Origin of the sequence: Micromonospora sp. NPDC049359, assembly GCF_044466585.1 — a bacterium.
Classification (GTDB): Bacteria; Actinomycetota; Actinomycetes; order Mycobacteriales; family Micromonosporaceae; genus Micromonospora.
In genome coordinates this window covers 55,432-111,915 of the sequence record NZ_JBITMW010000004.1, presented here as the reverse complement: position 1 = coordinate 111,915, position 56,484 = coordinate 55,432, and the positions used below count along the sequence as shown (strand labels likewise).

Annotated in this window: 51 protein-coding genes (2 of these 51 cut by a window edge); 30 read left to right on the top strand and 21 right to left on the bottom strand. The window is 72.0% G+C overall.

What is annotated here, in order from left to right; genetic code table 11:
* The 3 genes from ACIBTX_RS11675 to ACIBTX_RS11665 all read right to left on the bottom strand — a co-directional run.
* Positions 1-67, bottom strand: partial view of a lamin tail domain-containing protein gene (locus tag ACIBTX_RS11675; protein ID WP_396832422.1) — the start only. The gene continues 3,209 nt to the left of window position 1, outside the view; 67 of the gene's 3,276 nt are visible here — the first part of the coding sequence; the start codon lies at positions 65-67; the stop codon falls past the left edge of the window.
* Positions 68-158: 91 nt separating this feature from the next.
* A complete protein-coding gene (locus tag ACIBTX_RS11670; protein ID WP_357129264.1) occupies positions 159-1,175 on the bottom strand; it encodes a GNAT family N-acetyltransferase in 1,017 nt (338 codons plus the stop codon).
* A 72-nt stretch (positions 1,176-1,247) separates the two neighbouring features.
* Positions 1,248-2,870, bottom strand: coding sequence for a lytic murein transglycosylase (locus ACIBTX_RS11665; protein WP_396832421.1), 1,623 nt, complete (start codon positions 2,868-2,870; stop codon positions 1,248-1,250).
* A 37-nt stretch (positions 2,871-2,907) separates the two neighbouring features.
* Between ACIBTX_RS11665 and ACIBTX_RS11660 the strand changes: the two genes are divergently transcribed.
* Positions 2,908-3,117 (top strand): zinc ribbon domain-containing protein, encoded by a 210-nt coding sequence (locus ACIBTX_RS11660; protein WP_357172319.1) that lies wholly within the window; start codon positions 2,908-2,910, stop codon positions 3,115-3,117.
* A 153-nt stretch (positions 3,118-3,270) separates the two neighbouring features.
* Positions 3,271-6,093, top strand: a complete 2,823-nt coding sequence (locus ACIBTX_RS11655; protein WP_396832420.1) for an ATP-binding protein — start codon at positions 3,271-3,273, stop codon at positions 6,091-6,093.
* Between the two features lie 168 nt (positions 6,094-6,261).
* Here ACIBTX_RS11655 and ACIBTX_RS11650 read toward each other — a convergent pair whose 3' ends face one another.
* Positions 6,262-6,801 carry a phospholipase gene (locus ACIBTX_RS11650; RefSeq protein ID WP_357172313.1) on the bottom strand — a complete coding sequence of 180 codons (540 nt, stop codon included), beginning with the start codon at positions 6,799-6,801 and terminating at the stop codon, positions 6,262-6,264.
* Positions 6,802-6,978: 177 nt separating this feature from the next.
* A complete protein-coding gene (locus ACIBTX_RS11645) occupies positions 6,979-8,625 on the bottom strand; it encodes a family 10 glycosylhydrolase (protein WP_357134459.1) in 1,647 nt (548 codons plus the stop codon).
* Between the two features lie 198 nt (positions 8,626-8,823).
* Between ACIBTX_RS11645 and ACIBTX_RS11640 the strand changes: the two genes are divergently transcribed.
* A complete protein-coding gene (locus ACIBTX_RS11640; protein WP_357134457.1) occupies positions 8,824-10,320 on the top strand; it encodes an amino acid permease in 1,497 nt (498 codons plus the stop codon).
* Positions 10,321-10,438: 118 nt separating this feature from the next.
* Positions 10,439-11,446, top strand: coding sequence for a LacI family DNA-binding transcriptional regulator (locus ACIBTX_RS11635; RefSeq protein ID WP_357172310.1), 1,008 nt, complete (start codon positions 10,439-10,441; stop codon positions 11,444-11,446).
* On the opposite strand, the gene ACIBTX_RS11630 is transcribed toward ACIBTX_RS11635, so the two are convergent.
* The 3 genes from ACIBTX_RS11630 to ACIBTX_RS11620 all read right to left on the bottom strand — a co-directional run bounded on the left by ACIBTX_RS11630 (position 11,443) and on the right by ACIBTX_RS11620 (position 14,505).
* Positions 11,443-12,168: a methyltransferase domain-containing protein gene (locus ACIBTX_RS11630; protein ID WP_357172308.1), complete on the bottom strand. Its 726-nt coding sequence runs from the start codon at positions 12,166-12,168 to the stop codon at positions 11,443-11,445. The genes ACIBTX_RS11635 and ACIBTX_RS11630 overlap by 4 nt on opposite strands.
* 352 nt (positions 12,169-12,520) lie before the next feature.
* Positions 12,521-12,868, bottom strand: coding sequence for a hypothetical protein (locus ACIBTX_RS11625; RefSeq protein WP_357134453.1), 348 nt, complete (start codon positions 12,866-12,868; stop codon positions 12,521-12,523).
* A complete protein-coding gene (locus tag ACIBTX_RS11620; protein ID WP_357172305.1) occupies positions 12,868-14,505 on the bottom strand; it encodes an ABC-F family ATP-binding cassette domain-containing protein in 1,638 nt (545 codons plus the stop codon). The genes ACIBTX_RS11625 and ACIBTX_RS11620 overlap by 1 nt, the downstream gene beginning before the upstream one ends.
* Before the next feature lie 62 nt (positions 14,506-14,567).
* On the opposite strand from ACIBTX_RS11620, the gene ACIBTX_RS11615 reads away from it, so the two are divergent.
* The 3 genes from ACIBTX_RS11615 to ACIBTX_RS11605 all read left to right on the top strand — a co-directional run bounded on the left by ACIBTX_RS11615 (position 14,568) and on the right by ACIBTX_RS11605 (position 16,338).
* Positions 14,568-15,338 (top strand): ROK family protein, encoded by a 771-nt coding sequence (locus ACIBTX_RS11615; protein WP_357134451.1) that lies wholly within the window; start codon positions 14,568-14,570, stop codon positions 15,336-15,338.
* Positions 15,339-15,427: 89 nt separating this feature from the next.
* Positions 15,428-15,796, top strand: coding sequence for a M48 family metallopeptidase (locus ACIBTX_RS11610; RefSeq protein ID WP_234582401.1), 369 nt, complete (start codon positions 15,428-15,430; stop codon positions 15,794-15,796).
* A gap of 287 nt (positions 15,797-16,083) precedes the next feature.
* Positions 16,084-16,338, top strand: coding sequence for a Smr/MutS family protein (locus ACIBTX_RS11605; RefSeq protein ID WP_088987488.1), 255 nt, complete (start codon positions 16,084-16,086; stop codon positions 16,336-16,338).
* A gap of 78 nt (positions 16,339-16,416) precedes the next feature.
* On the opposite strand, the gene ACIBTX_RS11600 is transcribed toward ACIBTX_RS11605, so the two are convergent.
* Complete coding sequence (locus ACIBTX_RS11600; RefSeq protein ID WP_357172302.1) at positions 16,417-16,986, bottom strand: AAA family ATPase; 570 nt, start codon at positions 16,984-16,986, stop codon at positions 16,417-16,419.
* A gap of 60 nt (positions 16,987-17,046) precedes the next feature.
* Here ACIBTX_RS11600 and ACIBTX_RS11595 point away from each other — a divergent pair, with 60 nt between their 5' ends.
* On the top strand, positions 17,047-17,523 hold the full coding sequence (locus ACIBTX_RS11595; RefSeq protein WP_357172300.1) for a DUF4279 domain-containing protein: 477 nt from the start codon (positions 17,047-17,049) through the stop codon (positions 17,521-17,523).
* Between the two features lie 52 nt (positions 17,524-17,575).
* On the opposite strand, the gene ACIBTX_RS11590 is transcribed toward ACIBTX_RS11595, so the two are convergent.
* On the bottom strand, positions 17,576-18,745 hold the full coding sequence (locus ACIBTX_RS11590; RefSeq protein ID WP_357172297.1) for a helix-turn-helix domain-containing protein: 1,170 nt from the start codon (positions 18,743-18,745) through the stop codon (positions 17,576-17,578).
* A gap of 353 nt (positions 18,746-19,098) precedes the next feature.
* On the opposite strand from ACIBTX_RS11590, the gene ACIBTX_RS11585 reads away from it, so the two are divergent.
* On the top strand, positions 19,099-19,326 hold the full coding sequence (locus ACIBTX_RS11585; protein WP_357172294.1) for a hypothetical protein: 228 nt from the start codon (positions 19,099-19,101) through the stop codon (positions 19,324-19,326).
* A gap of 147 nt (positions 19,327-19,473) precedes the next feature.
* Here the strand turns inward: ACIBTX_RS11585 and ACIBTX_RS11580 are convergent, their stop codons facing one another.
* Positions 19,474-20,289, bottom strand: a complete 816-nt coding sequence (locus ACIBTX_RS11580) for a hypothetical protein (RefSeq protein WP_357172291.1) — start codon at positions 20,287-20,289, stop codon at positions 19,474-19,476.
* Between the two features lie 175 nt (positions 20,290-20,464).
* Positions 20,465-20,641 carry a hypothetical protein gene (locus tag ACIBTX_RS11575; protein WP_355053517.1) on the bottom strand — a complete coding sequence of 59 codons (177 nt, stop codon included), beginning with the start codon at positions 20,639-20,641 and terminating at the stop codon, positions 20,465-20,467.
* Between the two features lie 302 nt (positions 20,642-20,943).
* On the opposite strand from ACIBTX_RS11575, the gene ACIBTX_RS11570 reads away from it, so the two are divergent.
* Positions 20,944-21,744, top strand: a complete 801-nt coding sequence (locus ACIBTX_RS11570) for a hypothetical protein (RefSeq protein ID WP_357134406.1) — start codon at positions 20,944-20,946, stop codon at positions 21,742-21,744.
* Between the two features lie 16 nt (positions 21,745-21,760).
* Positions 21,761-22,702 (top strand): threonine/serine dehydratase, encoded by a 942-nt coding sequence (locus ACIBTX_RS11565; RefSeq protein ID WP_357172288.1) that lies wholly within the window; start codon positions 21,761-21,763, stop codon positions 22,700-22,702.
* Between the two features lie 4 nt (positions 22,703-22,706).
* On the opposite strand, the gene ACIBTX_RS11560 is transcribed toward ACIBTX_RS11565, so the two are convergent.
* Entirely contained in the window at positions 22,707-24,854 is a 2,148-nt protein-coding gene (locus ACIBTX_RS11560; RefSeq protein ID WP_357172287.1) for a tetratricopeptide repeat protein, read from the bottom strand.
* Positions 24,855-25,138: 284 nt separating this feature from the next.
* Here ACIBTX_RS11560 and ACIBTX_RS11555 point away from each other — a divergent pair, with 284 nt between their 5' ends.
* Positions 25,139-25,630: a hypothetical protein gene (locus ACIBTX_RS11555; RefSeq protein WP_357134400.1), complete on the top strand. Its 492-nt coding sequence runs from the start codon at positions 25,139-25,141 to the stop codon at positions 25,628-25,630.
* A gap of 69 nt (positions 25,631-25,699) precedes the next feature.
* On the opposite strand, the gene ACIBTX_RS11550 is transcribed toward ACIBTX_RS11555, so the two are convergent.
* Complete coding sequence (locus ACIBTX_RS11550) at positions 25,700-28,120, bottom strand: M28 family peptidase (RefSeq protein ID WP_357134398.1); 2,421 nt, start codon at positions 28,118-28,120, stop codon at positions 25,700-25,702.
* A 296-nt stretch (positions 28,121-28,416) separates the two neighbouring features.
* Between ACIBTX_RS11550 and ACIBTX_RS11545 the strand changes: the two genes are divergently transcribed.
* From ACIBTX_RS11545 to ACIBTX_RS11515, 7 genes are all read left to right on the top strand, one after another.
* Entirely contained in the window at positions 28,417-29,616 is a 1,200-nt protein-coding gene (locus ACIBTX_RS11545) for a fused response regulator/phosphatase (protein ID WP_357134396.1), read from the top strand.
* A gap of 5 nt (positions 29,617-29,621) precedes the next feature.
* Entirely contained in the window at positions 29,622-31,346 is a 1,725-nt protein-coding gene (locus ACIBTX_RS11540) for an ATP-binding protein (protein ID WP_357134466.1), read from the top strand.
* The gene (locus ACIBTX_RS11535; protein ID WP_088950306.1) at positions 31,343-31,795 is read left to right on the top strand and encodes a response regulator; all 453 of its coding nucleotides are present in this window, start codon (positions 31,343-31,345) and stop codon (positions 31,793-31,795) included. The genes ACIBTX_RS11540 and ACIBTX_RS11535 overlap by 4 nt, the downstream gene beginning before the upstream one ends.
* Entirely contained in the window at positions 31,788-32,597 is an 810-nt protein-coding gene (locus ACIBTX_RS11530) for an inositol monophosphatase family protein (RefSeq protein WP_357134394.1), read from the top strand. The genes ACIBTX_RS11535 and ACIBTX_RS11530 overlap by 8 nt, the downstream gene beginning before the upstream one ends.
* A gap of 245 nt (positions 32,598-32,842) precedes the next feature.
* Entirely contained in the window at positions 32,843-33,814 is a 972-nt protein-coding gene (locus ACIBTX_RS11525) for a coiled-coil domain-containing protein (RefSeq protein ID WP_396800288.1), read from the top strand.
* A gap of 36 nt (positions 33,815-33,850) precedes the next feature.
* Positions 33,851-35,404 (top strand): fused MFS/spermidine synthase, encoded by a 1,554-nt coding sequence (locus ACIBTX_RS11520; RefSeq protein ID WP_357134392.1) that lies wholly within the window; start codon positions 33,851-33,853, stop codon positions 35,402-35,404.
* A gap of 71 nt (positions 35,405-35,475) precedes the next feature.
* Positions 35,476-37,116 (top strand): serine/threonine-protein kinase, encoded by a 1,641-nt coding sequence (locus ACIBTX_RS11515; protein WP_357134390.1) that lies wholly within the window; start codon positions 35,476-35,478, stop codon positions 37,114-37,116.
* Positions 37,117-37,155: 39 nt separating this feature from the next.
* Here the strand turns inward: ACIBTX_RS11515 and ACIBTX_RS11510 are convergent, their stop codons facing one another.
* Positions 37,156-37,824, bottom strand: a complete 669-nt coding sequence (locus tag ACIBTX_RS11510; protein ID WP_396832419.1) for a potassium channel family protein — start codon at positions 37,822-37,824, stop codon at positions 37,156-37,158.
* Between the two features lie 16 nt (positions 37,825-37,840).
* Positions 37,841-39,175 (bottom strand): potassium transporter TrkG, encoded by a 1,335-nt coding sequence (locus ACIBTX_RS11505; RefSeq protein ID WP_357134389.1) that lies wholly within the window; start codon positions 39,173-39,175, stop codon positions 37,841-37,843.
* A 141-nt stretch (positions 39,176-39,316) separates the two neighbouring features.
* Between ACIBTX_RS11505 and ACIBTX_RS11500 the strand changes: the two genes are divergently transcribed.
* Positions 39,317-40,429 carry a glycerophosphodiester phosphodiesterase gene (locus tag ACIBTX_RS11500; RefSeq protein WP_357134387.1) on the top strand — a complete coding sequence of 371 codons (1,113 nt, stop codon included), beginning with the start codon at positions 39,317-39,319 and terminating at the stop codon, positions 40,427-40,429.
* Positions 40,430-41,044: 615 nt separating this feature from the next.
* On the opposite strand, the gene ACIBTX_RS11495 is transcribed toward ACIBTX_RS11500, so the two are convergent.
* Positions 41,045-41,356 carry a GntR family transcriptional regulator gene (locus ACIBTX_RS11495; RefSeq protein WP_396832418.1) on the bottom strand — a complete coding sequence of 104 codons (312 nt, stop codon included), beginning with the start codon at positions 41,354-41,356 and terminating at the stop codon, positions 41,045-41,047.
* A gap of 287 nt (positions 41,357-41,643) precedes the next feature.
* Between ACIBTX_RS11495 and ACIBTX_RS11490 the strand changes: the two genes are divergently transcribed.
* From ACIBTX_RS11490 to ACIBTX_RS11465, 6 genes are all read left to right on the top strand, one after another.
* The gene (locus ACIBTX_RS11490) at positions 41,644-42,843 is read left to right on the top strand and encodes a substrate-binding domain-containing protein (RefSeq protein WP_357134384.1); all 1,200 of its coding nucleotides are present in this window, start codon (positions 41,644-41,646) and stop codon (positions 42,841-42,843) included.
* A 3-nt stretch (positions 42,844-42,846) separates the two neighbouring features.
* Entirely contained in the window at positions 42,847-43,590 is a 744-nt protein-coding gene (locus ACIBTX_RS11485) for an ABC transporter ATP-binding protein (RefSeq protein WP_357134383.1), read from the top strand.
* Entirely contained in the window at positions 43,590-44,312 is a 723-nt protein-coding gene (locus tag ACIBTX_RS11480) for an ABC transporter ATP-binding protein (RefSeq protein WP_357134381.1), read from the top strand. Before ACIBTX_RS11485 ends, ACIBTX_RS11480 begins: the two co-directional genes overlap by 1 nt.
* Positions 44,309-45,199, top strand: a complete 891-nt coding sequence (locus ACIBTX_RS11475) for a branched-chain amino acid ABC transporter permease (RefSeq protein ID WP_357134380.1) — start codon at positions 44,309-44,311, stop codon at positions 45,197-45,199. The genes ACIBTX_RS11480 and ACIBTX_RS11475 overlap by 4 nt, the downstream gene beginning before the upstream one ends.
* Entirely contained in the window at positions 45,196-46,299 is a 1,104-nt protein-coding gene (locus ACIBTX_RS11470) for a branched-chain amino acid ABC transporter permease (RefSeq protein WP_396832417.1), read from the top strand. Before ACIBTX_RS11475 ends, ACIBTX_RS11470 begins: the two co-directional genes overlap by 4 nt.
* A gap of 126 nt (positions 46,300-46,425) precedes the next feature.
* The gene (locus ACIBTX_RS11465; protein ID WP_396832416.1) at positions 46,426-47,172 is read left to right on the top strand and encodes an SDR family NAD(P)-dependent oxidoreductase; all 747 of its coding nucleotides are present in this window, start codon (positions 46,426-46,428) and stop codon (positions 47,170-47,172) included.
* Between the two features lie 179 nt (positions 47,173-47,351).
* On the opposite strand, the gene ACIBTX_RS11460 is transcribed toward ACIBTX_RS11465, so the two are convergent.
* The gene (locus ACIBTX_RS11460) at positions 47,352-48,170 is read right to left on the bottom strand and encodes a hypothetical protein (RefSeq protein ID WP_396832415.1); all 819 of its coding nucleotides are present in this window, start codon (positions 48,168-48,170) and stop codon (positions 47,352-47,354) included.
* 142 nt (positions 48,171-48,312) lie between these two features.
* Between ACIBTX_RS11460 and ACIBTX_RS11455 the strand changes: the two genes are divergently transcribed.
* From ACIBTX_RS11455 to ACIBTX_RS11445, 3 genes are all read left to right on the top strand, one after another.
* Complete coding sequence (locus ACIBTX_RS11455) at positions 48,313-50,109, top strand: BTAD domain-containing putative transcriptional regulator (RefSeq protein ID WP_396832414.1); 1,797 nt, start codon at positions 48,313-48,315, stop codon at positions 50,107-50,109.
* A 55-nt stretch (positions 50,110-50,164) separates the two neighbouring features.
* Positions 50,165-52,303: a DEAD/DEAH box helicase gene (locus ACIBTX_RS11450; protein WP_396832413.1), complete on the top strand. Its 2,139-nt coding sequence runs from the start codon at positions 50,165-50,167 to the stop codon at positions 52,301-52,303.
* A 123-nt stretch (positions 52,304-52,426) separates the two neighbouring features.
* The gene (locus ACIBTX_RS11445) at positions 52,427-53,536 is read left to right on the top strand and encodes a hypothetical protein (RefSeq protein ID WP_357134156.1); all 1,110 of its coding nucleotides are present in this window, start codon (positions 52,427-52,429) and stop codon (positions 53,534-53,536) included.
* 120 nt (positions 53,537-53,656) lie between these two features.
* Here the strand turns inward: ACIBTX_RS11445 and ACIBTX_RS11440 are convergent, their stop codons facing one another.
* Complete coding sequence (locus ACIBTX_RS11440) at positions 53,657-54,073, bottom strand: helix-turn-helix domain-containing protein (RefSeq protein ID WP_355053372.1); 417 nt, start codon at positions 54,071-54,073, stop codon at positions 53,657-53,659.
* A gap of 238 nt (positions 54,074-54,311) precedes the next feature.
* Here ACIBTX_RS11440 and ACIBTX_RS11435 point away from each other — a divergent pair, with 238 nt between their 5' ends.
* The gene (locus ACIBTX_RS11435) at positions 54,312-54,752 is read left to right on the top strand and encodes a hypothetical protein (RefSeq protein WP_357174286.1); all 441 of its coding nucleotides are present in this window, start codon (positions 54,312-54,314) and stop codon (positions 54,750-54,752) included.
* Positions 54,753-54,797: 45 nt separating this feature from the next.
* Here the strand turns inward: ACIBTX_RS11435 and ACIBTX_RS11430 are convergent, their stop codons facing one another.
* Positions 54,798-55,952 carry an SAM-dependent methyltransferase gene (locus tag ACIBTX_RS11430; protein WP_357174289.1) on the bottom strand — a complete coding sequence of 385 codons (1,155 nt, stop codon included), beginning with the start codon at positions 55,950-55,952 and terminating at the stop codon, positions 54,798-54,800.
* 91 nt (positions 55,953-56,043) lie between these two features.
* Positions 56,044-56,484, bottom strand: the final stretch of a protein-coding gene (locus ACIBTX_RS11425) for a DEAD/DEAH box helicase (RefSeq protein ID WP_357134149.1). 1,245 nt of this gene lie beyond the right edge of the window; 441 of the gene's 1,686 nt are visible here — the last part of the coding sequence; the start codon falls outside the window, past its right edge — the gene reads right to left on this strand; it ends in the stop codon at positions 56,044-56,046.

The window sequence follows — 56,484 nt, the reverse complement described above, 5'->3', positions numbered from 1 at the left end:
CGAGGGCCGTGACGGTCACTGCGGCGGTGGCGATCGCGAGCGCGGCTGTTGTGCGGCGCGGGCGCATAGGGCCTCCACGATGGGTGGACGGGGTCACCGCACGTTAAGGTGCCCCACTGTCCACCGTCCATCCCCTAGTGGACACTTTCGTGAATTCCTCAGCGTGGCTGATCGAGGCGGTGCACCAGCTCGGCGACGTCGACGCTGTACTCGCACCAGTCCCGGTCGGGCCGGTAGCCCAGCTCGGCGTTGACCTTGAGCATCGCCTCGTTGGCCTGCGCGTTCCAGGTCTGTACCTCGGCCAGCTCCGGCTCGGCGGAGCGTAGCTCCAGCAGCATCCGCGCCTTGATCGCCCGGTCGATGCCGTAACCCCGGTGGTCCTGCCCGACGATGGTGTCGTACTGGTCGGCGCGGGTCGGGTGCTGCGCGGGCACCACGACCTCGGTCAGGCCGGCCACCTCATCGCTCTGCTCGTGCCGGGCCAGCACGATGTACGGCTTCATGCCGCGCCGGTGCAGGGTGTCGAGGCTGTCCCGCAGGCGCTCCGGGTCGTAGGAGCTGGGACGTAGCTCGCCGTCCTCGACGTCGCGCACCTCGGCCTTGGCCCGCGCGTACGACTCGATCAGGTCGTCCGGTGGACCGCCCGGATAGAACTCCAGGTGGTAGCCCGCGCCAATCCCGGTGGCCATCTCGGTCAACTCGGCCCAGTCCACCGACGTCAGGTCGAGCACGCTGCGCGTCTCCACGTACTCACGGGTGAAACCGAGCGACTCGTAGAAGGCCACGGCCGGCGTGTCGCCGACCACCTCGACGCCGATCGACTGGAAGCCCTCCTGGTAGACCCGCCGGGCCGCGCGCAGAACCAGGTCACGACCGAGGCCGCCGCGTCGTACAGAGGGGTGGACCAGCACCTCGAGCACACCGATGTCACCGAGCAGCAGCACGTGGACCTGGCCGAGGACGGCACCGACCTCGCCGGGAGCGCTCGGTTCGGCCTGGGCGAGCCAGGAGATCCGCCGCTCACCCGGCATCACCTCGCCGAGATACTCCCGTAGGGAGGTCTCCCGCCACGGCGGGTCCTGCGGCAGATCGGCCGCGAGCACCGCGTTCAACGTGGTCAACAGCGACGCGATCTCGGCGGACGAGGCGGTCCTGGGGTCCCACTCGCGCACCATCACCCGTCTAGCTTGCCGCTAACGGCTGCCCGGGGGAAGTGTCCGGTCCTCCAATGTGCGTGGACGATCACATCACAGGCGGCTGGCCCGTCCGTACCGGTCAGCGGTGTCGTAGACGGCCTGGGCGTACCGCCGTACGTCGTTGTACGACAGGATCGCGTTCCACCAGTCTCCCGGGATGCTGAGGTTGCGGCCACCCTTGCAGAGGTAGTTGCCGGCCGCCAGCGCCGCGTCGTCCAGGTCGTGCGGGTCCTTGACCCCGTCCCCGTCGGCGTCGGCCCCGATCTCCTGCCAGGTCGTCGGGATGAACTGCATCGGCCCGATCGCCCGGTCGTAGATCTTGTCCTTGTCGAGCGCGCCGCGGTCGGTGTCGATGATCCGCATCCGGCCGCCCGTGCCGTCCAGCCGCAATCCGATGATCTCCGGAAGCGCCTTGCCGTCGGCGCCCAACTGCGCGCGGTTGGCCGAGCCGTGCCCGGACTCGACCTGACCGATCGCGGCCAACGTCGTCCAGCTCAACGCGCAGCTACGGTTGGTCTGGGCAAGCATCTGCTCCGCGTACCCGTACGCCCGCATGGCGGTCGGCGGGATGCCGACCTTGGGCCCGACCTGCTGCGCCCAAGCGGCCAGGGCGTCCGACGGGCGACCGCCGATCGTCGGGGCGACGGCCGGCCCGGTCGGCACCACGCCGGTGGGGAACGCCCCGGTCGGCACCGCCCCGGTGGGCAGCGGGCCGGTCGGCCGTGGGTCGAGTGGCAGTGCCGGCGGCACGGCCACGGTCGGTGCGGCCGAGGCGTCGACGGCCACCGGCTTGGACCCGCCGATGGTCGCCGGGACGAGCAGCGCTCCCGCTGCGGCGGTCGCCGCGACCAGGGCCAGCAGGAACACCCCCGGAACGGTGAGTCGACCGCTGGGCCGGCGCGACCACTCCCGGGTCGCCCGAGCGGCGGTCACCGCGGCCTGGCGCGGCGGTGGCAGCCGGACGGCGTGCGCGAACGGCACGCGCCGCCGCCGACCAGGCGTGACCGCCGGTACGACGGCGACGCCCTCCACCTTGGTCGCCGTCAGGTCGGTCGCGCCCGCCGCGACCGTCCCGTCGCCGGTCGTGGCGGTATCGGCGTTGGCGTCGCCCGCCTTCGCCTTCGCCGGGTCGGCGGCCGTGGCACCGGTCTTCACCAGGTCGGCGTCGGTGGTGCCGGTCTTCGCCGGGTCGGGGGCCGTGGTGCCGGTCTTCACCGGGTCGGCGTCGGTGGTGCCGGCCTTTGCCGGGTCGGCTGGCGTGGTGTTGGCCTTCGCCGGGTCGTCGCCGTCGGTGTTGTCGCGCGCCGGGATGTCGGTGCCTCCGTCGGCCCGATCCGCGGCGGCAGTGTCCGTACCGGCGGTGTCCGCATCGGCGGCATCGGCGGCGGGGGCCGCCATCGCGGCAGTGTCATCGTCGGCGGCGTGCTCGCCCCGGTCGTCGGCGGGGGCGTCGACTGTCGAGGCAGGAGCAGCGTCGGCCGAGGCCGGGGGTGTGCTCTTCGCGTCGGTCGTGCCGCTGCCCAGCCAGGGGCGGCGCGGGCGAGGCACGGCCGGAGGCGCCGGATCCGGCGCGGCGCCCGACTCCGCCAGAGGCCCGTCCAGCGGCGCGGCCGGTCGAAGCGGTTGCACACGCGTCTTGTCCTCGCCGTCCACCACCCGTCGAGTATCACTCATGTCCCGACGGGCGTCAGGTCCACGTACCCTTGGTGGCATGCCCCGGTACGAGTTCCGATGCCGCGCCTGCGGCGACAACTTCGAGGTCAACCGTCCGATGGCGGCGGCCGGAGCGCCGGCCACCTGCCCGCAGGGCCATGCCGACACGGTCAAGTTGCTCTCGGCGGTGTCGGTCACCGGTCGCGGCACCGGCGCCGCGCCGGCGGCCGGTGGTGGCGGCTGCTGCGGTGGCGCCTGCGGCTGCTGACCCGGCGGTTTCGGCGGCAGACTCGTGAACCGCCCTTGCCGGGACCGGGTTCGAGTGGCACCTTGAGGCGGCACCTGCCCGGCCGTTCTCACGATGCGTGACCGCTCGGACTCAGGCAGCATGAACCCGACGTCACGGGCGGAGGTTCCACGCATGTCGCCACGGATCCAGCTCCCGAGCGGTTGGGTGACCTTCGTGTTCACCGACATCGAGGGCTCGACCCGGCTGGCCCAGTTGCTCGGCGCGGACTACCGCCCGGTGCTCGCCGAGCATCGACGGTTGCTGCGGCGCACTCTGGCCGCCACCGGTGGTGCCGAACTGTTGACCGAAGGCGACTCGTTCTTCCTGGCCTTCGACGACGCGGCGGCGGCGTTGACGTCCTGCCTGACCGCCCAGCGGGCCCTGGCGAACCACGACTGGCCGACCGAGGAGGCCGCGCCCCGGGTACGGATGGGTCTGCACACCGGCTACGCCGAGCCCCGCGACGGGGAGTACGCCAGCCCCGAGGTGCACCGGGCGGCCCGGGTGGCCGCGGCGGCCCACGGCGGTCAGGTGCTCTGCTCGGCGTCCACGGCCCGCCGGGCCGACCCGCTGCCACCCGGCGCCACCCTGCTGGACCTGGGCCTGCACCGGCTACGTGGCTTCGACGACCGGGAGCGGCTGTTCCAACTGGTCGCTCCCGGGCTGGAACGGCAGTTCCCCCGCCCGCGTACCGCCGAGGCGGTGGCGCACAACCTACCGACCCAGGTGACGTCGTTCGTCGGGCGGCAGGTCGAGCGCGCCGAGCTGAGCGGGCTGGTGGAGCGGCACCGGTTGGTCACGGTGCTGGGCGCGGGCGGCGCGGGGAAGACCCGACTCGCCGTGGAGCTGGCCGGTGGCGTGGTCGAGGCGTACCCCGACGGGGTCTGGTTCGTCGACATCGCCGCGGTGACCGACCCGGGGTTGGTGGCGTTCGCGATCGCCGCGGTGCTCGGGCTGCGGCCCGAGCCGGGCCGCCCGATGCTGGACACGCTCGTCGAGTACGCGGCGGCCCGCCGGATGCTTGTCGTGCTCGACACCTGCGACACGCAACCGGCCGCCTGCGGCGAGGTCATCTCACGGCTGCTCTCCGGCGGGGGCGGCGTGCGGGTGCTGGCGACCAGCCGCGAGTCGTTCAGCCTGCCCGGCGAGGTGGTGTGGCGGATCCCGCCGCTCTCGGTCGACCCACGTGCCGACGGCACGGAGAGCGACGCGGTCGCGCTGCTGTTGGACCGTACCGCTGCGGCCCGTGGCGGCCGGCAGCCGGAGCAGGCCGAGTCGGCCGATCTTCGCCGGGTGGTGCAGCGGTTGGACGGGCTGCCGCTCGCCATCGAGCTGGCGGCCGCCCGGCTGCGGGTGCTCTCCGTCGGTCAGCTCGCCGAGCGGCTGGACGACGTCCTCGGCACCCTGGACGCCGGCCGGGAGGACCCGGAGCCGCCGCCGGTGGAGCGGGGCTGGTCCGGCAACCAACAGGACACCGTGGACCTGGTGGCCGCGGCGATCGGTACGCCGCCGCCCACCGCGGCGAGCCGGGCCGTGCAGCGGTCAGCCACCGAACGGCACCTGACCATGCAGGCCACCGTGACCTGGTCGTACCGGACGTTGGGGCCGCGGGCCGCGCGGCTGCTGCGCTGGATGGCCGTCTTCGCCGGGCCGGTGGACCTGCCGACGGTGGAGTGGCTGCTCGGCGACGACCCGCTGGATCCGCTGTCGGTGCTGGTGGACAAGTCGATGGTGTTGGCCGAGCCGCGGGCCGCCGGCAGCTCCTACCGGATGCTCGACCCGATCCGGGCGTACGCGGCGCGGCGGCTGGCCGAGGCGGGCGAGGAGCAGGCCGCCCGCGACCGGCACGTGGCCTGGTCGGCGCACGCTCTGGATCGGGCCCACCTCGGCCCGGACGAGCGACCCGTGACGCTGTCCCTCTACACCCTCGACCCGCTGGCCGACGAGCTGCGGGCCGCGCTGCGCTGGTGTGCCACCGGTGGCAGCGCCCGCGCCGGTCTGCGCCTCACGGGCGGGCTGGACCAGTGGTGGCGCGAGCGCGGGCTGGCGCGGGAGGGTCGACTCTGGCTGTTCCGGCTGTACGGACGGATCGCCGAGACGGGCGAGCGGATCCCGGACGCGGAGCTGGCGGCGGCGTACCACATGCACTCGCTGCACGCCGGCGCCGACGGGGAGTTCGCGGAGGAGCTGCGCTACTCGCAGCGGGCGGAGGCCGCCGCCCGGCAGGCCGGTGACGCCGGTCTGCTCGCCCGGGTGCTCGCCGGCCGGGCCGCGCCGCTCGTGGACATGGGCCAGTTCTTCGAGGCCGAGCGGGTCTGCCGGGAGGTCATCGACTGGGCGCACGGGCAGGACGTGGTGGGCGAGGCGCTGTTCGCGGTGTTCAGCCTGGCCGAGCTGCTCTGGCGGCGGGGGGCGCTGGCGGAGGCGGCGGACCTGCTGGGCGCGGCGCGTCCGGTCGAGGCCGCCCGCCCGGTCGAGCGCGGCCGGCGTTCGGTGGACATGCTGCTCGGGATGGTCGCGCTGGCCCGGGGCGACGTGATCGCCGCGCACGAGCACCTGCTGGTGGCACTGCGCTCACGGATGGGGCACGGCTACCACGGCCGGGCCTGCGACACCCTGCACGCGATCGCGGTTCGGTGCGCGCTCGGCGGGGACCCGACGACCGCCGCGCGGCTGTTCGGCGCGGCGCAGGCCACCCGGGCGAGCATGCGGGCGACACCGGGCATCTACGGCGGCTACTGGGCCGACCAGCAGTCGGAGCTGCGGGCGATGATGGGCGACGTCGCGTTCGACGACGCGTACTCGGAGGGCGTCGAGTTGAGCCTCGACGAGGCGGTAGCGCTCGCCCTCGACGTGGAACACCCGGACCTGGCGGCGGACTCGACCCGCTTCAGCACCGAACTCTCCCACCCCGCCCCACCCCAACACCCCGCCACAAAAACCGAACACGCCTAACCCCCCCACCCCAACCCCACCCCCCTCCACCCCCTCTTGAACCTTGTTGATCAAGAGGTTTGCGTCAGAAATCGTGCCTCCGCTGACGCAAACCTCTTGATCACCGGGGCGAGGGGAGGGGGTGGGGAGGGGGGTGGGGGTGGGGGGTGGGGTGGGGTGGGGTGGGGGTTAGGGGCGGGTGTGGGCGTTGGATTCGGCTTGGGCCTTTAGCTGGGCGGCTCGGTCGAGGTCGGCCTGTTGGACTGCGGCTACCGAGCCGAAGATGTGGACCGCCTGGTAGTAGGTCCAGGCCAGGCTGTAGCAGGCCGGGCGGACGATTGTGTTGTACGTGGCGCAGACCCGCTTCAGGTCGGCGTAGAAGGCGCTGTCGAGGCGGGCCTTGTTGGCGGAGAACTGACCGACCGCCTTGTAGTTGCGGTAGCCGAAGTCGTGCCGGTAGCAGCCCAGGTTGAAGGTGAAGCCGAGCGGGTTGTCCGGGCTGGACGAGCAGTAGTCGGTGGACCAGACGAAGTTGTACTCGGCCCAGGGGGCCCGGTTGAGGCGGGCGCTGTTCCAGGAGTTGTAGCTGGACGCGCTGGTCTGGGTCCAGCTCGACAGCACGGACAGCTTCTCGGCGGGGGTGACGGCGGCGGCGGGGGAGGCGATGGCGAGGGTGGCGAGCAGCGCGAGCGCGCCCGAGGCGAACAGGGTGGCGAGACGTCGGGGCACGGTTTACCTCCGCGGGGTGTGCGGTGGGACGGAAGTTACCGGCTGGTCACCGGATGTCGACAAGTTTCGATCAACTGATCAGCCTGCCGGTATGCGCCTCGCCAACTATCTGTGACATGCGTTGAAACAGACGAATGCCCCGGACGCGGGTGCGTCCGGGGCACTCATCGGACCTGGTCAGCGCAGCAGGAACGCCGGTGGGCTGACGTGGCTCTCGTTGGCCGTCCGGTCCAGCGCGGTCACCAGGTAGGTGTAGCGCCGGCCCGGCTCGGCCGACGTGTCCACCCAGGACTGGACGCCGCCCGGGGTGGCCCGGACGGTGTCGACCAGTCCGGTGGCGTCGGCGGTGGCGCACTGTCCGGGCAGCGTGGTCCCGTCGAACCGGTAGATCGCGTACGAGGTGGCCGTGCCCAGGGGGCCCCTGCCGTCGGCCGGCTGACGCCAGGTCAGCCGTACCCCGTCGGTGTCCCGCGCGACCCGGGTGACCACCGGCGGGAGCAGCGGCTTCGCCGGCAGGTGCGGCATGGCCGGTACGAGGGCCGGGCGCGAGTAGTGCTCGGCCGCGTAGATGTCGGTGGCGTCGAGCCGGTTGGCCCGTACCTGGACGGCGGAGAAGTGCACGTTGCCCTGCACCTCGGGGTACGACCGGTTGAGCGTCAGGTGGTCGGACAGCTCACGCGGGTTCTGCCAGTACGGCCCGTACGCGGGGTCGCCGCTCTTGTAGTCGGCCTGGCCGATGTAGAGCTGCACCCGGGTCCCACGTACTGTCTCGGCCCACCACGGCACGAGTCGCGCGTAGTCGGCCGCCGGGTACTGGCCGATGTACCAGTAGAGCTGCGGCACGACGTAGTCGATCCACTCCTGCTTGATCCACTTTCGGGTGTCGGCGGAGATGATGTCGTACGACTGGCTGCCGGTGGTGTCCGAGCCGAGCGGGTCGACGCTGGCGTTGCGCCAGATGCCGAACGGGCTGACCCCGAACTTCACCCACGGCTTTGCCGCCTTGATCTTGCCGTTCATCTCCTGGATCAGCAGGTTGATGTTGTCCCGCCGCCAGTCGGCCCGATCGGTGAAGCCCCGGTTGTGCGCCGCGAAGGTGGCATCGTCGGGCACCTGGTAGGTGCCGCTGGGGTAGGGGTAGAAGTAGTCGTCGAAGTGAACGCCGTCGATGTCGTACCGCTGGACCGCGTCCATCATCGCGGTCTGGACGAACTCGCGGACCTCGGGGATCCCGGGGTTGTAGTAGAGCCGGCTGCCGGCGACGCCGGCCGGCGGATAGGCGAAGGTCCAGTCGGGGTGCTGCCGGGCCGGGTGGCCGGGCGCGAGCTGGCCGGGGTCGGCGCCGGCGCCGCCGGGGGCCGGCATGGAGACCCGGTACGGGTTGAACCAGGCGTGGAATTCGAGGTTGCGCTTGTGCGACTCCTCGACGAGGAAGGCCAGCGGGTCCCAGCCGGGGTCCTGGCCGCGCACCCCGGTCAGGTACTCCGACCACGGCTCGTACGGCGAGGGCCAGAGCGCGTCGGCGGTGGGCCGGACCTGTACGACCACGGCGTTGTGGTGCAGTCGTTCGGCGAGGTCCAGCAGGCCGCGGTACTCGGCCTGCTGGGCGGCGATCCGGTCCGGGCTGGTCTGGGAGGCCTTGCTGGGCCAGTCGATGTTGACCACCGACGAGATCCACATGGCCCGGAACTGGCGCTTGGGGGTGGCCGGGTTGGTGACACAGGCGGCGGTGGTGGGGGTGGTGGCGCTGGCGGGGGTCGCGGCCGCGAGTGAGCCGAGCAGAATCGCGGTCAGGCCGGCGGCGGTGACGCGGAGTGCTTTCATGCGGTATGTCCCTTCGTTGGGGCTCCCGGCGCAGTCGGTATGCGGCAAGATTCGCCGCTGCCTATCTGCGTACAGAAGGAAATTTTCACAATCGCGTCGCCGCCGCAAGTGTTCGTGGTTGACCATTCGCCCCGCTGGGTAGCAACGCCGGTCACCGGCCGCCACGGTGGTGGTCGCGCGGTGTGAAGGGGTGAGCGCATGTCCGTGCTGCGAACCAAACCGATCAAGGACGTCATAGCCCAGGGCGAGGCCGACGGCAGCGACGGCGGAGTCGGACTCAAGCGGCGACTCGGCGCCCTCGACCTCACCGGCTTCGGCATCGGCATCGTGATCGGCACCGGCATCTTCACGCTCACCGGCATCGAGGCCCGCGACAGCGCCGGCCCCGGCGTGGTGATCTCCTTCGGGATCGCCGGCGTGGTGGCCCTGCTCGCCGCCCTCTGCTACGCCGAGCTGGCGTCCAGCGTGCCGACCGCCGGCAGCGCCTACACCTACGCGTACGCCACGATGGGCGAGATCGTCGCCTGGATCATCGGCTGGGACCTGCTCCTGGAGTTCGCGCTCGGCGCGGCGGTGGTGGCCCGCGGCTGGTCCGGCTACCTGGCCGAACTGCTCGACCTGCCGACCCGGTGGTTCGGCGAGGAGGGCAGCGTCGTCAACGTGGGCGCCATCGCCATCGTGCTGATCCTCGGCATCGTCGCGATCGTCGGCATCCGGGAATCCGCCCGGATCACCAACCTGCTGGTGCTGGTCAAGGTGGCGATCTGCGTCTTCGTGGTGGTCGCCGGCCTGTTCTTCGTCAAGGCCGCCAACCTCACCCCGTTCATCCCGCCGGCCGAGCCCGCCGGCAGTGGCGACGACGGCATCAAGCAGCCGGTGACGCAGGCGCTGTTCGGGTTGGAGCCGTCGGTCTTCGGCTTCGTCGGGGTGCTCAGCGCCGCCGCGGTGGTCTTCTTCGCGTACACCGGCTTCGAGGCCGTCGCGAACCTGGGCGAGGAGACCCGCAAGCCCAAGCGGGACCTCACCCTGGGTCTGCTCGGTACGCTGCTGATCTCCACCGTGCTCTACATCGGCGTCTCGCTGGTGGTCGTCGGCATGGTGCCGTACACCGAGATCGACCGGGGCGCCCCGATCGCGTCGGCGTTCGAGTCGGTGGGCGCCGGCTGGGCGGCGACGCTCGTCTCCATCGCGGCGGTCGCCGGTCTGACCAGCGTCATCCTGGTCGACCTGGTGGCGATGGGTCGGATCGGCTTCGCCATCGCCCGGGACGGGCTCATCCCGCCCTCGATCGCGGCCGTGCACCCGCGCTGGGGCACCCCGTACCGGATCTCGGCGATCATGACGGTGGCGGTCGCGCTGCTGGCCGGTTTCCTGCCGCTCTCCGCCCTGGCCGACCTGGTCAGCATCGGCGCGCTCTGCGCGTTCGTACTGGTCTCGCTCGCCGTACCGATCCTGCGCCGCAAGCGTCCGGACCTGGACCGGCCGTTCCGGGTGCCGTTCTCGCCGGTGCTGCCGATCGTCTCGGCGGTCGCCTGCCTCTACCTGATGCTCAACCTGTCCGTGGAGACCTGGCTGCGGTTCCTGGCCTGGATGCTGCTCGGCGCGGTGATCTACTTCGGCTACGGCTACCGCCGCAACCGCCTCGCCCGCCACGAACCGGCCGTCGCGCCGGAGCAGCGCGAGCCGAGCGCCTGAACCCTCCGGCACACCACAAGGGCCCCCGCCACGCGGGGGTCCTTCGTGCGTGCCGGACCCCTTCTACAACGTTGTAGAGCGGGTATCGTGCGCGGGGCTACATCGGGGAGGTTGCGGGGTGCGACACAGGCTCAAGGACGTGGCCGAGCGGGCCGGCGTCTCGGTGAAGACCGTCTCCAACGTGGTGAACGGCTACCTGCACGTACGTCCGGACACCCGGGCCCGGGTTGAGGAGGCCATCGCCGAGCTGAACTACCGGCCCAACCTCTCCGCCCGTCACCTGCGCAAGGGGCGGACCGGGGTGATCGCCCTGGCGGTGCCGGAACTGGACATCCCGTACTTCGCCGAACTCGCCCGGCACGTCGTCACCGCCGCCGCCGAGTACGGCTGGACCGTGCTCGTCGACCAGCAGGCCGGCGGCCGGCGTGAGCAGGAGCGGGTCGTCGCCGCCGGCATCACCGACCACCTGATCGACGGGCTCATCTTCAGCCCGCTGGCGCTCACGGCGGAGGATCTGGCCAGCCTCGACGGCACCCCGATGGTGCTGCTCGGCGAGCGCGTCGACCACGGCCCCGCCGATCGCGTGGTGATCGACAACGTCACCGCCGCCCGGGAGATCACCGACCACCTGATCCGGCTCGGCCGCCGCCGGATCGCGGCGATCGGCGCGCAGCGCACCGACGAGGGCGCCAGCGCCCGCCTCCGCCTGGCCGGCTACACCGAGGCGCTGCGCGCTGCCGGCCTGGCCTACGACGAAACCCTCGTGGCGTCCGCGGCGGCCTGGCACCGCGCCGACGGCGCGGCCGCGATGCGCGGCCTGCTCACCACGGGAGTACGCCCCGACGCCGTGTTCTGCTTCAACGACACGCTCGCCCTGGGCGCCCTGCGCGCCCTGCACGAGGCCGGCCTGCGCGTGCCCGAGGACGTGGCGGTGGTCGGCTTCGACGACATCGAGGACGGGCGTTTCTCGGTCCCCACCTTGAGCACCGTCGCTCCCGACAAGGAGCAGATCGCCCGGCTGGCCGTCGAACTCCTCGCCAATCGCCTCGACGGCGACCGCGCTGCCCCCGCCCGCGCGCTCAAGGCCCCGTACCGGCTGGAACTGCGCGAATCCACCAGGTCCTAGTCGAAGAAGCGGGCCAGGTGGAAGTTCGGAGCGGGCTCGGCGTCGGCGGGCAGGGGCGTCAGGTCGGCGAAGATCGACGCGCCGTCGCACCCGGCGTGCAGCGGATACCAACGCGGCGTGCCCGGCGGTCGGAGCTGGCAGATCCCCTTGAAGGTCTGCACGTCCATCAGCCGGACGTGGGTGGGGTCGGCCACCGCGTTGACGTGCCCCCACCACGGGCTCATCACGTGCAGGACGCCACCCGGGCGCAGCACCCGGTGGCACTCGTCCACCAGGGGCAGGAAGTCGATCAGGTGCTCCAGGATGTGCACCGCGAACAGGACGTCCACCGAGTTGTCGGCCAGCGGCAGCGAGCCGGAGAGGTCCGCCACCGCGTCCACCCCCGGCGCGGGATAGATGTCCAGCCCGAGGTTGCCCGACCACTGCTTGGTCGGGCCGCAGCCGAGATCCACCACCACCGGCGCGCGTCCGCCGACCCCGACCCTGCACCAGACGCCGTAGACGCCGGCCAACCGTCCCACCAGGTCCCGCACCAGCCGTAGGTCGGCCGGCTCGGCCACCTCTCCGCTGAGGTGGGCGACCCCGCGGTCGAACCGCACCTCGACGGCCAGGCCCCGGAGCCGGTCGTCGTTCCGGACCTGGTCCGCCCACGCCTGCGCGAGGAATTCGTCGATCAACCGCAGCCGGTCGGCCGAGGGCGGAGTCTGTGCCAAAGCGACCATTCGGGCCACCTCCCGCCGCGCGTTACCCGCCTACGCGCCCGGTATTCCCGTTTCGCCGTCGCGCGACCGCCGACGGGCGTGTCGGGGCGTCCCGAGCACCTACCTGTCGAGCCTGATGACTGTGGGGCATCAAGATGCCCCACAGTCATCACACCCGTCGGAGTGCCCGCGCTCCGGGCGCAAGGCCCGCGCTCCGGGCGCAAGGCCCGCGCTCCGGGCGCAAGGCCCGCGCTCCGGGCGCAAGGCCCGCGCTCCGGGCGCAAGGCCCGCGCTCCGGGTCCAGGGCCCGCGCTCCGGGTCCAGGGCCTGCGCTCCGGGCCCAAGGCCCGCCCCGGCCCGGCACCGTCGAAGGTCAGCCCGACAGCGTCCGGCGACCCCCGCGCATCCGCTGGCGGGGTGGGGGAGTGGCGGGCTTCGGCCGCTTGAGGTGGTAGCGGTGCAGTTCGTGGTTGCCGGGCAGCGACGGGTCCTCACTCATCGCGACCAGCTCCCAGCCCTGGTCGCCGGCCCGGTTGAGGTGGGCCAGCGACGTGTCGCCGTACGGCGTGACGTCGACCATCGAGCCGTCCGGGCCGTACCAGACGAAGACGACCTCCCAGCCGAGGTCGTTGGTCGCGGCCTGGCGGCGGCGGACCAGCAGGGCGTACTCCCACTTGAGCATGGCGTCATTCTCACCCCGCGCCGGCCCGTGGACCGGCATCAATCCTCGGCGATCCGCCCACCGTCGACCCGCAGCCGCCGGTTGGTCTCGACGGCCGCCAGCATCCGCCGGTCGTGGGTGACCAGCAGCAGCGTTCCGGGGTAGCTGGCCAGCGCCGATTCGAGCTGTTCGATGGCGGGCAGGTCCAGATGGTTGGTGGGCTCGTCCAACACGAGCAGGTTGACCCCACGGCCCTGGAGCAGGGCCAGTGCCGCCCGGGTCCGCTCGCCGGGGGAGAGAGTCGCCGCCGGTCGGGGGACGTGCGCCGCGCGCAGCCCGAACTTCGCCAGCAGGGTCCGCGCGTCCGCGGGCGACATGTGGGGTACGGCCGCCTGGAACGCGTCGATCAGCGGCGCGTCGCCGAGGAACAACCCCCGGGCCTGGTCCACCTCACCGACCACCACGCCCGGCCCGAGCGAGGCGGTGCCCTCGTCCACCGGCAGCCGCCCCAGCAGCGCGGCCAGCAGGGTGGACTTGCCGGAGCCGTTCGCCCCGGTAACCGCGACCCGGTCCGCCCAGTCGATCTGGAGGTTGACCGGCCCGAGGGTGAAAGCTCCCCGGCGTACCACCGCGTTGCGCAGCGTGGCCACGACCGCGCCGGCGCGGGGCGCGGCGGCGATCTCCATCCGCAGCTCCCACTCCTTGCGGGGCTCCTCGACCACGTCGAGCCGTTCGATCAGCCGCTCGGTCTGCTTGACCTTGCCGGCCTGCTTCTCGGTGGCCTCGCTCCGGAACTTGCGGCCGATCTTGTCGTTGTCGGTGGCCTTGCGGCGGGCGTTCTTCACGCCCTTCTCCATCCAGCCGCGCTGGGTACGCGCCCGCGCCTCCAGACCGGCCTTCGTGTCGGCGTACTCCTCGAAGTCGGCGCGGGCGTGCCGCCGCGCCACCTCGCGCTCCTCCAGATAGGCCCCGTAGCCGCCGCCGTAGTGGTTGACCTGCTGCTGCGGCAGGTCCAGCTCCAGCACCCGGGTCACCGTGCGGGTCAGGAACTCCCGATCGTGGCTGACCAGCACCGTGCCGGCCCGCAGCCCGGTGACGAACTCCTCCAGCCGCTCCAACCCGGCCAGGTCCAGGTCGTTGGTCGGCTCGTCGAGCAGGAACACGTCGTACCGGCTGAGCAGCAGCGACGCCAACCCCGCCCGGGCCGCCTGACCGCCGGAGAGCCCGGTCATCAGGTGGTCCAGGTCGACCGTGAGCCCCAGATCGGCGCTCACCTGGTCGGCGCGTTCGTCGAGGTCCGCGCCGCCGAGGGCCAGCCAGCGCTCCAGCGCGTCGCCGTACGCGTCGTCGGCGCCCGCCGACCCGGCCGTCAACGCCTCGGTCGCGGCGTCCAGCGCCGCCTGCGCGCCGGTCACCCCGGTCCGGCGGGCCAGGAACTCCCGTACCGTCTCGCCCGGCCGCCGCTCCGGCTCCTGCGGCAGGTGCCCGACGCTCGCGGTGGGCGGGCTGAGTCGCACGGTGCCGGCCTCGACCGGCAACAACCCGGCGAGGGTACGCAGCAGCGTCGACTTCCCGGCCCCGTTCGGCCCGACCAGGCCGACCACGTCGCCCGGGGCGACCACCAGGTCCAACCCGGCGAAGAGGGGGCGGTCGCCGTGCCCGGCGGCCAGGTCCTTGACGATCATCGTGGCGCTCATCAGGACGGCAGCCTATCGGGCCGCCCGCATGAGACCGGCCGCGAGCGGGCAGACTCCATGACGTGGTGACCACACTGGCGATCGACTGCGGTGGTGGCGGCATCAAGGCGTCGGTGCTCGACGAGGCCGGCACGATGCGCGCCCGACCGCTGCGGGTGCCGACCCCGTACCCGCTGCCGCCCGATCTGTTCGTGCGGACCCTGCTGGACCTCGGTGGGCGACTGCCCACGGCCGACCGGCTGACCGTCGGCGTCCCCGGGATGATCCGGCACGGCGTCGTGGTGGCCACCCCCCACTACGTCACCCGCAGCGGACCCCGGTCCCGGGTCGACCCGGAGCTGCTGGCCGAGTGGTCCGGCTGGGACGCGCGCGGTGCGCTCGCCGACGCGTTCGGGGTGCCGGCGCTGGTGCTCAACGACGCCGAGGTGCACGGGGCCGGTGTGGTGGCCGGTACCGGCTGTGAACTGGTGTTGACGTTGGGAACGGGGTTGGGCAGCGCCCTCTTCGACGGCGGCGTCCTCGCGCCGCACCTGGAGCTGTCGCACGCGCCCGTGCGGTGGGGCACCACCTACGACACGTACGTGGGCGAGCCGGAGCGGCGGCGACTCGGGGACGCCTTCTGGTCCCGCCGGATCCGGCAGGTCGTGGACGGGCTGCGACCGGTGTTCCGGTGGGACCGGCTCTACCTGGGCGGGGGCAACTCGCGGCTGATCCGACCGGAGCAACTCGCCCGGATGGGCGACGACGTGGTGGTGGTGCCGAACACGGCGGGGATCGTCGGCGGCGTACGGGCCTGGGAGCTGTCCGCCGGCCGCCGGGACGCCCGAACCTGACCCTATTTCGACCCGGGGAACAGTCGCCAAACGCCGAGTGTTGTGCCAGCGTCGGAACAGGTGACGGCGCGACCCGAGGAGGTGGGCAGATGGATCTCCTGGCGGACTACCGACGGGCGACCATGTTCTTCGAGACCGGTGACCCGAGCGGAGCGGCCCGACTGCTGGAGCCGATCGTGGACGCCGAGCCCGGCAACGCGGCCGTCCGGCAGTTGCTGGCCCGGGCGTACTTCCAGTCGGCCCAGCTCAACCGGGCCGAGGAGCAGTTGCGGGAACTTGTCGACCGGGACCCGAGCGACCACTACGCGCACCACGTGCTGGGTCGGACGCTGGAGCGGCTGAACCGACACACCGACGCGCTGCGGCACCTGCGGATCGCCGCCGCGATGTACGCGGCCAACGACGACTACCGGATCGCGCTCCAGCGGGTGGAGACCCGCGTGGGCGGCACCCGCTGAGCGGAGACCTGGTGACGAGGAAGGGGCGGTCCCACGGGCCGCCCCTTCGTTCGTCTGGTGGGTGGGCCGACGGGCGTGCCCAGGGCCCGTTTCATGAGGGCGGTCGAGTCGAGGCGGAGTCCGGGCGGCGGTCCGGCAAGGCGCGGTTTCGTCCGGATACCGGTGTTGTATCCGGACGAAACCGCAACGCGGCCGGTCGTCGTCCGGGCCCGCCGCAGGCCGGCCAGTCCTCATGAAACGGGCCCTAGGATGGCGGACATGGGACCTGACCGGCCGGGGGCTGCGGCATGAAGCTCAAGCTGGACCTGCACGACATCTTCAACAAGGGCCAGGACATCGACCGCGCGCTGCGCGGGATCATGGACGAGGCGGTCGCGAAGAAGGCCACCCTCGTCGAGATCATCCCGGGTAAGGGGTCGGGGCAGCTCAAAAAGCGGGTGCTGCGGTTCCTCGACCAGAAGGACGTCAAGCAGCTCTACCACCGGGTCGAGAAGGACTCGAAGAACTTCGGCCGCCTCTTCGTCCACTTCCGTTGGAAGTAGCAGCGTGATGGCCTCTGACCGACGCTTCCGTACGCCCCGGACCGTCGAACCGTGACACCTTAACCACGGTCACGACTCTCAGGGCTGAGCTTCCCTCAGTGGGCCGAGCAACCAGCGATTGGCGGCTGCGTGACTGCGGAGGTGAACCACGGGAAGGTCCGGACGCCGGGCCGACAGGGCCTCGATACGTGTGGCCGTCTGAGGATGCGTGTTCCACGCCCAGCGAACGATGTGCTCGGAGTCGGTGAACAGGGTCCAGAGCGGCGGTTCCACGTTGCCGTTCCAGAGCTGTTGGCGTCGAAGGCGGCGTACGACGGTCCGCCGGACGACCTGGCGCATCATGGTGATCTTCGGCAGATCCAGCCACACCACCAGGTCGGCGAGGTCGGCGAGATGGGTGCGTACCGCCCTGTACTGCCACTCGGTCACCCAGGAGGGACCTGCGCTGAAGCGGCGTACGTCGTCTTCGAAGGACGGCCGTCTGGTCCACGACGGTCCGTGGAACAGGCCGTCGATCTCAATGTGCGGCGCTTGCAACGACGTGGCGATGCGGGAGGCGAGGGTCGTCTTTCCGGCGCCCGAGGTGCCGGCGACCAGCACGCGGCGGGGACGCCACGGCAGGGGATCGGCGGCGTGCAGGTGCGGCATGGCAATGAGGGTAGTTCGACCGGATCGGCTTGGTACCTACCGCGACTCTAGAGTGCCCGCATGCTCGTATCCCAGTACGCGTACCTCGCGCTGTCCTCCGTCCGGGTGTCAGCGGCCGAGATCACGAGCAGGTTGGGCATCAAGCCCGACGAGGTGCTCGTTCGTGGCAGTCGCCAGGGCGATCCGGTTCGGCCCACCGCTCATCGGTGGAAGATCGTCTGTCGCAAGCCCGGACTTACCGTGGACGAACAGCTTGCGGAGATCGTGGATCGCCTGTTCGACCACGCCGAGCGGATCGGGGAACTTGCCGCTGAGCTGGACCGCGTCGATGACGTGCCCGGTGCGAGTGTCCTGCAAGTCGTCCGGGTGTTCGAGCACCCGGACGGCGAGGAGGAAAACCTGACCAGTCCCGTCGACGGCATGCAGAAACTCGCGGGGCAACACCAGTTGCTGGGCTGGCACCTGAATGCCCAGGTGCTGGAATTCCTCCGGCTCACGCGGGCGGAACTGGACGTGGACGAGTACCTGTACGGATGAAGAGCCCAGGCCGGCGATAGGGCGGAGATGACGTCAGCGCTTGCGGATGTGGCTACCGAATGGCGTTCAGCGCGTCTCGGAAGTCGGCGGTGGCCTGCTCGTGGGGGTAGCGACGGTGAAGTTCGACGTCAACTTCACCGGCGACGAGCAGCAGCGAGGGCAGGGACCGCCGAGTAGCGGCGAACGCCGTCACCCCCTCCTCGACGGCCCGGTCCAGCTCGCCAGCGCGCAGGGCTGTGGCGGCGAGCGTGAGTCGGGCTTCGGCCATCCGCATGGGTGACCGCTCGGTGCCGTCCGATCCGGTGCCGAGACGCAGAACCTCGTTGGCGTAGTGCTTGGCGAGAGTGTCGTGTTCGGCGAGGCGGTAGGCGTCCATCGCGTAGAACAGCCATTTGCCGGGATCGACCTCGAAGTGGTTGTCGGGTCGGTCGGGCGCACCGAGGTCGTCGAGGAGCCGCCGACCTCGATCGAGCGCCGTCCGCGCGCCCTCAAGGTCGCCTAGTCGTGCCAGCGATTTGGCTTCCTGTGCGATCAGTTGCACCCCCACCCGCTGTCGACCGGCGGCTTCCTGCCCAGCTCGGGCGGCGGTCAACGCTGCCTCGTGCCGGGACTGGGTGAGTGCGAACCACGCCGTCATCTCCCACGCCCAGCCGGTGATGCCGGCGTGCCCGGCTTCCTCGCCGAGCTGACGGGCGGCAGTGCGGGTGGCCTCGGCACTGGCGCGTTTGCCGAGGTCGTATTCGACACAGCCGATCAGCAGCGCCAGCCAGCCTGCGCACACCAGCAGTTCGCGGTGCTGCCGCAGCCCGGTGGGTCGCTGTAGCAGTCGGGCGACCTCGCGCAGCCAACCCTGACCTTCGGCGCGGAGTTCCCCGGCGTCGCGCCACCCGTACTGGCAGCACAGCTCGGTCACGGTCGCCTGCAACGTCTCGATGGTGGCGGGGGCGGTGTCGCTGGCGTGCATTCGATGTAGCAGCTCGACGGTCTCCGACGGCCGGATGTCGGAGGCAGCGGCGATGTCCAGGGCGGCGCAGGCGATCAGCTCCCCACGAGCGGCCAGGACGTCGTCGATCCGGCGGGCCAGATCCTCACCCGGTCGACGACGGCCGTTCTCAAGCCGTGAGAGGTGACCCTTGTCGGCGGGCAGCAGCTCGGCGAGAGCGGCCAGGCTGAGCCCGCGCGCTTCCCGCGCTGTCCGCATTCGGGCGCCGAATGTTGGCATGTCTCGCGCCTCCCACCGGAGTTGCCAGGTTGCCGGTGCGCATTGGCAACGCGCAACCCGTCGACCGATGTGAGCGTACCGCCGCACGGTGTATCGGACGAGCACACGCAGTGATCGGCGGGAGGCGTGGTGGCGATTCGGGAGCGGTTCAAGCGCTGGTGGAGCAGGCGGAGGCAGGTCCAACTGGACGTGACCGGAGCAGCGACCTGTTACCCACAGCGGTTCGGCGCGTGCGGGACCACGGTGCGGGACGGCAACCGCGACCGTGGGCGGGCGGCTCGGTGACGGCTGGAGAACGGCAGACTGTGCGGGCCAATCGGGCTGAACGGTCGGTGTCAGCGCTCGATCGCCGGATGGACGGTGAGCACCTGCCGCGCCGGCCGCAGTGGCACTGCCAGACGTGTGTGGCAGACACGCCCTGGCCGTGCCATCCCGCGTGGGTGCGCCTGGCCGAGGCGTACGGGCGGGACCGCATCGGCCTTTCCATCTACGTCAGTGGGCTGCTCTTCGTCGTCGTCGTGGAGCTGCCCGAGGTGGCGCCGGCCGAGTTGTACGAGCGGTTCGTGGCCTGGACGCGCTGATGGGCAGCGTCCACCCAGGCGACGGGGTCATGTCCTACTCCGACTGGGCGCACGGTCACAGGCTGGCCGTGAGGAGGCCGCGCACCGCCAGCGGTAGCACCGCGCTCAAGTTGCCCACCAGGGCTTGTCCCATTCGGACTACTCGCGTCAGCCGCCGGGCTTACCGGTCGGGAGCGGGGGACCCGCGGTGACGAACCGGATCGTCGGTTTCAGCTTGGCGCAGAGCTTGCGGGGAAAGGCCGGCGCCGCCTTGATGATCGCACCGCACCCGCCCGACGTGGTGCGGGTGACGGTCGACCAACCGGCCGGCTCGTTACGCAGGAAGTAGCGCCGTACGGCGGTGTCCACCTCGCACCCGGGGCGCGGCTCGACGCCGCACGACGTCGGGTCGTCCGGCACCGTCATGATCAGCCAGTTCCCGTCGCAGGCTTCGACGTGGCCCTGCGAGTGGCGGGACACGTCCATCCCCCGTACGGCCGCACGCGTCCAGGTCGGGTCGCAGCGGTCCTCCGGTGGCTTGCAGCCAAGGTGCTCGTCACACCGGCTGTACGCGCCGTTCTTCAGCGCCCACGTCTTCTGGTTGAGCGACAGCGGGCGGTCGCCGATGGGCTCCGCCGACGTGAGGGTCACCTGGGCAGGCTCGGAGGTCGGGCAGGCGCCCACGGTGGCGGACCCGGCCGATTCCTCCACGATGTCGGCGAAGATGACGCCGTTCTCCTCGGTCTGGTTGTCGACCCGGACGTTGCGGGAGCAACCATCGCCACCAGCGAGCGCCTTGACCTGCACGATCACCGCCCGGACACCCGGACCGGGCGTCACGCCGCTCACCTCGGCCTGGTAGGTGTCCCACGCGGCGGACGCGCTCGGTGCGGCGTCTTCGGGCCGGGTCTGCGGCGCCGCGCAGGCAGCCACTCCCGGCACGACGACAGTCAGCAGGCAGAGAACGGTTGCGAGCCGGCGCATGGATGACATCCTGCCCGTCCGCGCCGGGTTTCGTGGTCCCGGTCGGGTGATCCACTCCAGTTTGGCGAACTGGGGCTATCCCCGCAGCAAGACGCCCCCAGTTCGCCGATCTGGAGTCGATCATCCGCGCGGAGGACGGCGCGGCCAGCGGCCGAGGTGCGGGCCGGCGTGGGGGTCAGGCGTCGGTGCGGGAGGTGTGCGCGACCGGTCGTCGGGACCAGCACTGCGGGCGCTGGCGAACGGCCAGCTCCAGCGCGAGGTGGTCGGACTCGATCATTTCCCGGGCTATTCGACGCGCCATCTCGAGGCGGTCGACGTACGCGTCAAGATCGGTCGGGCCGGCGCCAGCCATAATCGAACTCCTCGTCCCATTCGAACTAGTCGCATCATGCACCGTGCCGGCGAGCCGCCACCATTCTCCGATCGGTGGAATCGATCCGCCGTACGGCTCTGGGTGTCGTACCCCCGGCTGGGCCGATGGTAACGGCGCGTCCACCACCTCGCCCGCGAACTGCCAAAAGTGTCCACCAGATACGTCGCGATCAATGGTGACGGGTGGATTTGCCGGTGCTCGCTACATTGCACGGTGCACGGTGCGCGGATCCGCAGGGCGCGACGTGTCCGGTGAGGGATCTTCGATACGAGAGGACCGCCGTGCGACAACCGAGCAGAACCGACCCGTTGTTCGTGGCCGTCGAGTCCGAAGCGATCACCCGCGCGGACGTCGCCGGTCTGGTCGCCGGGCGGATCGCCGCCGTCCGGGTGCCGGGGCTGCTGCCGGCGGCCTGCTGCCACGCCATCACCACCGCGCTCGCCGGCGCGGAGATGGACCGCTACGACGAGAGTCGCGTGTTTCCCGTCGTCGCGAAGTTCGGCCCGGCCATCAACGACCACCGCGATGGTGGGGAGCTGCGCGAGGACTACTGGGCGGCGGCCGACGCCGCGGAGAAGGGCTGGTCCACGTTGGGCCTGCCGGACTCGCCCCGCGAGCTGTGCCTGGCCGCGTTCCGGGCGGCCTGGCCGGACGTGTCGTCGGGGCGGCGGCAGGACCGGCAGATGCATGTCGGCATCGTCCGTGAGATCAACGCCGGCCTTCAGGTGCACTTCGATGACGCGGTCCGGGAGTACGCCGGCCGGCTGCTCGACAGCGAGGTGGTGGCCCAGTTGGCGTTCAACATCTACGTCCAGGTGCCGCCCAGGGGCGGGGAGACGGTGCTGTGGCGTCGCCGGTGGCAGCCGGACGACGAGGACCTGCGGATCCCCGGCGGGTACGGCTACCGGGAGTCGGTGGCCGACGGTACGCAGTCGTTGACGTTGCGGCCGACGTTGGGAGAGGGATTCCTCTTCGACCCGCGCCACTATCACACGGTGCGTCCGGCGACGGATGGCCGGCGAATCTCCATAGGATGTTTCGTCGGGCTCACCGACGACGGTCGACTGGCTCTCTGGTCGTAGTGAAGGGCGTTTCCCCATGGTGGACAGAAGCGACGTCGAGGCGGCTGCGGCGCGGGTCGAGGGGCGGGTCCGGGAGACGCCGGTCATCACGGTCGACGGCGCCGACCTGGGCGTCCCCGGGTTGCTCAGCCTCAAGCTGGAGCTGCACCAGCACACCGGTTCGTTCAAGCCGCGGGGAGCGTTCAACCGGATGCTCCAGGGGCCGCTGCCGTCGGCCGGGGTGATCGCCGCCTCGGGGGGCAACCACGGCCTCGCCGTCGCGTACGCGGCCCGTTCGCTGGGCGTGCCGGCGGAGGTCTTCGTGCCGGTCACCGCCTCGCCGGTCAAGGTGCAGCGGCTGGCCGGCCTGGGCGCGCAGGTACGGCAGGTGGGTCAGCACTACGCCGAGGCGTTGGCGGCCAGCACCGAGCGGGCCGCCGAGACCGGCGCGCTCGTGGTGCACGCCTACGACCAGCCGGAGGTGGTGGCCGGGCAGGGGACCGTGGGCCGGGAGTTGGAACGCCAGCTCGGCGGGGTCGACACCGTGCTGGTCGCGGTCGGTGGCGGTGGGCTGGTGTCCGGCATCGCCACCTGGTTCGACGGGTCGGTGCGTGTCGTCGCCGTCGAGCCGGAGCAGATCCCCACCCTGAACGCCGCCCTGAAGGCGGGCCGGCCCGTCGACATCGAGGTGGGCGGTATCGCCACGGACTCGCTGGGCGCCCGCCGGATCGGCGAGATCGCCTTCGACACGGCCCGTCGTACCGGTGTGGTCTCGGTGCTGGTACGCGACGACGACCTGACCCGCGCGCGTCGTCTGCTCTGGTCGGAGCTGCGGGTCGCCGCCGAGTTGGGCGGCTCCGCCGCGTTGGCCGCGCTGGTCGGCGGGGCGTACGTGCCCAGGGCGGGGGAGCGGGTCGCGGTGATCGTCTGCGGTGGCAACACCGACCCGAGTGACCTGGGCCCGTCAGCGCCCCACTGACTCCTCACCCGCCGTTGCGCAGGCGGCGCAGCGCATGTTCCACCTGGAGGGTGTCCAGGTGGAAGTCCCCGAGCAGCCGCCGTCGGTCGGCCAACAGGCGCTCGTACACGTCGATCGCCTCGTCGACCCTCCCGTCGAGCAGGAGCACCACGGCGAGGGTGGCCCGGATGGCGAGCACCTCGCTGCGGTCGGCGTGTCGGGGATCCACGGTGGCCAGGGTCGCCCGCAGCTCGGCCTCCGCCTCGGCGAGGCGGCCCTGCTCCTGCAGGCATCGGGCCAGCGTGTGCCGGGCCTGCCACGTTTCCGGCTGGTTCGACGGCCACCGCCGGTACCGAACCTCCAGGACCGCGTGCAGCATCTCCTCCGCCTCGGGGGCGCGGTGCTGGGCGAGGACGGCCAGCGCGAGGCTGTGCCGCACGACCATGGTCTCCCAGTGCTCGGGGCCGCGTACCTGTTGCTCCGCGGCGACGATCTGTCGTAGTTCCGACTCGGCCTCCGGCCACTGACGCTGCGCCATGATCGCCTTGGCGAGTTTGTGCCGGCTGGCGAGGGTGTCGGGGTCGCCGCTGCCCAGCACCCGGGTGCGGTCGGCGATCACGTCGCGCAGCACCCGGTCGGCCATCTCCGGCTGGTTACGCTCCAGCCAGGTGCGGCCCAGCTCGTGGCGCAGCGCCAGCACCTCGGGCCGGTCCAGCTCATGGTCGTACGAGGCGCAGCCGCGCACGATCGGGTCGAGGATGTCGAAGGCCGAACCGGGCAGGCCGACGGCGATGAGGTAGCGGGCGGTGAGCCGGGTCAGTTCCAGCGCCCGGCGTACCGTCTCGGGGTCGTGCTTGTGTTTCGGCGCCAGATATTCACGCACAGCCTCGACCAGGTGCGGCACGAGTACGTCCCAGTTCGACCAGACGGTCGGATCGTCCGGATTCTGGCCCTCGGTGGCGGCGAGCAGCAGCTTCATCACCACGCCGTGGTACTCGGCGATCTGCTCGCGGACCTCGTCGCGGTCGCGGAACATCGCGTGCACCAGCGGGTGCAACGACAGCACGTGCGCGAACGCCGGGTCGGTGACGTCCTCCTGGACGTCGAAGTCGACCAGGGCGAGGTCGCCGATGCCCTCCAGCACCTTCACCCGCTGCCGGGCGGTCAGCCCTTCGAACAGGGGCGATCCGGCCAGGATGGCCGGCTTGAGGACCACCTCGTAGGGCACCGGGGAGATGCTCAGGCAGGCCAGCACGTTGAGCAGCGGCCGGCTCTGCTCGAGCCCGCGGCGGGCCAGCAGGTCCAGGGAGATGTCGTCGACCTCGCGGACGATCTCCAGGCCGAGTGATTCGTCGAGGTCGACGTCGGGGGCGTCGAGCGGCGCGCGGAAACGGCGTTCCACCGCCCGGCGGTAGTCGGCGAAGGCGGTGATGGTGGAGGAGCCGCGCCAGACCGGGCTGGCGTTGACCGACCGCAGGTAGTTGCCGGCGGCCCGCAGGGCCAGTGGCAACCCGCCCAGGTCGCGCGCCAGTTCACGGGCGTCGTCGAGGCCGCCGGCCTGCGCGCCGGCGCGGTCGATGAGCACCTGCGCTCCGGCATCGGCGTCGAGTGGACGCACCTGGTGCAGGGTCGACCAGGTGCCCCAGGTGGCCCGGTTGCCGTCCCGGGTGGTCACCAGGACCATGCCGTCCTCGGCTTCCGGCCTGCGCAGCCAACCGGTGCCGTCGGCGAGCACGCCGTCGGTGGGGCCGAGCGTGGCGGGCTCGTCCGCGCTGTCGAAGATCAGCAGCCACGGCTGTCGGGCGTGGTTGAGGTAGCGCCAGACCAGGTCGGTGGCGCTGATCATGCCGGACCAGGCCTGGTCGACCTGGCTCTCGGACGCGCCGAGCTGGCTGACCACCTCGCGCATCCCGGAGTTCAGCCGGCCGGCCTGCACCCACCAGACGGTACGGCCGTCCGCGCGGGCCCGACGCGCTATCTCCAGGGCCACGTGACTCTTGCCGGAGCCGCCCATGCCGCACAGGATGTGCACCGACGGCTCTTCCCCGTCGGTGTCCGCCGGATGCATGATCTCGTCGATCAGGTCGTCGCGGCCGTGCAGTGGGCTGTCCAGGCGCCCGAGTGGCGGGTCGACGGAGACGCGGCTCGGTCGGTCGTAGGCCGGCCGGCGCACGCCCGCATCCTCGGGTGGAACGTCCGCAGTCAATGCGGTCCCCCTTCGGTGGCGAAATTGCGGCGCGGCGGGTGGCAGAAGAGATCATGTCCACTGGATGGACATTCGGAGGGGTCGTCACCCGCCCTACGTCAACCGCAAGGGTATCCACCGCCGTACTGGGTTGCACACTCTCCGTTTAGGTCACCCGACCGACCGGAATCGACACCGCCATTTACAATTCGTCGGCCATTCGAACCGATCCGCCGTCCTCGGCGTTCGCGCGGGGCATCCACGATGGACGCATGAACTGGTTGCCGTACGACGATGTGGCCGACTGGGGTTCGGTGCCGGACTGGTTCGGCGCGCTCGGCTCGATCGCGAGTGTGCTCTTCGTGTACCTCGGTCTGCGCCGGGAGATCCGCGCCCGTCGCGTCGACGAGATGCGGGTCCGGGCCACCCAGGCCCGGCTGGTCTCCACGGTCACCGAGATCCGGGGCAACGCGGTGCTGCGGGTGACCGTGACCAACGAGAGTGACGCGCCGGTGCTCGATGTGACGGTACTGCCGCGACTGGTGCCGTCCGAGGATCCGGACGGCCCGCCCGTCGACCTCGCCGGCGCGAAACAGGTCGGACGCATTCACGGCCGGAAAAGCGCGGAACTGTTCGTCACGGTCGCTGCCGCGCGTCGGCTGCACGCGGCGACCGACAGCGTTCTGGTGGAGCTGACCTTCACCGATCACGACGGAAACCGGTGGCGGCGTATCGGCTCCGGTCAACCCGAACCGGTGAACTGACGGAAACACGATTCACAAACCGGTGGTTCGGCGACACGCATCGGCCGCCGAACCACCGGTTTGTCTTTCTCAGATCGGATATGTGCGGGCGACGGCCAGCATCTCGGAGCTGTGCGACCCCACGACACCGACGGCCGGCGGCCGGGGCCGGAAGCCGGGCAGCGCGTCCAGCCCGTCGCTGGCGTCCATCGCCCGCAGCGCCACCTGCGCGGCGATCGGTCGCAGCGTCAGCGTGACCTCGACGCCCTCCGGTGGCGGGGCGTGGAAGACCAGACCGAACCCCCACCTGCCCGCGCGCGGCTCCACCGGCGCCGCGCGCCCGGCGACCTCGGCGCGCAGCACGGTGGCGGTCGTCGTGTCGACGTGCAGGGTGGCGAGGCGGACCGCCCGCTGCGGAGTGAGGCGCAGCCGCAGCGTGCGTTCACCGCCGGCACTGGTGTCGGCCAGCACGTCGAGCTTCGGCGCCGGCAGGCTGGCCGCCTGGGCCGGGCCGACCCGCAGCTCACCGTCGCCGAGGCCGGGGAAGTCGTCCGCCACGCTGGCCACCCCGTCGACGTAGCCGTCCGTCCACGGCTGCGGGTCGGTCTCGTGGCTCAGCCAGCGGGCCTGCCCGGTGCCGGCGTCCATGGCGTACATCAGGTGGGTGGGCGCGGGATGGGCGGCGTCGAAGCGGTCCACGACCAGCCCGACCCCGGCGAGCACCACCGCCGCCACGGCGGCGGCGCCGGCCGGCAGCGCGGCGCGTCGCCGGGCCCGCAGCGCCAGTAGGCCGCGCTGCCCGCCGGCCTGCGGATGCAGCAGGTCGACCACCGGTAGCGCGGTCAGGCCGAGCAGCACCGCGACAAGCGCGGCCACCCCGCCCATCGCCATCCCCAGCGCGGGGAAGAGCAGTACCACCGTCGGCAGGAGGATCACGACGCCGACCGCGGCGGCGGCCGTCACCGCCACCACCGGCCACGGCCCGGTCTGCCGGGTACGCAGCGCGACCAGGCCGCCGAGGGCGCCGGCCAGGGCCGGCAGGGTGGTCAGGTACGCCCCGCCGGGTACCGCCACGGCGAGCAGCACCCCGAGCAGGGCCAGCCAGGCCAGACCGCCCACGGCCAGCGCGGCCGGGCCGATCCGGCGGCGGGTCAGCGCGTACCAGGTGAAGACGATCGCGGTGGCGAGCGCCAGCACGGCCATCCGGTACCAGATCGGGCGGTACGGGTCGAGCAGCTCCGCGTAGCCCGGCCGGATCGTGGTGATCGCCAACCAGAGCAGTTGGGCGGCGACCGGCGCGGCCACGATCGGTACGAGGGCGAGGCCGAAACCGGCGACCAGTCGGCCGGTGCTGGCCCGTCCGCTGCGGCGGGTCAACCAACCCAGCGCCGCTACCGCGAGCACCGCGAGCAGGGCCAGCGGCAGGACGAGCCAGCCCGGGTAGCGGGCCAACCCGCCCGGCAGTGGGAAGTAGGTGGCGTCGTGCCCGGAGCGCAGGTCGGTCAGGTCGACCGCACCGAACTCCCGGGCCAGGCCCAGCGCGTTGTCCCCGTGCTGCTGGAGGCTGCCCCGGTCCATGGCGGCCGGCGTGTCCAGCGGCGTGTGGTAGATCGCGCCGCCGTCGATGTAGGCCGAGTTCAACCCGACGAACTTCTGGTCGAGGAAGGCGGTGAAGTCGGTGTCGTTGGGCAGCGCCCGATAGATCTCCACCGCGAACGAGGTGCCCACCGGGTGGGGTGCGGCCCGACCGAAGACGTCCACCAGCTTCGCGTTGTTCTTCGAGGTCTCGAACATGATCACCGGACCGGTGGAACCGCGCGCCTCGAGGTTGAGCACCACGCCGCCGTCGGCGGCGAGCGGGTTGCTCGCGGCGAACGCCGCCGCGCCGCAGAGGCACGCCTCCTCGGCGTCCGTCAGCACGAAGACGACGTCGTTGCGGGGCCGTGGGCCGGTGGACAGCGCGCGGGCCACCTCGAGGATGGCCGAGGTGCCGGCCGCGTCGTCGTTGCCGCCCGGTCCGGTCTGCACCGAGTCGTAGTGGGCGACCAGGAACACCCGACCCGTCGGATCCGTCCCGGGCAGCCGGGCCACCACGTTGCGGACCCGGGCGAAGGTCGCGCCGCCGGCCGCCCCACTGAGCTGGCCGGCCTCCGGCGCGACGGTGTCCTGCACCTGCGTCTCCAGGCCCAGGCCGCGCAGCTTCTGCTCGACGTGCGCGCGAACCTGCTCGTTGGCGGGGCTCCCGGCGACGTGCGACCGGGCCGCGATCACCTGGACGTCCGCGTACGCCCGGGCGGCGCTGAACTCGCCCGTCGGCGCGTCCGCCGGCCGTGGCGCCGGGGTCCGCAGGTCGAGCAGGCTGCCGGCGCCGACGGCCGCCAGCGCGACCAGCGCCGCCGCGGCGGCCGCAAGGCGCCGTCGCGGTCGGGTCAGCGCGCGGTCGGCAGGGGGTACGCGCGGAGGTGCCTTGAGCGGTACGTCCGCCGTGACGGGGGTGGGGGGTGCGCCCATCCGAACTCCTCGAAGGTGGTGGGGCCTGGGGGTGGCACCATCCTGCCGGTCGGCGGGTGGGAGGGGGATGGCCGGGCGTACCCGGATCGTCGCGTCCGCTCGGTCCCCGATTCCCCCCGACGGCAGTGATCCTGCCCATCCCCGCCCCGTGCCGCGGCCATCGTGTTGTGTGCGACCGTTGTCTAATACAGGATCAGCAGGGCACTCGGAAGGAGCCCGACATCACCAGCGAACTCCCGCGTCTCGCGGCGGTGACCCGGCCCCACCGGGGAGGCGGCCTGGCCGGCTCCCCTGTCGTGCCGTACCCGCACGGCGGGCTGGCGCGGCACGGCAACCTGCCGCCCGGCGAGCGGCTGCGGGTGCTGCTGGTGGAGGACGACGAGGGCGACGCCTTCCTGGTCGGTGAGCTGCTCGCCGAGACGAACTCGATGATCGACCTGCTGGTCGCCACCAGCCTCCGGGAGGCACGGCAGCGGATCGGCGACGTGGACTGCGTCCTGCTCGACCTGGGCCTGCCGGACGCCCAGGGGCTGGACGGGCTGCGTCAGGTGCTGGAGATGTCCAGCGGCGCGGCGGTCTGCGTCCTGACCGGCCGTTCGGACGAGCACCTGGGCGTCGTGGCGGTCGCCGAGGGCGCACAGGACTACCTGGTCAAGGGCCAGGTGGACGGGGTGCTGCTGACCCGGGCGCTGCGCTACGCGGTCGAGCGTAAGCGCGCCGACGAGAACGCCCGCCGGCTGCGCGAGGTCGAGCTGCGCCAGGCCGAGTCGGCCCGCCTCGAACGCGGCCTGCTGCCGCAGCCGCTGATGACGACCGACCAGGTGGCGGTACACACCTTCTACCGGCCGGGCCGGCACGCCGCGCTGATCGGCGGGGACTTCTTCGACGTGGTGCAGACCCGTCCGGACCGGCTCGACCTGATCGTCGGGGACGTCTGCGGGCACGGGGTGGACGAGGCCGCGCTCGGTGTGGAACTGCGGGTGGCCTGGCGGGCCCTCGTGCTCGCCGGGGTGCCGGACGACGAGGTGCTGCCCGCCCTGGAACAGGTGCTGATGAGTGAGCGCCGCCTTCAGGAGATCTTCGCGACGGTGGCCACCACCCGACTCGACCTGGACGCCAACCGGGCCACCGTCCGACTCGCCGGGCACCCGCCGCCGCTGCTGCTCTCCGGCGGCCGGGTCGTCCCGGTGCCCGCCCCCGGCGGCCTGCTGCTGGGCGTACGACCCCGCCGGCCGATCGCCTTCGACCTGGAGTTCGACACCGATGACTGGTCCCTGCTGATGTACACGGACGGCCTGATCGAGGGACGGGTGGGCACGGGCAACGAACGGCTCGACGTGCCGGGCCTGAGTGGGCTGCTCGACGAGCCCGCCAACCGGGAGGTGTCGCTGCCCGAGCTGCCCGCCTGGCTGGTGGGCCGGGCCGAGCAGATCAACGGTGGTCCGCTCGCCGACGACGTGGCGATGCTGCTGGTCAGCCGCGGTGGTGGCCGGTGACGCCGATGGTCGGCGGCTGGAGTCTGCGCCGCCGGGTCATCACGCTGCTCACCGTTGTGGGTGTGCTGCTGATCGGTCTGGCCGTCGCGGAGGCGGCCATGGCCGCCCGCAACCGCACCCAGATCGACGCGATCCTGAACCAGACCGGGCCGCTGCGGGTGCAGTCGCAGGAACTGCTCAACGCGGTGCTCGACCAGGAGACGGCGGTGCGCGGGTACGCGGTCAGCGGTGACCCGGCCGACCTGGGTCCGTACGACGCGGGCCTCGAACAGGAGAAGGTCACCGTCGCCGGGATGCGGGCCCTGCTGCACGACTACCCGCAGATCGGTCAGGAGCTGCGGACCGTTGAGGAGCGTTCGGCGCAGTGGCGGGAGACCGTCGCCGAGCCGGTGATCACCACGACGGAGCGCGAGGGCACCCGGGCCGGTCAGGCGCTCGTCACCGAGCAGGCCCGGCAGCGGTTCGACCAGGTCAGGTCGGCCGTCGACGACCTGCAGAAGGAGATCCTGGACGCTCGGGAGCAGTCCGCCGCGGACGTCCGCAACAGCAGCAACGTGCTCGTCGTACTGCTGATCATTGCGGCCCTGGTGGTCGTCGTGGCCGGCGCGGTGCTGCTGCTCTCGCTGGACCGGATGGTGGTCCGGCCCCTGACCGGCCTCGCCGACCAGGTTCGCGAGGTCGCCGCGGGCGACTACCAGCACCGCGTCGCCACCGTCGGCCCACCGGAGTTCATCCAGCTCGGCGACGACGTGGACGCGATGCGCCAGAAGATCGCCTCCGACCTGGCCGAGGTGCGGGAGGCCCGCGAACGCATCGAGTGGGTCAACAGCCAGCTCCAGAAGCAGGCCGAGGAGCTGACCCGGTCCAACCGTGACCTGGAGCAGTTCGCGTACGTGGCGTCCCACGACCTGCAGGAGCCGCTGCGCAAGGTGGCCAGCTTCTGCCAGTTGCTCCAGCGCCGCTACGCCGGGCAGCTCGACGAGCGGGCCGACCAGTACATCGCCTTCGCGGTGGACGGCGCGCAGCGGATGCAGCGACTGATCAACGACCTGCTCGCGTTCTCCCGGATCGGCCGGCTCACCACCGGCTTCGTGGACGTCGACCTGAACAAGGTGATGGGCGACGTGGCCGGCCAGACCGAGGCTGCCCGGCAGTACGCGGACGCGGAGCTGACCTGGACCGGGTTGCCGGTGATCCGTGGCGAGGAGCCGCTGCTCACGAACCTGCTGGCCAACCTGGTCAGCAACTCGATCAAGTTCCGCCGTCCGGACCTGCCGCCGAAGGTGCACATCTCGGCTCGGTTGGTCGACGCCGAGTGGGAGATCAGCTGCCAGGACAACGGCATCGGCATCGAGCCCGAGTTCGCCGACAAGATCTTCGTGATCTTCCAGCGGCTGCACTCGAAGGACGCGTACCCGGGCACCGGCATCGGGTTGGCGATCGTCAAGAAGATCGTGGAATATCACGGCGGGCGGGTGTGGGTGGACACCGACGTGCCGGAGGGCACCGCCATCCGGTTCACGCTCCCGGCGCGTCCGGAGGACGTGGAGGCGGCTGCCGCCGGCGAACCGGTCGAGGAACCGCAGGACGGCTCGGCGGGCGACGTGACGCCCGCGGACGGGGCTTCTCCCGCGCTGTCGGAGCACTCCGCCGGGGCGGACCAGCCGGACCGGGCCGACGGGCCGCCGGAAGGCGGTAGAACGGGTGACATGAGGGAGACGGTGGGATGACCGCGCCGGCGGACGGCAAGAGCCCGATCGAGGTCCTGCTGGTCGAGGACGACCCGGGTGACGTGTTGATGACCCAGGAGGCGTTCGAGGAGCACAAGCTGCGCAACCGGCTGACCGTCGTCTCCGACGGTGCCGAGGCGCTGGCCTACCTGCGGCGCGAGGGTCAGTACGCGGACGCCGTGGCGCCCGACCTGATCCTGCTCGACCTCAACCTGCCGCGCCGGGACGGGCGGGAGGTGCTGGAAGAGATCAAAAAGGACGAGGAACTGCGCCGGATCCCGGTGGTCGTCCTCACCACCTCCCAGGCCGACGAGGACATCCTGCGCAGCTACCAGCTGCACGCCAACGCCTACGTGACCAAGCCGGTCGACTTCGAGCGCTTCATCTCGGTGGTCCGGCAGATCGACGAGTTCTTCGTCAGCGTGGTCAAGTTGCCGCCGCGTGGCTGACACCCTGCTCGACGACGTCGGCGACCTCCTCTCGGAGGCCGCCGACCAGGTCGTGCTGCCGCTGTTCCGCAAGCTCGACGACGACGACGTGTCGGAGAAGGCGCCCGGCGAGGTGGTCACCGTCGCCGACCGTCGCGCCGAGGAGCTGATCTCCGCCGGGCTGCGTCGGCTTCGGCCGGGCTCGGTGGTGGTGGGTGAGGAGGGCGTCGCCGACGACCCGGAGCTGCTGGGCCACCTGCGCGACACCGGGGACGTGTGGCTGGTCGACCCGGTCGACGGCACGGCCAACTTCGCCGCCGGCCGCCGACCGTTCGCCCTGATGGTCGCCCTGCTGACCGACGGGCGGCCGAAGGCGGGCTGGATCCTCGACCCGATGGCGGGGACGCTTGCCGCCGGCCTTGCCGACGAGGGCACCCTGCTCAACGGCCAGCCGGTCGGCACCGCCGACGTCGTGCCGTCCCTGGGCGACATTCGCGGCGTGGCGATGACGCATTTCCTGCCGCCGGAGGCCCGCGACCGGGTCCGTGCCGGTGGTCGACGGCTCGGCGAGCTGCTGCCCGGCCAGCACTGCGCCGGCCGGGAGTACCTGGACATCCTCACCGGCGAGCAGCAGTTCGCCCTCTTCTGGCGCACCCTGCCCTGGGACCATGCCCCGGGCAGCCTGCTGGTGCGCGCGGCCGGTGGCGTGGCGCGCCGGTTCGACGGCGTGGACTACCACCCGGCCGACGAGGGTCGCGGGTTGCTCGTCGCGGCCAACGAACAGGTCTGGGCCCAGGTCCACGAGGCGTTGCTCAGCTCCTGAACCGGAGCCCTCGCGTGCGGCGCGCTACGACGCCGGCACGCTGCGTCGACACCGGGGCCGGTGGGCGGTCGCGGGACTGGTCACCGGCGCGCGTTCCGGTATCGTGACCGGCGGTCTCCGCCAGCAGGCCGCCGCCCGGCGCCGGCGGGGACGCCGCCGCGCAGAGTTCACCGGGGGCCGGCGGTCGACGGAAGGACGCTTTCGTGCCCACCACCAGGCTCAGTCAGCCGCGCGTTCGCCGCGTACTGCTCCCTCTGCTCGCCGCCCTGGCACTGGTGCTCGCTCCAGGTGTGCCCGCATCGGCGGAGCCGGACGAGGGCGGCACCAAGAAGTTGCGGGACGCGCTGGAACTGACCGCCAAGGGCCACATCGAGGCCAAGGCCAAGCTGGACAACTCCAAGCGGCGGCAGACGGCGTTGAACGGCGAGCTGAAGGCCGTCGAGGTTCGCCTGGTCGGGTTGACCGCCCAGGTCGGCGAGGTGGCCGCGCAGTCGTACCGGGCGGGTCGGCTCACCCCGACGGCGATGCTGCTCAACACGGCGACTCCGCAGGCGTTCCTGCAACGGGCGGCCGACCTGGACCTGATGGCCCAGCGGGACAGCAAGCGGTTGCGTGATCTCACCGAGGCCCGGCAGCAGGCCCAACAGGCCAAGATCGCCATCGACACCGAGGTCCGTGAGCAGCAGAAGCAACTCGCCGTCATGGCCAAGAAGAAGAAGGAGGCCGAGGCGGCGCTGGCCGAGGTCAGCTCGGGCGGCAGCAGCGGGTTCAGCGGCGGCAGCTCGTCCTCGGCAAAGCCGGCGCCACGGAACTCCGACGGCTCGTGGCCGTCGGAGTCCTGCTCGGTGAAGGACCCGACGACCTCGGGATGCATCACCCCGCGCACCCTGCACGCGCTCAAGGAGACCCAGGCGGCCGGCTACAAGCGGCACGTCTCCTGCAAGCGCAGCGGTGGCGGTGGCGAGCATCCGAAGGGTCGGGCCTGCGACTTCTCGGCCGCCACGAACGGCTTCGAGGACAAGAACGCGACCGGCGGCGACAAGGCGTACGGGGACAGCCTGGCCGCCTGGCACGTCCGCAACGCCGAGCGTCTGGGTGTGCTCTACGTGATCTGGTACCGGCAGATCTGGCATCCCGGCACCGGGTGGCGTGCCTACAGTGGCAGCGGCAGTCCCGCCGCATCGCACACGAACCATGTTCATCTCTCGATGTACTGACCCGGAGCGGCAGCTTCGCTGCGTACCATCGCGACGATGAGTTTCCCATCGTCCGACGTAGCGGCTCCCGAAGCTCCGCCCGTGCCGGTCACCGGCGGGGCGCTGCCCAACGGCCTGGCCGCCTTCCTGGTCTTCTTCGCCAGCGGTGCTGTGCTGGTGCTGGAGACGGTCGCGCTGCGCCTGGTCGGCCCGTACGTCGGAGTGACCCTCCAGGTGACCAGTTCGGTCATCGGCATCGCGCTCGCCGCGATCGCCTACGGCGCGTGGTCCGGCGGCTGGTTGGCCGACCGGCGCGACCCGCGCGGCCTGCTGGCACCCGCCCTGGTGCTGGCCGGGATCGCCACCGCGATCACCCTGCCCGTGGTGCGCTACGCCGGCGAGGTGCTCCGTGGCGGGGCGGCCAGCGCCATCCTGCTGCTCGTGGCACTCGCCGTGTTCGTGCCGGCGGCGCTGCTGGCGGCGGTCACCCCGCTGGTGGTGAAGCTCCAGCTCGCCGACCTGCGCCGGACCGGCCAGGTGGTCGGCCGGCTGTCCGGCATCGGCACCCTGGGCGGCATCACCGCCACCCTGCTCACCGGCTTCGTGCTGGTCGCCGCGCTGCCCAGCACGGTCATCCTGCTGGCGCTGGCGATCTCCCTCGGCCTGGTCGGTATCGGTCTCGGCTGGTACCTGCGCCGTCAGACGCGTACCGACCTGCCGGGTCGGGCCCGGGCCCGCGCAGCGCTGGCCGTCCTCGGCCTGCTCGGGGCGGGACTGAGCACCATCGCGCCGAACCCGTGCGACATCGAGACGGCGTACCACTGCGCCCGTGTCACCACCGACCCGAACCGGCCCAGCGGCCGGATGCTGCTGCTCAACTCCGCCCAGCACTCGTACGTCGATCTGGCCGACCCGAGGCACCTGGAGTACGCGTACACGAAGTGGATCGGCGCGGTCGCCGACGTGGCCGCGCCGGCCGGGCAGCGGTTGGACGCCCTGCACCTGGGCGGCGGCGGCTTCACCGTGCCGACGTACCTGACCGCCACCCGGCCGGGCACCGACAACGTGGTGTTCGAGATCGACGGTGGCCTGGTCGAGCTGGGCGAACGGGAACTCGGCGTACGCCCGGGCCCAGGGCTGCGGACGGTCGTGGGCGACGCCCGGATGCTGGTCGCCGACGAGCCGGCGGACAGCCGCGACCTCGTCGTCGGCGACGCGTTCGGCCACCTGGTGGTGCCCTGGCACCTGGCGACCCGGGAGATGGCCGCCGAGATCCGGCGGGTGACCCGCCCCGGCGGGGTGTACGTGCAGAACGTCATCGACTACCCGCCGCTGCGGTTCATCCGCGCCGAGCTGGCGACGGTCGCCGCCGAGTTCACGAACATCGCGCTGATCGCCCCGCCGGAGGCGCTCGCCGAACAGCGGGGCAGCAACTTCCTCATCGTCGCCTCCGACGCGCCGCTGCCGCTGGCCGCCGTCCGCGCCCGCCTCGACGTGGTCGACGCGAGCGTCAGCCTGCTCTCCGGCGCGGACCTCACGGATTTCGTCGGCACGGCGATGGTGCTGACCGACGACTACGCGCCGGTGGACCAACTGCTGGCGACCGCCTGATCGGGTGATATTCCTGACCGATTCCGATCCTTCAGGTGTAGAGCGGTCCGTGGTGGGCAACAACGGCCACCATGGGCGGTGGGGACCGTAACGGCGCGCAACTCCTCGACGAGCGGTATCGGCTCGTCGAGCAGCTCGGCGCGGGTGGCATGTCGGTGGTCTGGCGCGGTTACGACGAGGTGCTGGGTCGCCAGGTCGCGGTGAAGGTGTTGGCGTCACGGCTGGCCACCGACCGGGCCTTCCGGCACCGCATCCGCGTCGAGGCGCAGGCCGCCGCGCGGCTCTGCCATCCCAACATCACCAACGTGTACGACTACGGCGAGTCCCACCAGGTCGGCCTGACCGTGCCGTACGTCGTGATGGAACTGGTCGACGGCGGTTCGCTGGCGACCCGGCTCGGCCGCGAACTGCGGCTGCCGTGGCGTGAGGCGGTGACGATCGGCGCGGAGGTCAGCTCCGCGCTGGCCACCGCGCACAGCCGTGGGGTCGTGCACCGCGACGTCACCCCGGGCAACGTCATGCTCACCCCGACCGGGGTGAAGGTGGTCGACTTCGGGATCTCCGCGCTGGTGGGCGAGAGCGAGAAGGGGCCGGACGGCGCGTTGCTGGGCACGCCCGCGTACCTCGCGCCGGAGCGGCTGGACAACGGCCAGGTGTCCCCGGCCACCGACGTGTACGCCGTGGGGCTGCTGCTCTACCGGATGCTCACCGGTCGGTTGCCGTGGGAGGCGACCACGACCACCCAGATGCTGCGGGCACACATGTACAACGACCCGGAGCCGATGCCGCCGGTGCCCGGGCTGCCCGACGAGGTGACCGACCTGGTCCGGCGCTGCCTCGCCAAGCGTCCCGCCGACCGGCCGGCCACCGCCGAGCTGGCCCGGACCCTCGCCGAGGCGGCCGGAATGCTGGCGGCGGTACCGGTCTCACCGGCGGGCGGTCCGCTGGACCCCGCCGCGCTGGCCAACGCGGGCACCACGATCCTGCCCTGGTCGGCGGAGACGGACGCTCTTCCGCTGTCGCGGACCCGGCGAGGCCGCATCCGGCAGGCGAACCGGCGTCGGCGGGTGGAGGCCGGGGTAGCAGCCGTCGGGTTGATCGCGGTCACCGGGGCGATGTGGGGGCTCACCTCCCGCAGCCCGGCCAGCGGCCAGGACCGGCCCACCACCGAGGCGCGGATGGGTCTGCCGGAGAAGGCGCCCTGCGAGGTGGCGTACGCGCTGCGCACCGACTCCGGCAAGGACTTCACCGCGGAACTGACCCTGACCAACACCGGCGACCGGGCGCTGAGCGACTGGACGATGAGCTTCACGTTCCCCGGCCAGCAGAAGGTGACCAAGGCCGAGCCCGCCCCGGCGCAGCAGCAGGGCGGCGCGGTGCAGATTCGCCCCGCGGCGCAGGGCAAGACGCTGGCGCCCGGCGCGGCCGAGAAGCTGACCCTGGCCGGTACGTACACCGGGGCGAACCCGCTGCCGGTGGAGTTCCGGCTCGGCGACGCGACCTGCGGGGTACGCGTCTCCGGGGTGGCCGGGTCGGTCCCGTCCACCGCCCCGGCCGTCAAGGTCGCCCCGACCAAGGCCGCACCGAAGAAGACGACGAAGACCACCACCAAGGTCGCTCCGAAGGCACCCGCGCCACCGAAGGCACCCGAGCAGCCGAAGGCGCCGAAGGCGAACAAGGGCAAGGGGCCGGGTGGTCCGGGAAAAGGGTGACAGCGCCTGAGGGGCACGCGCGCCACCCGAAGTGAGGTGTCAGCGCCGCCCCGCGAACCGCTGCACCTGGTCTATCCCGCCCTCCACGACAAGTACTCCGCCGTCCACGAGCGCCGTGTCGTCCGAGGCGTACCGGAAACGCTCGCCCGGCACCTTCGCGCCGATCACCCGGACCCCGTCGCGCTCGTGCGGACGCAGGTCGTGCAGTGTCCGACCGACCAGGGACGGCGGAACCCGGACGGTGGCGATCGCGAAGTCGTCGTCGAACTCGATGAAATCGAGCAGCCGACTGACGATCAGGTGCGCCACCCGGTCACCGGTCTCCGCCTCCGGGAAGATCACATGGTGCGCGCCGACGGACGACAGGATCTTGGCGTGCTTCTGCGACGTGGCGCGGGCCCAGATCTGCGGCAGACCCAGCTCGACAAGCGCCAGCACGGTGAGCACGCTCGCCTCCACCGACGCCCCGATGGCCACCACGGCCCGACCGAAACTCGCGACGCCGAGCTGCCGCAACGCCCCCTCCTCCGTCGCGTCCGCCTGCACCACCCGGTCGAGCTGGGCCGAGAAGCGCTGCACCTGGTCCGGATTGCGGTCGACGGCCAACACCTCGCGTTCCATCCGGGCGAGGGACCCGGCCAGGTGACAGCCGAACCGGCCCAGCCCGATCACGACGACGCCACCGCCGTCCGCTCGTCTCGTCGACACCTCGACCTCCTCGTCGCTAGCCGACAATCGGCTGTTCCTGGGGATAGCGGTAGAGCCGGCGTCGGGTGTTCAAGGCGATCGCCGACCCGAGGGTGAGCGGCCCGACCCGACCGATGAACATCAACACCGTCAGCACCACCTGACCACTGCTCGGCAGTTCGCCGGCCAGGCCGATGGTCAGCCCGGTGGTGCTGAACGCGGACGTGACCTCGAACAGCACCGCGACGAACCGCACGCCCTCGGTGAGCAGCAGCAGGAGCATCGTCCCGGCGGTGACCAGCGCGACGCTCAGCAGAGCGACGGTGACGGCCTGCCGTTGGCTGGCGGTGGCCACCCGGCGGTGCCCGACCGTCACATCGGGCTCCCCGCGCAGCTCCGCCCAGATGGTGAACGCCAGCAGGAAGAACGTGGACACCTTGATGCCGCCGGCCGTGCTGGCGCTCCCGCCACCGATGAACATCAGGACGATGAGCAGCGGGTAGCTCTCCTCCTGCAGGTCGGCGATGTGCAGGACACTGAACCCGCCCGTCCGGCTCAACGCGATCTGCGTGAACGACGCGAGCGTCTTCCCGGCGGCGTCGTACGGGCCGATGGTGCTGGCGTTGGTCCACTCGGCGGCGAGCAGACCGACGAAGCCGAGCAGCAGCAGCGCCACGCTGCCCCAGATCGTCAGCTTGGTCGCGACCGCCCAGCCCGCCGGCCTGCGCCACTCGCGCACCGCCTCGAACAGGGCGGGGAACCCGAGACCGCCGACGATGGCGCCGAACGCCAACGGCAGCGACACCCACGGATCACGGTCGAAGGCCAGCAGGCCGTCCGAGTAGAGCGCGAACCCACCGTTGTTGAACGCCTGGACGGAGTGGAACACCCCCGACCAGAGGGCCCGGCCGGGCGGGTAGTCGTACGCCCACCAGAGGCGGCCGGCGACCAGCGCCGTCATCACCGCCTCGCAGGCGAAGACGGTCGCCGCGATCCGGCTCAGCAGCCGGGTCACGTCTCCAACGCCGAACTCCGCCGTCTCGGCCTGCACCAGCAGCCGGTTGCGCAGGCCGAGCTGACGGGAGACCACCAGGATGACAAGCGCCGCGACGGTGAGGATGCCGAGACCGCCGAGCTGCGTGAGCAGGGTGATCACCAACAGGCCGCCGCCGGACCAGTAGTTCGGGGTGTCGGTGACCACCATGCCGGTGACGGACACCGCCGAGGTGGCGGTGAACAGCGCGGTGACCAGGGGCGGTCGCTGGTGCTGGACGGTCGACCAGCGCGTCATCAGCAGCCCGGTGCCGAGCAGGATCGGCACCAGGAACCCCAACGGCACGAGCCGCACGGGGTTGCGGAGTAACCGACGCACCAGACAATCTTCCTTTTCCGTACGACCGCCGGAGTCGGAACGCCCATTCCGGAGATTCACCTGCCGGCCAGACATCGACCAACTCCCGGCCAATCGCACCGGGTCTGCTGTCTGCGACACCCTCGATGACAGGAGACGGCGTTGCGACGTACCCTCTCGACCCTCGGTGTGGCCGGCGCGCTGCTCGCCGCCGCCGTGGCCGTGCCCACCATGGCCGCGGCCGGCCCCTCGTCCGACGCGGACCGCGCCCGGCCCACCGACCGGCCGATCGTCATCGGTCACCGTGGGGCCAGCGGTTACCGGCCGGAGCACACCCTTGAGGCGTACCGGCTGGCGATCCGGATGGGGGCCGACTACATCGAGCCGGACCTGGTGTCCACCTCCGACGGCGTGCTGGTCGCCCGGCACGAGAACGAAATCTCCGGCACCACCGACGTCGCGGCCCACCCGGAGTTCGCGGCCCGCAAGGCGACGAAAACCATCGACGGCGTCGCCGTGACCGGCTGGTTCACCGAGGACTTCACCCTCGCCGAGCTGAAGACGCTGCGAGCCAAGGAACGGCTGCCGCAGGTACGCGTGGCGAACACCGCCTTCGACGGCCGATTCGAGGTGCCAACCCTCCAGGAGGTCATCGACCTCGCCCGGACCGAGGGGCGGGCACGGGGCCGCACCATCGGCATCTACCCGGAGACCAAGCACCCGAGCTACTTCACGTCCATCGGCAAGCCGCTGGAGGAGCCGCTGCTGGCGGTGCTGCGGCAGAACAAGCTGGACCGGAAGAACTCGCCGGTCTTCATCCAGTCGTTCGAGACGGCCAACCTGCGCCGGCTGAGCCGGCTGACCGAGGTGAAGCTGATCCAGCTCCTCGACGCGACCGGCCGCCCGTACGACTTCACCGCCGCCGGTGACACCCGCACCTACCAGGACCTCGCCACGGCCGCCGGCCTGAAGTGGATCGCCGGGTACGCCGACGGCATCGGCGCGAACAAGAACCTGATCGTGCCCCGCGACGCCGCCGGCAACCTGCTCGCCCCGACGAACGTGGTCCGTGACGCGCACCGCGAGCGGCTGCTCGTGCACTCGTGGACGTTCCGCGCGGAGAACCAGTTCCTCCCCGTCGACTTCCGCATCGGCACCGACCCGAACGCGCGCGGCGACATCACGGCCGAGTACGAACTGTTCTTCGGCCTCGGTCTGGACGGCGTCTTCAGCGACCACCCGGACACGGCGGTCGCCGCCCGCGCCGGCCGCTGACCCCGCCGACACCGCCCCGGGCCGCTGATCCACCGCTGGTCCTCGGCCCGCCCGCTGGCCCGCCGCTGGTCCTCGGCCCGCCCGCTGGCCCGCCGCTGGTCCTCGGCCCGCCCGCTGGCCCGCCGCTGGTCCTCGGCCCGGAGCTGGCCCACCGCTGGTCCTCGGCCCACCCGCTGGCCCGCCGCTGGTCCTCGGCCCGGAGCTGGCCCACCGCTGGTCCTCGGCCCGGAGCTGACCCGCTCCGAGTCGACCACCGGGCCGATCACGCCCGGCCCACACGCTGGCCCGTCGTCCGTCACCCCGGACGCCGGGCCAGCGGCGTCTCGGGCGCTGGCGCAAGATCGTGCTCGATCCAGGAAATAGTGGCATCGCCTCGCCCCCGAGGCCACTACTTCAACGATCGAGCACGATCTTGATGGGGTGAGGCGGCATGGGGGCAGCAACTTCCCTGTTGTTGCTGCTTCCGCCGGCCCTGAAGCAGCAACAACAGGGAAGTTGCGCGGATCTTCGCCGCTCGACCTCGCCAGCCGCAGCGCCGGCCTCGGCGACGGCGGCCGGGGCGGGAGGGGCGACGCCGGGGGAGTGCGGAGGGTGGGCGGGGCGGAGGGTGGAGCGTCAGCGGTCGGGGTGCTCGGCGACGTAGGTGCCGCGCCCAGGCTGGCCGGTGATCAGCTCGCGGTCGTGCAGCAGGGAGAGCGCCCGCGACGCCGTGTTCATGTGCACGGCGTAGCTCTCGGCGAGTTCCCGAGTGGAGGGCAGCTTCTCGCCCGGCTTCAACTCGCCGCTCTTGATCTTCGCGGCGATCCCGCTGACCTGCCGGCGGCGTTGCGGTTCGCGCGGGCGATCACGCGCGCGCTGGGTTTCCTCGCCGACGTGGACCGGGCGGAGACGACGGTGTCGGAGGAGGATGCTCAGTGCGTACGACATCGGGTGTTCCGTGACCACCTGCTCGGCGGCCGGCGGCGGTGCCCGCGCCCGGCGGACCACGCCGGGCCGTGCGGCTGACGGCGGATGGCTCGGGGCGACACACCTGTCGATCCGTCCGTGGCGCTGCGGGCCATCGGGGGATCCGGGTCGGGGGTGGTAGTGCGGCCGGTTGTAACCCCGGGCCACCCCCCTGGCGTTACTTGTGTGTTTCCGCCACATAGCCCGTGGGTGACGTCACTTCTAGCGTGAGCCGACAACCAAGCATCCTGTCCTCACCTGGAGTCGCGATGACGGTCCGGCACACGCGGCGGGCGTTCCTCTCCGCCGCCACGATGATGGCCGCGGCGCTGGCCGCCACGGCCTGCGGTAGCCCGCAGGACACCGCCACCGGCGGCGGCGACAGTGCCGCCCCGGTCAAGGTCGGCCTGGTGTACTCCCAATCGGGAGCCCTGGCCAGCTACGGCAAGCAGTACATCGAGGGTTTCAAGGCGGGGCTCGACTTCGCCACCAAGGGCACCGGCAAGGTCGGTGACCGGAAGATCGAGTTGACCGAGGTCGACGACGCCGGTGACCCGGCCAAGGCGGTCTCCGCCGCGAAGGACCTGATCGGCAAGGGCACGAAGATCATTGCCGGCTCGACCGCGTCCGGGGTGGCGTTGCAGGTCGCGCCGATCGCGGCGCAGAACAAGGTTCTCTTCATCTCCGGCCCGGCCGCGACCGACGCGGTGACCGGGGCGAACAAGTACACGTTCCGGTCCGGTCGGCAGTCCTACCAGGACGTGGTGACGGCCAAGTCCTTCATCGGCGACCCGACCGGCAAGAAGGTCGTGGTCTTCGCCCAGGACGGCGCGTTCGGCGACGCCAACGAGGCGGCCGTCAAGACCGTCATCGGCGGCGCGGGCGCCACCGTGAGCAGTGTGCGGGCACCGGCCAGCGCCACCGAGTTCACGCCGTTCGCCAGCCAGATCAAGGCCGCCAAGCCGGACCTGCTCTTCGTCGCCTGGGCCGGCACGACCGCCCCGGCCATGTGGCAGACCCTCGACCAGCAGGGCGTGCTGTCGTCCACCACGGTCGTCACCGGCCTGGACATCCGCGCCTCCTGGCCCACCTTCGGGGCGGCCGGCGCGAAGATCTCCTTCCTGTCGCACTACTTCGACGGCGCGTCCGACACCGAGGCCAGCAAGGCGCTCAAGGCCAAGGTGAACACCATCGACCTGTTCCACCCGGACGGCTTCGCCGCCGCCCAGATGGTGGTGCGGGCCGTGCAGGAGGGTGGCGACGACGTCGAAAAGATGGTCAAGGCTCTCGAGGACTGGAGCTTCGACGGGGTCAAGGGCAAGATGACCATCCGCGCCGCCGACCACGCGCTGCTGCAGCCGATGTTCCAGGCCAAGCTCACCGGCAGCGGCACCGACTTCACGGCCACCGCGCAGAAGAGCCTCACCGGCGACGAGACCGCGCCACCGGCCGTGGCCATGAAGGGCTGAGAAATGCTCGCCACCCGCGGTCTGACCTGGCGGATCGGTGAGGTCGCCATCGTCGACAGCGTCTACCTCGACCTGGCGCCGGGAGAGTTCCTGGGCGTGATCGGGCCGAACGGCGCCGGCAAGACCTCACTGTTCAACCTGATCACCGGCCTGCGCCGGGCCACGGAGGGCCGGATCACCCTGGACGGGCAGGACATCGGAGGGCTCCCGCCGCACCGGCGGGCCCGCCTCGGTCTGGGCCGTACCTTCCAGGCGTCCTCGGTCTTCGGCTCGCTCAGCGTGCGGGAGAACGTCCGGCTCGCCGTGCAGGCGCACCGCGGGGGCTCGATGGCGTTGTGGCGGCGGGCGGCGGCCGACCGGGAGGTCGCCGCCGCCGCCGACGCGGCGCTCGACCGGGTCGGCCTCGCCCACCGGGGTACGGCGCTCGCCGGCACCCTGGCCCACGGCGAGAAGCGCAAGTTGGAGATCGCCCTGCTGCTCGCCGGTGAGCCACGGGTGATGCTGCTCGACGAGCCGATGGCCGGGGTCAGCGCCGAGGACGTGCCCGAGCTGGTGACGGTCATCAAGTCGTTGACCGGCGACAGCGGCCGGTCGGTGCTGATGGTCGAGCACCACATGGACGTCATCCTGGAGCTGGCCGACCGGATCGCCGTCATGCACCACGGCGCTCTGCTGGCCTGCGACACCCCGGAGACGGTGATGGCCAACCCCACCGTGCAAGAGGCCTACCTGGGGGAGTCGCTCTAGTGGAACCGATCCTCACTGTGGAGGACCTGTCGGTCCGGATCTCCGGGCTGCACATCCTTCAGGGCGTGTCCTTCACGGTCGCCCCGACCGGCGTGACCGTCCTGCTTGGCCGCAACGGCGTCGGCAAGACCACCACGCTGCGCGCGATCGTCGGCCTCACCCCACCCGCCGGGGAGGTGCGCGGCACCATCCGGATGGGCGCGCAGAGCCTGCTGGCCCGGCCCACCCACCGGCTGGTCCGCGGTGGGCTCGGCTACGTACCGGAGGACCGGTGCGTGTTCGCCGGCCTCACCGTCGCCGAGAACCTGCGGCTCGCCGAACGGCGCGGCACCACCCCGGCGTACGACAAGGTCTTCGCTCTCTTCCCGGAGCTGGACCGGCGCGGACGCCAACGGGCGGGCTCGCTCTCCGGCGGGCAGCAGCAGATGCTCGCGATCGGGCGGGTGCTGCTCAACGACAACCGGCTGCTGCTGGTCGACGAGCCGACCAAGGGGTTGGCGCCGAAGGTGGTGACCGAGGTGGCCGAGGTGTTGGAGCGGGTCGCGGAGTCGGTGCCGGTGCTGCTGGTCGAGCAGAACCTGGCCGTCGTACGCCGACTGGCCCGCGACGCCGTGGTGCTCTCCGCCGGCCGGGTCGCCTGGACGGGCGACGCCCAGGACCTGCTGCTGGAGACCGCGCTGACCAAGTCGCTGCTGGGTGTGGGTGCGGAGGTCAAGGCATGAGCACGGTAATCCTCCTGGCGCTGACCGGGCTGGGCCTGGCGGCGCTGTACTTCCTGGTCGCGTCGGGCCTGTCGCTGGTCTTCGGCCTCGCTGACGTGCTCAACTTCGCGCACGGGCTGTTCCTCGGCGTCGGCGCGTACGGCACCTGGTGGGCGGCGGGCAACCTGCCGGGCGCGGGCCCGGACGGGTTCGGCTTCGTGCTCGCGGTCGCCTTCGGGGTGGCCGCCGGCACGCTCGTCGCGGTCCTGGTCGAGCTGGTGCTGATCCGGCCGCTCTACTCCCGCACCATCGAGCAGGTGCTGGTCACCGTCGGACTGTCGCTGGCCGGGGTGGCGCTGCTCCAGGCCACCTGGGGTGCCGACGCCCGGCCGTTCCCGCGCCCCGACTGGACCCGACAGGTGACCGGGATCCTCGGCGCGCAGGTGCCGAACGGCGGCCTGCTGCTGATCATCGCGGCGGTGCTGGTGCTCGGCGCGATCCTGGCGTTCCTGCGCTGGACCCGGTACGGCCTGGTGATCCGGGCCGGGGTGGAGAACCGGGAGATGGTGACCGCGCTCGGCATCGACGTCCGCAAGGCGTTCACGCTGGTCTTCGCGATCGGTGGGGCGGCTGCCGCGCTCGCCGGAGCATTGGGTGGGGTCTACTTCGGCACCGTCTCACCCGGGCAGGGCGGCTCGTTGCTGATCTTCGCGTTCATCGTGGTGGTGATCGGCGGGATGGGCTCGGTGGTCGGCTCCGCGTACGCGGCGGTCGTGGTCGGGCTGGTACAGCAGTTCGTCAACTACTACGGCACGTCCGGGCTGGGCGACATCTGCGTGGTCGGGCTGCTGGCCGTGGTGCTGCTGCTGCGCCCGCAGGGCATCGCCGGAAAGGTGGCAACGGCATGACGCTCCTCGAGGCAACACCGGCACCGGCGCCCACCTCGCCGCGACCGGGCCGCGCGCACCGGGTCCGCCCGTTCCTGCCGCTGGTCGCGCTGGCGGTGATGGCGATCCTGCCGTACTCGACGATCTCGCTGCCGGGGATCTTCGAGGGACCGGTCAACTCACCGGGCACCTTGCAGATCCTCGCCATCTGCCTGATCTTCGGCGGGCTGGCGGCCGGCTACGACCTGCTCTTCGGCCGGACCGGGATGCTCTCGTTCGGGCACGCGCTCTACTTCGCGGCCGGCGTGTACGGCACCGACATCCTCGTCACCCGCGCCGGTCTGCCGCTGTGGCAGGCGGCGCTGCTGACCATCACCGGTGGCACGATCCTCGCGGCGCTGCTCGGCGCGGTGGCCCTGCGGACCGTGGGCATCGCGTTCGCCATGGTCACGTTGGCGTTCGCCCAGGTCGGGGCGATCCTGGTGGCCCGGGACTTCGGCGGGCTCACCGGTGGCGAGGAGGGTCTACCGCTGGACGTGTCCGGGCTGCCGGCCGGACTGGTCGGGGTGACCAACACGGTCAACCTGTACTGGCTGGCGCTCGCGTACCTGACCCTCGTGGTCTTCGTGGTGCACCGGGTCAGTGGGTCACCGACCGGTCGGGTGCTCGCCGGGCTGCGCGACGACGAGCGGCGGATCGGCGTGCTCGGGCTGGACCCGTACCGCTACAAGCTGGTGGCGTTCACCCTGGCCGGTGGGCTGGCGTCGGCCGGCGGGGTGGTCTACGTCCTGATCGTCGGCGGCGCGTCGCCGCACATCACGTCCTCCGAGCTGACCCTCTCGCTGCTGGTCATGGTGGTGCTCGGCGGACCGGGCACCCGGTGGGGACCGGTGCTCGGCGGCGTCCTCTACATGTACCTGGACCACCGGCTCACCGCGTTCGGCACGAGCGACGCGGTCGACAACCTGCCGGCCGTCCTCAGTCACCCGTTGAGCCAGCCCCTGTTCGTCCTCGGCACGGTCTTCATCCTGGCGGTGTACTTCTTCCCCGGCGGCCTGACCAGCCTGGCCCCCCGCCTGACCGCCCTGACCAAATCCCTCCGCCCCACTCCCCGTCGCTGACCGCCGGCCGTATCCCGGCGGCTGAACCAGGTCGATCATGGAGTTATCGTCACGACACGTCGTGCCGGATGGCGATAACTTCATGATCGATGGGTTCGGCGATGGGTTGGGATGGGGAGGTAGGGCATGGGATCGCGGCTTGCGGTGGTTAGCGGGGGTGGGACCGGGATCGGGGCGGCCATCGCGGGGTCGCTCGCTCGGGACGGGTACGACGTTCTTGTCGTCGGGCGGCGGGCGGACGTGTTGGCGGCGGCCGCCGAGCGCATCGGCGTCGACTGTGGACGGTCGGGCGCGGTCACCCCGGTGACCGCGGACCTGACCGACCCGGAGCAGCTCGACCGGGTCCTGGCTGCGGTCGACGGTCGGGCGGTCGACGCGGTGGTCAACAACGCGGGCGGCTACCTGGGCGGGGAGACCGACACGCTGGCTGGGACCGCCGCACACTGGCGGGCCAACCTGGACGCCAACGTGCTCACCGCGGTGCTGTTGACCGAGGCGTTGCGGCCGGCGCTGCGTCGACCCGGTGGGCGGGTGATCCTGGTCAGCTCGATCGCCGCGCAGCGGGGTGGCGGTGGCCCCTACTCAGCGGGCAAGGCGGCCCTGCACGGTTGGGCGTACGACCTGGCGGCGCAGCTCGGTCCGGAGCAGATCACGGTCAACGTGGTGAGCCCGGGCTACGTGGCCGAGACCGAGTTCTTCGGCGACCGAATGACCCCCGAGGGGCACGCGAAGCGGGTCGCGGAGACGCTCGTCAAGCGTCCCGGACTGCCGGACGACATCGCCGAGGCGGTCCGCTACCTCGCCAGCCCCGCCGCCGGCTACGTAACCGGCCAGGTCCTCGGCGTCAACGGCGGCTCAGTCCTAGGCCGCTAACCCCACCCCCCCCAACCCCCACCCCACCCCCCACCACCAACCGCGTTGATCAAGAGGTTCGCGTCAGAATCCGGCCGGATCCTGACGCGAACCTCTTGATCAACAGGGTTGGGGGTGGGGGTGGGGGAGGGGGACAGGGTGGGGTGGCGGCCCCCCGTGTGGCCGCCGCCCGTTGTGGATCAGCCGTTCAGTAGGTCGTACGCCATTGCCGGTGCCTTCACGGCGGCGGCGCCGGTCGGCGCGGTGATCTTCGGCGCGCTGCCGTAGTCGGCGTACTTGACGACGTAGTCGTACGCCTTGGTCTTACCGGCGGCCGGCATCTTGAGCGTCAGCGACGCCAGGTGCTTGTCCGCACCGACCACGGCCGTGAACGGCACCTTCTTGCCCGCCTCGCCGAGGGCCGCCGCCTCGCCGTCCTCCAGCGCCTTCGCCGCCTCCCCGGCGCTCACGTCGATGAAACCGACGTACTGGCCGGGGCTCTTCTCCTGCACCTCGGTGGCCGCCTGGATCAGCGGACCCGCGTTGCCCTGGTCCACACCGTCGAACGTCGGGATGCTCGCGGCGTCGGTCAGCTTCGCGCGGTCCAGCTTCATCCACTTGTCGGGGAACTTCGGCAGGCCGGGACGGCCGCTGAACTTCGCCTTCACCCAGTTCTGGTCCTTGATCACCAGGAACGACATCTTCACCACGACGCCGTCGTCCGGCGGCATGACCATGTTGATTTCGAATCCCTCGGACGCCGGGTCGATCCGACCGTCGATCGTGCTCGACGCGTCCTTGCCGCTGAACCGGAACGCCCCCTCGGTGCCGTCCGGGACGGCGGCGAGGAGCGCGTCCTTCGGACTGACGCTCGGGCTGGCGGACGGGCTGCTCGGTGGCGTCGCGGTGGGTTCGGTCTCCGCTCCGCAACCTGCGAGCAGGGTGGTCGCGGCCAGCACGGCGGCGACCGTACCGACCGTCCGTCGGATGGTGCCGGCGGTGCCCGTTGCCTGTGTCATCGCTTGTCTCTTTCTCGCTGCGTGGCTTCTGCCGACGAGGATGCTGCCGGCCGGCACGGCGGTTCGGCTGCCGATATGCTGCCGTCCGGCTGCCGGGCACTGCCGTCCGGCGGTCCCGGGGGTGTCAGGAGCGAGAACGCGCATGTCAGGCCAACTGCGTTTCGAGATTCTCGGGCCTCAGCGGGCCTGGTACGCCGACCGGGAGATCGACCTCGGTCCGGCCAAGCAGCGGGCGGTGCTCGCCGTACTGCTGCTCGCCGCCGGCCGCCCGGTGTCCACCGGGCAGATCGTCGACGCGGTCTGGCCGGAGGACCCGCCCGCGAACGGTCCCAACGTCGTGCAGAAGTACGTGGCCGGGCTGCGCCGGGTGCTGGAACCGGACCGGTCTCCCCGTACGCCGGGACAGGTGCTCAGCCTGACCGACGCCGGCTATTCGCTGCGGGTGGACCCCGAGGCGGTCGACGCGGTCCGCTTCGAACGGGGCGTACAGGCCGCCCGCCAGCGACACACGAGCGGGCGTACGGACGAGGCGCTTGCCGAACTGGCCGCCGCCTTGGATCTGTGGCAGGGGGAGCCGTTCACCGGCTTCGCTGGGCCGATCTTCGAGGCGGCCCGGCAGCGGCTGGTGGAGTTACGCGCCGTGGCGTTGGAGACCCGGTCCGAGTTGACGCTGGACCTCGGACGGCACCGCGAGACGATCGGTGAGCTGGTGGAGTTGGTGGCCGAGTTCCCCGTCCGGGAGCGGCTGCGACACCAACTCGTGCTCGCGCTCTATCGCAGCGGGCGGCAGGCGGAGGCGCTGGCCGCCTACCGGGAGTTCGGCGACCTGCTCCGCGAGGAGTACGGCATCGAGCCGGGCGAGGCGTTGCAGGAACTGCACCGGCGCATCCTGCGCTCCGACCCGACCCTGGCGGCGACCCCACACACCGCCGAACCACAGGCGCAGCGCCCCGTCCAACAACAGGCGCAGCGCACCGCCGCACCAGAGGCGCAGCGCGTCGCCGCACCAGAGGCGCAGCGCACCGCCGCACCGGAGACACCGCAGCCGGCAGCCCCGGTGCCCGGACCGGAGGCTTCGCGGCCGGCGGCCACGCTGCCCGGACCGGCAACGTCGGTGGTCGCCCCCGTCGGTCTCCTCCCCTCCCCGCCGGGCCCGGCATCGCCGTCCGCCCTGTCTGTGCCGCCTCCCCCCGCGCTCATGCCCCTGCCACCTCCGGCGGCCCCCACGAAGCCCGCTCGGCGGGAGACACCGCGTTGGGCGAGCAGGACGGTGACGATCCTCGGGACGGTGCTCGTCCTGCTCTCGTTCGGCTGCCTGACCTGGCTGGTGATCCTGGCCTACGCGGGGTGGCGGCGGAGTTGGCGGCTCGCGCTCGCGGGCCTCGGTTACCTGGCACTGCTCGTCGTCGAGGTGGTCATGCTCGACGTCGAGAGTCCGGAAGCCGAGGTGCCCGGACCGCAGGCGGTGACCTTCCTCGGCCTGGCCCTCATCACCTGGCTCGCGGGGGCCGTGCACGTGGTGCTGCTCAGCCGTGGACTCTGGGCGGCGATCACCGGACGACCGGACAGTGCCCGCGGTCGTGCCGACGAGGAGCGGCGCATCCGCCGGGAGCACGCCCGCTACCTGCTCTACCACTACCCGGCGGCCCGTGCCGAGTTGGGACTCGGGCGACCCGACCTGCCCGGCACCTTCGACGACGGCGGTCTGGTCGACGTCAACGGGGTCCCGGAGCAGGTGCTCACGGCCCTGCCCGGTCTGACGGCCGAGCAGGGCCGGCAGATCGTGGTGGACCGCTGGCTGCGCGGCCCGTACGCCTCGATGGAAGAGTTCGCGTCGCGCTGCCTGCTGCCTCCCAGCGCGACCGAGCCGCTGCGCGACCTGTTGCTCTTTCTGCCCCCGGCGTCCCGGCCCGATGAGGCGCGAACGCGCGGATCGTGACCGGCACCTCCCGCGCGGGCGGGGTTCTGACGTACGACGCTGGTAGAAATGCCGGATGGGCGACGAACGGGCGGCGGTACGGGAGCGGGCCGAGGCGGTGCTGCGTCGGCTGGCCGGTGAGCACGCCCGGCTGCGCGAGGACCAGTGGCGGGCCATCGAGGCGCTGGTCGTCGACCGACGCCGGGTGCTGTGCGTGCAGCGCACCGGTTGGGGCAAGTCGGCGGTCTACTTCGTGGCCACCGCGCTGCTCCGCGCCCGCGAGCAGAGTGGCGGGAGCGGCGAGCACGGTCCGACCGTCATCGTGTCGCCGCTGCTGGCTCTCATGCGCAACCAGGTGGAGGCGGCGGCCCGCGCCGGCATCCGGGCGCGCACGATCAACTCGGCGAACCTCGACGAGTGGGACGAGATCACCGCCGAAATCCAGGCCGGATCGGTGGACGTCCTGTTGATCAGTCCGGAACGCCTCAACAACCCGGACTTCCGCGACGGCGTGCTGCCGAAGCTGGCCGCGACGACCGGTCTGCTGGTGGTCGACGAGGCGCACTGCGTCTCCGACTGGGGGCACGACTTCCGGCCGGACTACCGGCGGCTGCGTACCTTCCTGGCCGAACTACCCGAGCGCACGCCGGTGCTGGCCACCACGGCCACCGCCAACGCGCGGGTCACCCAGGACGTCGCCGAGCAGTTGGGTGACGCGCTCGTCCTGCGCGGGACGCTGGACCGCGAGTCGCTGCGGCTCGGCGTCCTCGACCTGCCCAGCCCGGCGCACCGACTGGCGTGGCTCGCCGACCACCTGGACGAGTTGCCCGGCTCCGGCATCGTCTACACGCTGACCGTCGCGGCGGCGGGGGAGACCACCGAGTTCCTGCGCTCGCGGGGCTACCCGGTGGCGTCGTACACCGGCCAGGCCGAGGACGCCGACCGGCGCGCCGCCGAACAGGACCTGCTCGACAACAAGATCAAGGCGTTGGTCGCCACCAGCGCGCTCGGCATGGGCTTCGACAAACCCGACCTGGGCTTCGTCGTCCACCTCGGCGCACCGCCGTCGCCGATCGCGTACTACCAGCAGGTCGGCCGTGCCGGCCGCGCCGTCGAACACGCCGAGGTGCTGCTGCTGCCCGGCGTCGAGGACGCCGCCATCTGGCGCTACTTCGCCTCGCTGGCGTTCCCGCCGGAACAGCAGGTCCGTGCGGTGCTGGCCGCCCTGCACACCGACCGGCCGCTCTCCACCCAGGCCCTCGAACCCCTCGTCGACCTGCGCCGGGCCCGCCTGGAGCTGATGCTCAAGGTGCTCGACGTGGACGGCGCGGTTCGCCGGGTGCGCGGTGGCTGGCTCGCCACGGGCGAGCCCTGGGTCTACGACGAGGCCCGGTTGCGCCGCGTCGCCCAGGCGCGCACCGTCGAACAACAGGCCATGCGGGAGTACGCGTCGACGGGCGACTGCCGGATGCGATACCTACGGGAGCGCCTGGACGACACCGGGGCGACCGACTGCGGCCGGTGCGACAGGTGTGCCGGCCCGCTGTTCGCGGCGGACGTGTCGACGGCCGCGCTCGCCGCCGCGCAGACGTTCCTGGGCCGGCCCGGCGTCCAGATCGCGCCCAAAAAACTCTGGCCGACCGGGTTGGACGCGGTGGGCGTACCCCTCAAGGGCCGGATCGTCCCGGCGGACCAGGCGCTGCCCGGCCGCGCGGTCGGCCGCCTCTCCGACCTGGGGTGGGGCGGTCGGCTGCGGGACCTGGTCGGCCCGGAGTCGCCCGACGCGCCGGTGCCCGACGACGTGGCCGGCGCGGTGGTCGACGTGCTGAAGGCCTGGGCGCACGGCGACGACCCGTGGCCCCGCCGGCCGGTGGCGGTGGTCGCCGTCTCGTCCCGCCGGCGGCCCCGGCTGGTCGGCTCCCTGGCCGAGCGGATCGCCGCCGTGGGCCGGCTGCCGCTGCTCGGCGCGGTCACGGCGACCGGCCCGGACGGCCCCGGCGGGCCGCGCGGCAACAGCGCCCAGCGGGTACGCGCGCTGCACGACGCCTTCTCCGTACCGCCCGAACTTGCCGACGCGCTGGCCGCGCTGGACGGGCCGGTGCTGCTCGTCGACGACCTGGTCGACTCGGGCTGGACGATGGCGATGGTCGCCCGGGAACTCCGGCGGGCCGGCGCTCCCGACGTGCTCCCGCTCGCGCTCGCCGTGGCCGGCTGAGTCGTCCGCGAGCGCCGGTCAACGGCGGCGGGCGGAAAGTTCCCGGGCCGGGCGGATTGCGACGGCCGCCACGCTGCCCCGGCGTCGGCCGGAACCCACCGGGCACGGCGGTACGGTGTCGGGATGAGCTGGACGCCGGCGGTGCCTGACCAGGCGGGCGCGTCCCCGTCGGACGCGAGCGCCGTCGCCGCCGACCGGGCTGGCGCGCCCTCGTCGGACGGGAGCCCTGTCGCCGCCGACCGGGCGGGCGAGGCGTTGTCGGGCGGGTCGGCCGTCTCGGCTCCGGGTGTTGCCGGTGTGGCCGACCGGAGCACGGTCCGGTTGGCGCTGGTGGTGGGTGGTCTGGTGCTCGCCGTCCTGCTCGGCTTCGGCCTCGGTCGCCTGAACGGCGGCACCAACGTCAACGGCGGCACCGGCCTCGGCGGCGGCACCACCGGCGGTACGGCGCTGACCCCCGACCACACCCACCCGGCGGGCACCGCGGCCCACGACCACGGATCCGTCACGGGCGCCGGCCAGGGCGCTGCCACCGAGCCGGGCGGTCTGTCGGTCAGCTCGGGCGGATACACGCTCGTGCCACTGGGCACCGAATTTCGCGTCGGCCGCACCGGGCAACTGCGCTTCGAGGTACGCGACGCGCAACGTCGACCGGTCACCCGCTTCGCCGTCGTACACGACAAGCCGATGCACGTCATCGTGGTACGCCGGGACCTGACCGGCTACCAGCATCTGCACCCGACCATGACGCCGGACGGCATCTGGTCGGTGCCGGTGACCCTCCCGCAGCCCGGCGTCTGGCGGGCGTACGCGGACTTCACCGTGGTCGCCGACAACGGCGGCCAGAGCGCCGTGACCCTCGGCGTGGACCTGGTGGCGCCGGGCGCGTACCAGCCGCGTCCGCTGCCCGCGCCGGCCACCTCGACGACGGTTGACGGGTTCACGGTCGGCTACCAGGGCAGTCCGCAGGCCGGGGTGACGGTGCCGCTGACCTTCCGGATCGACGGTCCGAGCGGTGGCGCGGCCCTGGAGCGCTACCTCGGCGCGTACGGGCACCTGGTGGCGCTGCGCGAAGGCGACCTCGGCTACCTGCACGTGCATCCCGAACCGGAGTTGGCCGACGGCCAGGTCAAGTTCTGGCTGACCATCCCGAACCCCGGCCGTTACCGCCTCTACCTGGACTTCCAGGTAGCCACCAAGGTCCACACCGCCGAACTAACCCTGACCATCCCCTAACCCCCCGGCCCTCCTGGCCCCCTCCCGTCCCCGGCCCTCGCTGCGTCGATCATGAAGTTATTGCCACTCGCATCGGCGTGTCGTGGCAATAACTTCATGATCAACGCGGGGATCGGGGGGTTAGCCGGCTCGGCGGGTGGGGCGGCGGGCCAGGTAGCGGAGGAGGTCGCGGATGTGGTGCTTCTCCTCGGCCGGGACGGTGGGGTCGGCCAGCCGGTCCAGGATGGCGCGGACGTCGGCGTCGACCGGGCCGTCGTCGCTGCGGCGTCGGGGCGTCGGGCCCGCGTCAGGCAGTCCGAGGGCCCGGAACGCGGCCGCCACCGGTAGATCCAGAGCGGCACAGAAGCCGCGTACCTTCGCCAGTTCCGGATAGTCCTGCCAGTCACCGGCGAGCCAACGGAACACGGTGGAGCGGCCCACGCCCGTGTGCGCGGCGAGATCGGTCACGGTCCACCCGCGCTCTTCGCGGGCGTCGTCGATGGCCCGCCGGACGAAGCGGGCGAACGCCATCTGCGGTGTTACGTCTGCGGAACCCATCCGGTATGTCTTTCCCTCCCGGCCGAGCACTGGGAAGATGCGCCTCCGAGCGTAGTACGCCGAGGATCGGAAACCACTGACTGACCGCACAAACTGTCCCACGGATGAGACTCCACCTCGTGCAGTATTCGGACCGGTACCGAGCGATCATCATCGTTCTTCTACTAAGCTCGGTGCCCGTCCCGGCATGGCGCACGCGCGCCTGCCGCGTTCGCCCGGACCACCGCCGAGGAGCACCATGGCCGAATCGCGCCGTCCGCAGCCGTACCAGCCTGGTGCGGTGAGCCTCTTCTTCGTCGTCAAGGCCGGCGTCTTCGCCGCCGGGTGCTGGATCTGGCTGCTGGTCCTGGTGCTCCGCACCGACGCGGCGACCGGTGCCCACGTGCTGGCCGCCACCGGCGCGATCACCACCACGCTGGTCGCCGTGGTGCTGGGCGCCCGGATGGCGCTACAGCAGAACGCGGCCGTCCGGCACGCCGAGACGAAGAAGCTGCTCGTCGACATCTCCTGGAACGCGTTCACGGCCGCCGGCAACGCCGAGAGCTCGGGGAAGGTGGTGCCCTTCCCGAGCAGCCCGGTCGACGACGACCGCTCGACGCGCAACGGCGGAGACCGGGTGGCGGTCTTCGACCGATCCGGCAGCCGGGACCGGGGCGGCAACGCCGACCGCCGACGCTGACGCCGCTGCGAAGTCCCGGGCCTGCGGCAGGTCCAGCCGGCGAACCTAGCTGGCGGACCCCGTGTCGCCGGCCAGCAGGACCTCCAGCCGGGGCGTGACCTGCCACTGGTCGACCAGCTCGCGGTACTCCGTGTGCCGTGGGTCCGCGACACCGGTGTGGCGGGCGCGGATCAGCAGGTTGCGGGGGGTGTGCTGGGAGTCGACGAACTCCACCACCTCGGCCCGGTAACCGTGCGTCCGCAGCAACCCGGCGCGCAGCGCGTCGGTGAGCACGTCGGCGAAGCGCTCGCGCAGGATGCCCTGCCGGGTCAGCAACTCGTACGGCGCCGGGGTGGGCTGCGCGCGCAGCTGCTTGGCGAGGTCGTGGTGACAGCAGGGCGCGGCGAGTACCCAGCGGGCCTGCCAGCGCACCGCGCGGGCCAGCGCCTCGTCGGTGGCGGTGTCGCAGGCGTGCAGCGCCAGCACCAGGTCCGGGGCGGGTTCGACGACGGCCTCGGCGATCGTGCCGGCGACGAAGCTGACCTTGTCGGCCCAGCCCAGTCGCTGCGCCAGCTCGGTGTTGCGCCGGCGCTGGTCCTCCCGGACGTCCACGCCGACCAGCTCGACATCGAGCCCCCGACCCGTCAGGTAGCGGTAGGCGGCGAACGTCAGGTAGGCGTTGCCGCAGCCGAGGTCGACCACCCGCAGCGGACCGGTCAGGTCGTCGGGCAGGGTCGCGGCCAGGGCCCGCAGGAACGCGTCGACCTGGCGTCGTTTCGCCGCCGAGCCGCCGATCTCGGCGAAGATCGGGTCGCCGGGATCGAGCAGGTACTCCTTCGCCCGGTCGTTCCCAGCCGGTGTCGTCGCCGGTCGGGCCGTCGCCGCACGGTGTACCTGCGCCTCGCCGGACTTGGTCACCCGGAGCTGGAGGGTCGCGTCGGCGGTCTCCACGTGCCAGTTGCCGAAGGGCTCGGCCAGGAGCTCATCGACCGCCGCGTCGGCCTCGGGACCGGGAGCGACATTGCGGGTGTACGGGCGTACGCCGTCGGAGGTGGTGACCTGAAGTCGGGGCCCGGCCTTGAGCGTCACCGGCCGCAGTTCGGCCCGCTCGACCGTGGGGCGACGGCCGCGACGGCGTCCGGCGGCGACCGCCCGGGTCAGCGCGGGGTCGAGCAGCAGCGCCCGAACCTCGGTCAGGGCAGCGTCCAGTGGTTGCGGCATCGTTCCATCTTCAGCAGGTGGGGTGGGAAGAAGGGAACATCCCCCGCACCGCGTGAGGCGGTCCGGGGGATGTCGGATGGATCTCGCTGCGTCAGTCCGCGGTCGCCTCGGCCGGCGTACCCTCGCCGGAACCGCCACCACGACGGCGTCGGCGGCGGCGGGGCTTGGCGGCCTCGCCCTCGGCGGCGTCGACGGACTCGGCCGGCGCCGCGTCGGCCGCGATCACCGCGGTCGGCTCACCGGTCACCGTCTCGCCGGCCCGGCGGCGACGCCGGCGGCGCGGGGTGCGGGTGGCCTCGTCGCCAGCGGCGTCCGCAGGTGCTTCGGCGGCCGGCGGGCCGGCGTCGGCGCGGTCGCGGCGACCGTCACCCCGACCACGGCGCTCGCCCCGGGCCTCGCCACGACTCTCACCGCGTCGGCCGCCCCGGCCAGCGCTGTCGCCCCGGCGCGAGCGGGTGGTGCCGCCGAGGTCTTCCTCGATCTCGGCGGACAGCCCGGCGCGCGTCCGCTCGGCCGTGGGCAGCGTGCCGCT

Bases quoted from the DNA above. Each gene is read 5' to 3' on its own strand.
- ACIBTX_RS11605 (WP_088987488.1), top strand. From the start codon at position 16,084: ATGAAGCTCAAGCTGGACCTGCACGACATCTTCAACAAGGGCCAGGAC.
- ACIBTX_RS11515 (WP_357134390.1), top strand. From the start codon at position 35,476: ATGGGCGGTGGGGACCGTAACGGCGCGCAACTCCTCGACGAGCGGTAT.
- ACIBTX_RS11460 (WP_396832415.1), bottom strand. From the start codon at position 48,170: ATGACACAGGCAACGGGCACCGCCGGCACCATCCGACGGACGGTCGGT.
- ACIBTX_RS11565 (WP_357172288.1), top strand. From the start codon at position 21,761: ATGGTGGACAGAAGCGACGTCGAGGCGGCTGCGGCGCGGGTCGAGGGG.
- ACIBTX_RS11465 (WP_396832416.1), top strand. From the start codon at position 46,426: ATGGGATCGCGGCTTGCGGTGGTTAGCGGGGGTGGGACCGGGATCGGG.
- ACIBTX_RS11645 (WP_357134459.1), bottom strand. From the start codon at position 8,625: ATGAAAGCACTCCGCGTCACCGCCGCCGGCCTGACCGCGATTCTGCTC.
- ACIBTX_RS11670 (WP_357129264.1), bottom strand. From the start codon at position 1,175: ATGGTGCGCGAGTGGGACCCCAGGACCGCCTCGTCCGCCGAGATCGCG.
- ACIBTX_RS11445 (WP_357134156.1), top strand. From the start codon at position 52,427: ATGAGCTGGACGCCGGCGGTGCCTGACCAGGCGGGCGCGTCCCCGTCG.
- ACIBTX_RS11455 (WP_396832414.1), top strand. From the start codon at position 48,313: ATGTCAGGCCAACTGCGTTTCGAGATTCTCGGGCCTCAGCGGGCCTGG.
- ACIBTX_RS11580 (WP_357172291.1), bottom strand. From the start codon at position 20,289: ATGCGCCGGCTCGCAACCGTTCTCTGCCTGCTGACTGTCGTCGTGCCG.
- ACIBTX_RS11520 (WP_357134392.1), top strand. From the start codon at position 33,851: ATGAGTTTCCCATCGTCCGACGTAGCGGCTCCCGAAGCTCCGCCCGTG.
- ACIBTX_RS11435 (WP_357174286.1), top strand. From the start codon at position 54,312: ATGGCCGAATCGCGCCGTCCGCAGCCGTACCAGCCTGGTGCGGTGAGC.
- ACIBTX_RS11450 (WP_396832413.1), top strand. From the start codon at position 50,165: ATGGGCGACGAACGGGCGGCGGTACGGGAGCGGGCCGAGGCGGTGCTG.
- ACIBTX_RS11665 (WP_396832421.1), bottom strand. From the start codon at position 2,870: ATGAGTGATACTCGACGGGTGGTGGACGGCGAGGACAAGACGCGTGTG.
- ACIBTX_RS11440 (WP_355053372.1), bottom strand. From the start codon at position 54,073: ATGGGTTCCGCAGACGTAACACCGCAGATGGCGTTCGCCCGCTTCGTC.
- ACIBTX_RS11550 (WP_357134398.1), bottom strand. From the start codon at position 28,120: ATGGGCGCACCCCCCACCCCCGTCACGGCGGACGTACCGCTCAAGGCA.
- ACIBTX_RS11660 (WP_357172319.1), top strand. From the start codon at position 2,908: ATGCCCCGGTACGAGTTCCGATGCCGCGCCTGCGGCGACAACTTCGAG.
- ACIBTX_RS11575 (WP_355053517.1), bottom strand. From the start codon at position 20,641: ATGGCTGGCGCCGGCCCGACCGATCTTGACGCGTACGTCGACCGCCTC.
- ACIBTX_RS11585 (WP_357172294.1), top strand. From the start codon at position 19,099: ATGGACGGTGAGCACCTGCCGCGCCGGCCGCAGTGGCACTGCCAGACG.
- ACIBTX_RS11430 (WP_357174289.1), bottom strand. From the start codon at position 55,952: ATGCCGCAACCACTGGACGCTGCCCTGACCGAGGTTCGGGCGCTGCTG.
- ACIBTX_RS11655 (WP_396832420.1), top strand. From the start codon at position 3,271: ATGTCGCCACGGATCCAGCTCCCGAGCGGTTGGGTGACCTTCGTGTTC.
- ACIBTX_RS11595 (WP_357172300.1), top strand. From the start codon at position 17,047: ATGCTCGTATCCCAGTACGCGTACCTCGCGCTGTCCTCCGTCCGGGTG.
- ACIBTX_RS11600 (WP_357172302.1), bottom strand. From the start codon at position 16,986: ATGCCGCACCTGCACGCCGCCGATCCCCTGCCGTGGCGTCCCCGCCGC.
- ACIBTX_RS11475 (WP_357134380.1), top strand. From the start codon at position 44,309: ATGAGCACGGTAATCCTCCTGGCGCTGACCGGGCTGGGCCTGGCGGCG.
- ACIBTX_RS11555 (WP_357134400.1), top strand. From the start codon at position 25,139: ATGAACTGGTTGCCGTACGACGATGTGGCCGACTGGGGTTCGGTGCCG.
- ACIBTX_RS11625 (WP_357134453.1), bottom strand. From the start codon at position 12,868: ATGCCGGTCCACGGGCCGGCGCGGGGTGAGAATGACGCCATGCTCAAG.
- ACIBTX_RS11495 (WP_396832418.1), bottom strand. From the start codon at position 41,356: ATGTCGTACGCACTGAGCATCCTCCTCCGACACCGTCGTCTCCGCCCG.
- ACIBTX_RS11485 (WP_357134383.1), top strand. From the start codon at position 42,847: ATGCTCGCCACCCGCGGTCTGACCTGGCGGATCGGTGAGGTCGCCATC.
- ACIBTX_RS11540 (WP_357134466.1), top strand. From the start codon at position 29,622: ATGGTCGGCGGCTGGAGTCTGCGCCGCCGGGTCATCACGCTGCTCACC.
- ACIBTX_RS11470 (WP_396832417.1), top strand. From the start codon at position 45,196: ATGACGCTCCTCGAGGCAACACCGGCACCGGCGCCCACCTCGCCGCGA.
- ACIBTX_RS11630 (WP_357172308.1), bottom strand. From the start codon at position 12,168: ATGGTCGCTTTGGCACAGACTCCGCCCTCGGCCGACCGGCTGCGGTTG.
- ACIBTX_RS11640 (WP_357134457.1), top strand. From the start codon at position 8,824: ATGTCCGTGCTGCGAACCAAACCGATCAAGGACGTCATAGCCCAGGGC.
- ACIBTX_RS11590 (WP_357172297.1), bottom strand. From the start codon at position 18,745: ATGCCAACATTCGGCGCCCGAATGCGGACAGCGCGGGAAGCGCGCGGG.
- ACIBTX_RS11490 (WP_357134384.1), top strand. From the start codon at position 41,644: ATGACGGTCCGGCACACGCGGCGGGCGTTCCTCTCCGCCGCCACGATG.
- ACIBTX_RS11620 (WP_357172305.1), bottom strand. From the start codon at position 14,505: ATGAGCGCCACGATGATCGTCAAGGACCTGGCCGCCGGGCACGGCGAC.
- ACIBTX_RS11535 (WP_088950306.1), top strand. From the start codon at position 31,343: ATGACCGCGCCGGCGGACGGCAAGAGCCCGATCGAGGTCCTGCTGGTC.
- ACIBTX_RS11610 (WP_234582401.1), top strand. From the start codon at position 15,428: ATGGATCTCCTGGCGGACTACCGACGGGCGACCATGTTCTTCGAGACC.